Source organism: Meiothermus sp. (genome assembly GCF_037443965.1).
Taxonomy (GTDB): Bacteria; Deinococcota; Deinococci; order Deinococcales; family Thermaceae; genus Meiothermus.
This window is the reverse complement of record NZ_JBBINI010000016.1, coordinates 1-55500: the sequence shown is the minus strand read 5'-3', so window position 1 is coordinate 55500 and position 55500 is coordinate 1. Positions and strand designations below refer to the sequence as shown.

57 protein-coding genes and 2 tRNA genes (1 of these 59 only partly in view) are annotated in these 55500 nt (G+C 61.1%); 26 read left to right on the top strand and 33 right to left on the bottom strand.

Annotation, left to right across the window (positions count from 1 at the left end):
• Nucleotides 1-316: the 5' portion of a phosphoribosyltransferase family protein gene (locus tag WKI89_RS10045; RefSeq protein WP_337869276.1), read on the bottom strand. Its footprint begins 221 nt before the window's first position; the window shows 316 of its 537 coding nt (coding positions 1-316); its start codon is at nucleotides 314-316; its stop codon lies off the left edge, out of view.
• 270 nt (nucleotides 317-586) lie between these two features.
• Nucleotides 587-1129, bottom strand: coding sequence for a phosphoribosyltransferase family protein (locus WKI89_RS10040; RefSeq protein ID WP_337869274.1), 543 nt, complete (start codon nucleotides 1127-1129; stop codon nucleotides 587-589).
• Between the two features lie 79 nt (nucleotides 1130-1208).
• On the opposite strand from WKI89_RS10040, the gene WKI89_RS10035 reads away from it, so the two are divergent.
• Nucleotides 1209-1640 (top strand): bifunctional nuclease family protein, encoded by a 432-nt coding sequence (locus WKI89_RS10035; protein WP_337869272.1) that lies wholly within the window; start codon nucleotides 1209-1211, stop codon nucleotides 1638-1640.
• A gap of 16 nt (nucleotides 1641-1656) precedes the next feature.
• Nucleotides 1657-2421, top strand: coding sequence for a metallophosphoesterase (locus tag WKI89_RS10030; RefSeq protein WP_337869270.1), 765 nt, complete (start codon nucleotides 1657-1659; stop codon nucleotides 2419-2421).
• Nucleotides 2422-2447: 26 nt separating this feature from the next.
• Here WKI89_RS10030 and WKI89_RS10025 read toward each other — a convergent pair whose 3' ends face one another.
• On the bottom strand, nucleotides 2448-2774 hold the full coding sequence (locus WKI89_RS10025) for an HIT domain-containing protein (protein ID WP_337869269.1): 327 nt from the start codon (nucleotides 2772-2774) through the stop codon (nucleotides 2448-2450).
• Nucleotides 2775-2791: 17 nt separating this feature from the next.
• On the opposite strand from WKI89_RS10025, the gene WKI89_RS10020 reads away from it, so the two are divergent.
• The 3 genes from WKI89_RS10020 to WKI89_RS10010 are packed head-to-tail and all read left to right on the top strand — an operon-like array spanning nucleotide 2792 to nucleotide 4238.
• Entirely contained in the window at nucleotides 2792-3469 is a 678-nt protein-coding gene (locus WKI89_RS10020) for a DNA alkylation repair protein (RefSeq protein WP_337869267.1), read from the top strand.
• Between the two features lie 47 nt (nucleotides 3470-3516).
• Nucleotides 3517-3870: a hypothetical protein gene (locus tag WKI89_RS10015; protein ID WP_337869264.1), complete on the top strand. Its 354-nt coding sequence runs from the start codon at nucleotides 3517-3519 to the stop codon at nucleotides 3868-3870.
• Nucleotides 3870-4238, top strand: a complete 369-nt coding sequence (locus tag WKI89_RS10010) for a hypothetical protein (protein WP_337869263.1) — start codon at nucleotides 3870-3872, stop codon at nucleotides 4236-4238. The genes WKI89_RS10015 and WKI89_RS10010 overlap by 1 nt, the downstream gene beginning before the upstream one ends.
• Before the next feature lie 3 nt (nucleotides 4239-4241).
• Here WKI89_RS10010 and WKI89_RS10005 read toward each other — a convergent pair whose 3' ends face one another.
• Together WKI89_RS10005 and WKI89_RS10000 are read right to left on the bottom strand one after the other, a co-directional pair.
• On the bottom strand, nucleotides 4242-5546 hold the full coding sequence (locus tag WKI89_RS10005; RefSeq protein WP_337869315.1) for a MiaB/RimO family radical SAM methylthiotransferase: 1305 nt from the start codon (nucleotides 5544-5546) through the stop codon (nucleotides 4242-4244).
• A 41-nt stretch (nucleotides 5547-5587) separates the two neighbouring features.
• The gene (locus tag WKI89_RS10000; protein ID WP_337869261.1) at nucleotides 5588-6067 is read right to left on the bottom strand and encodes a hypothetical protein; all 480 of its coding nucleotides are present in this window, start codon (nucleotides 6065-6067) and stop codon (nucleotides 5588-5590) included.
• Between the two features lie 95 nt (nucleotides 6068-6162).
• Here WKI89_RS10000 and WKI89_RS09995 point away from each other — a divergent pair, with 95 nt between their 5' ends.
• Together WKI89_RS09995 and WKI89_RS09990 are read left to right on the top strand one after the other, a co-directional pair.
• Entirely contained in the window at nucleotides 6163-7077 is a 915-nt protein-coding gene (locus WKI89_RS09995) for a threonine/serine dehydratase (protein ID WP_337869259.1), read from the top strand.
• A 54-nt stretch (nucleotides 7078-7131) separates the two neighbouring features.
• Nucleotides 7132-8799, top strand: coding sequence for a formate--tetrahydrofolate ligase (locus tag WKI89_RS09990; RefSeq protein ID WP_337869258.1), 1668 nt, complete (start codon nucleotides 7132-7134; stop codon nucleotides 8797-8799).
• A gap of 52 nt (nucleotides 8800-8851) precedes the next feature.
• Here the strand turns inward: WKI89_RS09990 and WKI89_RS09985 are convergent, their stop codons facing one another.
• Together WKI89_RS09985 and WKI89_RS09980 are read right to left on the bottom strand one after the other, a co-directional pair.
• Nucleotides 8852-9997 (bottom strand): M28 family metallopeptidase, encoded by a 1146-nt coding sequence (locus tag WKI89_RS09985; RefSeq protein ID WP_337869257.1) that lies wholly within the window; start codon nucleotides 9995-9997, stop codon nucleotides 8852-8854.
• 143 nt (nucleotides 9998-10140) lie between these two features.
• Nucleotides 10141-10653 carry a DinB family protein gene (locus tag WKI89_RS09980; RefSeq protein ID WP_337869255.1) on the bottom strand — a complete coding sequence of 171 codons (513 nt, stop codon included), beginning with the start codon at nucleotides 10651-10653 and terminating at the stop codon, nucleotides 10141-10143.
• A gap of 37 nt (nucleotides 10654-10690) precedes the next feature.
• Here WKI89_RS09980 and WKI89_RS09975 point away from each other — a divergent pair, with 37 nt between their 5' ends.
• Nucleotides 10691-11788: a DUF418 domain-containing protein gene (locus tag WKI89_RS09975; protein WP_337869254.1), complete on the top strand. Its 1098-nt coding sequence runs from the start codon at nucleotides 10691-10693 to the stop codon at nucleotides 11786-11788.
• A 12-nt stretch (nucleotides 11789-11800) separates the two neighbouring features.
• Here WKI89_RS09975 and WKI89_RS09970 read toward each other — a convergent pair whose 3' ends face one another.
• Nucleotides 11801-12127: a heavy metal-binding domain-containing protein gene (locus WKI89_RS09970; protein WP_337869313.1), complete on the bottom strand. Its 327-nt coding sequence runs from the start codon at nucleotides 12125-12127 to the stop codon at nucleotides 11801-11803.
• 45 nt (nucleotides 12128-12172) lie between these two features.
• On the opposite strand from WKI89_RS09970, the gene WKI89_RS09965 reads away from it, so the two are divergent.
• Together WKI89_RS09965 and WKI89_RS09960 are read left to right on the top strand one after the other, a co-directional pair.
• On the top strand, nucleotides 12173-12898 hold the full coding sequence (locus tag WKI89_RS09965) for a (Fe-S)-binding protein (protein WP_337869252.1): 726 nt from the start codon (nucleotides 12173-12175) through the stop codon (nucleotides 12896-12898).
• Nucleotides 12895-14289, top strand: a complete 1395-nt coding sequence (locus WKI89_RS09960) for a LutB/LldF family L-lactate oxidation iron-sulfur protein (RefSeq protein WP_337869250.1) — start codon at nucleotides 12895-12897, stop codon at nucleotides 14287-14289. Before WKI89_RS09965 ends, WKI89_RS09960 begins: the two co-directional genes overlap by 4 nt.
• Before the next feature lie 214 nt (nucleotides 14290-14503).
• Here WKI89_RS09960 and WKI89_RS09955 read toward each other — a convergent pair whose 3' ends face one another.
• On the bottom strand, nucleotides 14504-16480 hold the full coding sequence (locus tag WKI89_RS09955; RefSeq protein ID WP_337869248.1) for a S8 family serine peptidase: 1977 nt from the start codon (nucleotides 16478-16480) through the stop codon (nucleotides 14504-14506).
• 309 nt (nucleotides 16481-16789) lie between these two features.
• On the opposite strand from WKI89_RS09955, the gene WKI89_RS09950 reads away from it, so the two are divergent.
• Nucleotides 16790-17416 (top strand): phosphoribosylanthranilate isomerase, encoded by a 627-nt coding sequence (locus WKI89_RS09950; protein WP_337869246.1) that lies wholly within the window; start codon nucleotides 16790-16792, stop codon nucleotides 17414-17416.
• Here WKI89_RS09950 and WKI89_RS09945 read toward each other — a convergent pair.
• Nucleotides 17371-17724: a hypothetical protein gene (locus WKI89_RS09945; RefSeq protein WP_337869244.1), complete on the bottom strand. Its 354-nt coding sequence runs from the start codon at nucleotides 17722-17724 to the stop codon at nucleotides 17371-17373. The genes WKI89_RS09950 and WKI89_RS09945 overlap by 46 nt on opposite strands.
• Before the next feature lie 74 nt (nucleotides 17725-17798).
• Between WKI89_RS09945 and WKI89_RS09940 the strand changes: the two genes are divergently transcribed.
• Nucleotides 17799-17875, top strand: a tRNA-Asp gene (locus tag WKI89_RS09940).
• A 39-nt stretch (nucleotides 17876-17914) separates the two neighbouring features.
• A tRNA-Phe gene (locus WKI89_RS09935) sits at nucleotides 17915-17990 on the top strand.
• 242 nt (nucleotides 17991-18232) lie between these two features.
• Here WKI89_RS09935 and lysX read toward each other — a convergent pair.
• The 6 genes from lysX to WKI89_RS09905 form a co-directional block, all read right to left on the bottom strand.
• Entirely contained in the window at nucleotides 18233-19078 is an 846-nt protein-coding gene (gene lysX, locus WKI89_RS09930; RefSeq protein WP_337869242.1) for a lysine biosynthesis protein LysX, read from the bottom strand.
• Nucleotides 19079-19183: 105 nt separating this feature from the next.
• The gene (gene lysW / locus WKI89_RS09925) at nucleotides 19184-19348 is read right to left on the bottom strand and encodes a lysine biosynthesis protein LysW (RefSeq protein ID WP_337869240.1); all 165 of its coding nucleotides are present in this window, start codon (nucleotides 19346-19348) and stop codon (nucleotides 19184-19186) included.
• 69 nt (nucleotides 19349-19417) lie between these two features.
• The gene (locus WKI89_RS09920) at nucleotides 19418-19741 is read right to left on the bottom strand and encodes a paraquat-inducible protein A (RefSeq protein ID WP_337869238.1); all 324 of its coding nucleotides are present in this window, start codon (nucleotides 19739-19741) and stop codon (nucleotides 19418-19420) included.
• A gap of 22 nt (nucleotides 19742-19763) precedes the next feature.
• Nucleotides 19764-20267 (bottom strand): homoaconitate hydratase, encoded by a 504-nt coding sequence (locus WKI89_RS09915; RefSeq protein WP_337869237.1) that lies wholly within the window; start codon nucleotides 20265-20267, stop codon nucleotides 19764-19766.
• Nucleotides 20267-20818 carry a DinB family protein gene (locus tag WKI89_RS09910; RefSeq protein WP_337869236.1) on the bottom strand — a complete coding sequence of 184 codons (552 nt, stop codon included), beginning with the start codon at nucleotides 20816-20818 and terminating at the stop codon, nucleotides 20267-20269. Before WKI89_RS09910 ends, WKI89_RS09915 begins: the two co-directional genes overlap by 1 nt.
• A gap of 4 nt (nucleotides 20819-20822) precedes the next feature.
• Nucleotides 20823-22088: a 3-isopropylmalate dehydratase large subunit gene (locus WKI89_RS09905; protein ID WP_337869234.1), complete on the bottom strand. Its 1266-nt coding sequence runs from the start codon at nucleotides 22086-22088 to the stop codon at nucleotides 20823-20825.
• A 28-nt stretch (nucleotides 22089-22116) separates the two neighbouring features.
• On the opposite strand from WKI89_RS09905, the gene WKI89_RS09900 reads away from it, so the two are divergent.
• Together WKI89_RS09900 and WKI89_RS09895 are read left to right on the top strand one after the other, a co-directional pair.
• Entirely contained in the window at nucleotides 22117-22341 is a 225-nt protein-coding gene (locus WKI89_RS09900) for a type II toxin-antitoxin system HicB family antitoxin (RefSeq protein WP_337869232.1), read from the top strand.
• On the top strand, nucleotides 22331-22537 hold the full coding sequence (locus WKI89_RS09895) for a type II toxin-antitoxin system HicA family toxin (RefSeq protein WP_337869231.1): 207 nt from the start codon (nucleotides 22331-22333) through the stop codon (nucleotides 22535-22537). Before WKI89_RS09900 ends, WKI89_RS09895 begins: the two co-directional genes overlap by 11 nt.
• A gap of 9 nt (nucleotides 22538-22546) precedes the next feature.
• Here WKI89_RS09895 and WKI89_RS09890 read toward each other — a convergent pair whose 3' ends face one another.
• The 13 genes from WKI89_RS09890 to WKI89_RS09830 all read right to left on the bottom strand — a co-directional run bounded on the left by WKI89_RS09890 (nucleotide 22547) and on the right by WKI89_RS09830 (nucleotide 37910).
• Nucleotides 22547-23824, bottom strand: a complete 1278-nt coding sequence (locus WKI89_RS09890; protein WP_337869230.1) for a LeuA family protein — start codon at nucleotides 23822-23824, stop codon at nucleotides 22547-22549.
• Between the two features lie 361 nt (nucleotides 23825-24185).
• On the bottom strand, nucleotides 24186-27032 hold the full coding sequence (locus tag WKI89_RS09885; protein ID WP_337869228.1) for a CHAT domain-containing protein: 2847 nt from the start codon (nucleotides 27030-27032) through the stop codon (nucleotides 24186-24188).
• 69 nt (nucleotides 27033-27101) lie between these two features.
• Nucleotides 27102-29132, bottom strand: coding sequence for a diguanylate cyclase (locus WKI89_RS09880; RefSeq protein WP_337869226.1), 2031 nt, complete (start codon nucleotides 29130-29132; stop codon nucleotides 27102-27104).
• Between the two features lie 47 nt (nucleotides 29133-29179).
• Nucleotides 29180-29548 carry a hypothetical protein gene (locus tag WKI89_RS09875; protein WP_337869224.1) on the bottom strand — a complete coding sequence of 123 codons (369 nt, stop codon included), beginning with the start codon at nucleotides 29546-29548 and terminating at the stop codon, nucleotides 29180-29182.
• 305 nt (nucleotides 29549-29853) lie between these two features.
• Complete coding sequence (locus WKI89_RS09870) at nucleotides 29854-30180, bottom strand: hypothetical protein (protein WP_337869222.1); 327 nt, start codon at nucleotides 30178-30180, stop codon at nucleotides 29854-29856.
• A 54-nt stretch (nucleotides 30181-30234) separates the two neighbouring features.
• Complete coding sequence (locus WKI89_RS09865; protein ID WP_337869221.1) at nucleotides 30235-31722, bottom strand: S8 family serine peptidase; 1488 nt, start codon at nucleotides 31720-31722, stop codon at nucleotides 30235-30237.
• Between the two features lie 57 nt (nucleotides 31723-31779).
• Entirely contained in the window at nucleotides 31780-31989 is a 210-nt protein-coding gene (locus WKI89_RS09860) for a hypothetical protein (protein WP_337869219.1), read from the bottom strand.
• Nucleotides 31990-32206: 217 nt separating this feature from the next.
• The gene (locus WKI89_RS09855; RefSeq protein ID WP_337869216.1) at nucleotides 32207-32572 is read right to left on the bottom strand and encodes a hypothetical protein; all 366 of its coding nucleotides are present in this window, start codon (nucleotides 32570-32572) and stop codon (nucleotides 32207-32209) included.
• A gap of 224 nt (nucleotides 32573-32796) precedes the next feature.
• The gene (locus WKI89_RS09850; RefSeq protein ID WP_337869214.1) at nucleotides 32797-33099 is read right to left on the bottom strand and encodes a non-heme iron oxygenase ferredoxin subunit; all 303 of its coding nucleotides are present in this window, start codon (nucleotides 33097-33099) and stop codon (nucleotides 32797-32799) included.
• A 202-nt stretch (nucleotides 33100-33301) separates the two neighbouring features.
• The gene (gene sufD / locus WKI89_RS09845) at nucleotides 33302-34636 is read right to left on the bottom strand and encodes a Fe-S cluster assembly protein SufD (protein ID WP_337869213.1); all 1335 of its coding nucleotides are present in this window, start codon (nucleotides 34634-34636) and stop codon (nucleotides 33302-33304) included.
• Complete coding sequence (gene sufB, locus WKI89_RS09840; protein WP_337869211.1) at nucleotides 34636-36045, bottom strand: Fe-S cluster assembly protein SufB; 1410 nt, start codon at nucleotides 36043-36045, stop codon at nucleotides 34636-34638. Before sufB ends, sufD begins: the two co-directional genes overlap by 1 nt.
• A gap of 71 nt (nucleotides 36046-36116) precedes the next feature.
• Complete coding sequence (gene sufC / locus WKI89_RS09835; RefSeq protein ID WP_337869209.1) at nucleotides 36117-36872, bottom strand: Fe-S cluster assembly ATPase SufC; 756 nt, start codon at nucleotides 36870-36872, stop codon at nucleotides 36117-36119.
• Between the two features lie 222 nt (nucleotides 36873-37094).
• Nucleotides 37095-37910, bottom strand: a complete 816-nt coding sequence (locus WKI89_RS09830; protein ID WP_337869205.1) for a pyruvate, water dikinase regulatory protein — start codon at nucleotides 37908-37910, stop codon at nucleotides 37095-37097.
• 145 nt (nucleotides 37911-38055) lie between these two features.
• Here WKI89_RS09830 and ppsA point away from each other — a divergent pair, with 145 nt between their 5' ends.
• Nucleotides 38056-40431, top strand: a complete 2376-nt coding sequence (ppsA, locus tag WKI89_RS09825) for a phosphoenolpyruvate synthase (protein ID WP_337869203.1) — start codon at nucleotides 38056-38058, stop codon at nucleotides 40429-40431.
• Nucleotides 40432-40634: 203 nt separating this feature from the next.
• Here ppsA and WKI89_RS09820 read toward each other — a convergent pair whose 3' ends face one another.
• The 3 genes from WKI89_RS09820 to pyrE are packed head-to-tail and all read right to left on the bottom strand — an operon-like array spanning nucleotide 40635 to nucleotide 43326.
• The gene (locus tag WKI89_RS09820; protein WP_337869201.1) at nucleotides 40635-41666 is read right to left on the bottom strand and encodes an NAD(P)H-dependent glycerol-3-phosphate dehydrogenase; all 1032 of its coding nucleotides are present in this window, start codon (nucleotides 41664-41666) and stop codon (nucleotides 40635-40637) included.
• 17 nt (nucleotides 41667-41683) lie between these two features.
• On the bottom strand, nucleotides 41684-42751 hold the full coding sequence (locus WKI89_RS09815; RefSeq protein ID WP_337869200.1) for a stage II sporulation protein M: 1068 nt from the start codon (nucleotides 42749-42751) through the stop codon (nucleotides 41684-41686).
• A gap of 23 nt (nucleotides 42752-42774) precedes the next feature.
• Entirely contained in the window at nucleotides 42775-43326 is a 552-nt protein-coding gene (pyrE, locus tag WKI89_RS09810; protein ID WP_337869198.1) for an orotate phosphoribosyltransferase, read from the bottom strand.
• Between the two features lie 218 nt (nucleotides 43327-43544).
• On the opposite strand from pyrE, the gene WKI89_RS09805 reads away from it, so the two are divergent.
• Genes WKI89_RS09805 through WKI89_RS09795 form a run of 3 tightly spaced genes read left to right on the top strand, consistent with a single transcriptional unit; the run spans nucleotide 43545 to nucleotide 45858 of the window.
• On the top strand, nucleotides 43545-44276 hold the full coding sequence (locus WKI89_RS09805; RefSeq protein ID WP_337869196.1) for a hypothetical protein: 732 nt from the start codon (nucleotides 43545-43547) through the stop codon (nucleotides 44274-44276).
• Nucleotides 44269-45354 carry an enolase C-terminal domain-like protein gene (locus WKI89_RS09800; RefSeq protein WP_337869195.1) on the top strand — a complete coding sequence of 362 codons (1086 nt, stop codon included), beginning with the start codon at nucleotides 44269-44271 and terminating at the stop codon, nucleotides 45352-45354. Before WKI89_RS09805 ends, WKI89_RS09800 begins: the two co-directional genes overlap by 8 nt.
• A 6-nt stretch (nucleotides 45355-45360) precedes the next feature.
• Entirely contained in the window at nucleotides 45361-45858 is a 498-nt protein-coding gene (locus tag WKI89_RS09795; protein WP_337869193.1) for a hypothetical protein, read from the top strand.
• A gap of 528 nt (nucleotides 45859-46386) precedes the next feature.
• On the opposite strand, the gene WKI89_RS09790 is transcribed toward WKI89_RS09795, so the two are convergent.
• On the bottom strand, nucleotides 46387-47259 hold the full coding sequence (locus WKI89_RS09790) for a GNAT family N-acetyltransferase (protein WP_337869192.1): 873 nt from the start codon (nucleotides 47257-47259) through the stop codon (nucleotides 46387-46389).
• A 164-nt stretch (nucleotides 47260-47423) separates the two neighbouring features.
• Between WKI89_RS09790 and WKI89_RS09785 the strand changes: the two genes are divergently transcribed.
• The 7 genes from WKI89_RS09785 to WKI89_RS09755 all read left to right on the top strand — a co-directional run bounded on the left by WKI89_RS09785 (nucleotide 47424) and on the right by WKI89_RS09755 (nucleotide 54821).
• Complete coding sequence (locus tag WKI89_RS09785) at nucleotides 47424-48311, top strand: diacylglycerol kinase family protein (protein WP_337869191.1); 888 nt, start codon at nucleotides 47424-47426, stop codon at nucleotides 48309-48311.
• Between the two features lie 138 nt (nucleotides 48312-48449).
• Complete coding sequence (locus tag WKI89_RS09780) at nucleotides 48450-50444, top strand: GGDEF domain-containing phosphodiesterase (protein WP_337869189.1); 1995 nt, start codon at nucleotides 48450-48452, stop codon at nucleotides 50442-50444.
• Nucleotides 50445-50470: 26 nt separating this feature from the next.
• Nucleotides 50471-50743: a hypothetical protein gene (locus WKI89_RS09775; RefSeq protein ID WP_337869186.1), complete on the top strand. Its 273-nt coding sequence runs from the start codon at nucleotides 50471-50473 to the stop codon at nucleotides 50741-50743.
• Nucleotides 50744-50823: 80 nt separating this feature from the next.
• On the top strand, nucleotides 50824-51852 hold the full coding sequence (rlmN, locus tag WKI89_RS09770) for a 23S rRNA (adenine(2503)-C(2))-methyltransferase RlmN (RefSeq protein WP_337869185.1): 1029 nt from the start codon (nucleotides 50824-50826) through the stop codon (nucleotides 51850-51852).
• 207 nt (nucleotides 51853-52059) lie between these two features.
• A complete protein-coding gene (locus WKI89_RS09765) occupies nucleotides 52060-52554 on the top strand; it encodes an FKBP-type peptidyl-prolyl cis-trans isomerase (protein ID WP_337869184.1) in 495 nt (164 codons plus the stop codon).
• A 95-nt stretch (nucleotides 52555-52649) separates the two neighbouring features.
• The gene (rapZ, locus tag WKI89_RS09760; RefSeq protein WP_337869182.1) at nucleotides 52650-53480 is read left to right on the top strand and encodes an RNase adapter RapZ; all 831 of its coding nucleotides are present in this window, start codon (nucleotides 52650-52652) and stop codon (nucleotides 53478-53480) included.
• Nucleotides 53481-53495: 15 nt separating this feature from the next.
• Entirely contained in the window at nucleotides 53496-54821 is a 1326-nt protein-coding gene (locus tag WKI89_RS09755) for a gluconeogenesis factor YvcK family protein (protein ID WP_337869181.1), read from the top strand.
• Nucleotides 54822-55500: the final 679 nt, after the last annotated feature.

Sequence of the window (55500 nt, the reverse complement as noted above, 5' to 3'; positions counted from 1 at the left end):
CGGTTACGCCCAGGGTTAGCGACTCTACCTCTTGGATGATGGGGTCGGTCATGTACGGGCGGCGCTTACGGCGTACCACCACATAGGGTTTGCCACAAATAGCGCTCATGGCATGGGCCAGCACGATGGGGGAGGTCTCGAGGGTCAGCAGGGCATCGGTCTCGGGGGGCAGGTGCTTGACCAGCCCCTCGGCGGCCGCCTGCACCAGCTCCACATCGCCCATGATCTCGACCAACGGGATGTGCACGCCCGGCAGGGTCTCGACCACCGGCACGTGACGGGTGATTTTGCCTATTGTGATGGGATAGGTTTCCATAGTGGCACTCCCTTGTTGCACCAAACGCTCAGTTTATCCGCGCACCATGAGTATACGTGTGATACGCATTTCGGTAGTATCGTTCACTTCGGCAAGCCTAAACGATACTACCGAAATGCTTTTCTACTCCCTTCGGTCGGCTTGAATCCTTCACCTCTGACTGCGTCCAACGGTGAAGGATTCAAGCGGAAACGGTATGAATAGCCACATACAAAGGTCATGGGGTTCCAAGAACTACGGGGTTGGAAGCCCCGTAGGTTGGCCGTTCCATCAATCCGGCTTGAAGAGCGGCAGATGCCCCAGGGCGATCACATCTTCGCGGGGGGAACCCTCGGTAAACACGGCCAGCACGGCCGCCACCTGCCCGCCCACATCGGTAATGAGGTCGGAAAGCCCCTTGAGGGTGCTGCCGGTCGATACCACATCGTCCACGATGGCTACTTTTTTGCCCTTAATGAAGGGTACATCGGTTCCGTCCAGCACTAGAAGCTGGGGCTTGCCGGTGGTAATAGAGATCACCGTGCGCGAAACCGGGCTGATCATATAGGGCTTTTCGGTTTTGCGCGCTACCACATAGGGCTTTCCAGTGAGGCGCGAGAGCGCATGGGCCAGCGGCACCGCCTTGACCTCTGGCGTAACCAGTGCATCAATATCGGCGGGCATTCGATTGGCTAGTGCTGCCGCTGCTTCTTCGACTACCTCGGTATCGCCCAGCATGTTGAACAAGGCCACCGCCACATCGGGGCCCACCTGAACCACCGGTAGCTCACGACGAACCCCGGCTACTTCCACCGCATAGGTTTTCACGGTCATAGTTTATAGGGTTCTGGAAGATTGGCAAGCACATGACTTATGGCACACATGCCCCCGAGGGCCTGCGTATACTCAAAGTATGGTACCCGCGCGTATCGAAGGTATGGGGGTAGATCCGGGAAATGGCAACCTGATCGTGATGCTCAAGGCCGAAAATAACCTGTTCCTACCGGTGGTAATTGGGGCCTTGGAGACGCAAAACATCATGATTCACCTCTCCGGTGAGAAACCGCCCAGACCCCTGGGGCCCGATTTGTTCTTCAACACCCTGGATTTACTGGGGGTGAAGGTGTTGCGCCTAGAGATTGTCGAACTCAAGGATGGTACTTTTTATGGACGGCTGGTATTGGAACAGCGCGGACTGGAATATGACATAGACTGCCGTCCTTCCGACGGTATGGCCCTGGCGATTCGGGCTCAGGCTCCTATTCTGATTGCAGAACAGGTCTTGAGTGTGGCAGGCATTAACGAGTCGCAAATCAACAAGCAGGGCGAGAATCCACAGGCATAGTAGCGTGGCCATCTTTATGCGTAAAATCCCTTGGCTGCTTATCTTTTTTCTCCTGCTGGGTGCTTTTGCCCAACGGCTGGCGGTGATTGGGGATTGGGGTGCACAAAGCCCCCACCGCTCCCTAATCGCAGGGGCCATGAATGAACAGCACCGGCAAAAGCCCTTCGATGCCCTGCTGACGGTGGGGGACAACTTCTACCCTGTGGGAGAGCCTATCTTGCGCTATGTGGAGGATTTGCCCCAGGTTCGTATCTACCCGGCCTTTGGCAACCACGATGTGCCCGCTTTGGCCAAGCAGCTCGAGCTGTTCAGGGTTGAACAACCCTTCTACAGCGCCAAACTAGAAAACGTCGAAGTGTTTGTGGTTTACTCGGAAAACTTTAGCCAGGCCCAGCGTCGCTGGCTGGAAGCAGCTCTACAGGCCTCCAAGGCCCCCTGGAAAATCGTGGCCCTGCACCGCCCCCTCTACTCCTCTGGTTTGCATGGGGGGGCCCGCAGCCTGCGGCAGTCCATTGAGCCCCTCCTCACCCAGTACCGCGTGCCGCTGGTGCTGGCCGGGCACGAGCACAGCTACGAGCGGCTCGAGGCCAAGGGCATCGTCCACATTGTTACGGGCGGCGGTGGGGCCTGGCTACGCAACTTTCGAGCCGTACAGCCTCAGAGCAAAGTCCGGCTGGTCAGCCCCAACTACCTGACCCTGGAAGCCACCGCAGAGCGCCTGCTGGTAACGGCCTACAACGAGAAGAATGAGGTGATAGACCGCGTAGAGTTGAAGAAATAAAAAGAGTGAACGACCAACCGCTTTTTCTACGCATCCGACCGCAGGTGCACGTGGACGTGAAAGACCTCCTGCCCGCCTTTCTCCCCCACATGGATGCGGATAAAGTAGCCCTCGAGGCCCATCTGCTTGGCGATCCGGTTGGCCGTCAACATCAACTTGCCCAGCTTGAGCGCGCCTTCCGGGGTATCGGGATAGTCGGCCAGGGTGGGGATATATTCCTTGGGACAGACCAAAATGTGCACCTTTGAACGCGGGCGGATATCCTTAAACGCAATAAATTCATCGTCCTCATAAACAATACTGGCAGGTAGCTCGCGGCGGATGATTTTGCCAAAAACCGTGGGGTTCACCATGAGGCATAATCTACCGCATGGGCCCAGGTGAATTCGTAGCTCAGGTGAAGGAACTCTTGCAGAGCCACCAAAATCCTGCACAGGCGGCCCCAATGGCCAGGTACATGAAGAACCTCTTCCCCTTCCTGGGCTTGAAGCGGCCTGAGCGCGACCTTTTGACCAGACAGTTATTGGCCCAGGTAAAAGGAAGCGACGAAGCTTGGCTGCTCGAGGCCACCCTGGGTCTATGGAAGTTGCCCGAGCGGGAGTTTCAGTATGTAGCCACAGACCTACTCTGGATGAGTCGCAAGGCCCTCACACCCGCCACGCTGCCCTTCGCCGAGCAGTTGATGGTGGAAAAATCTTGGTGGGACAGCGTAGACGCTCTGACCGGCCAGGTGGTAGGGCCGCTGGTGTGGCGCTTCCCCGAGCTCAAAAAAGAGATGGACAGGTGCTCTCGGCACCCAAACTTCTGGATGCGGCGCTGCGCAATCATCCACCAACTGGCCTACAAAGACAAGACCGACCCGGAGCGGCTGTTTCGCTACTGCCTTGACAATGCTGCCGACCCCGAGTTTTTCATCCGCAAAGCCATCGGCTGGGCGCTTCGGCAGTACGCGCGCACCAACCCCCAGGCTGTGTATACCTTTGTGGATAACCACCGTGACCGCCTCTCCCCTCTCAGCATCCGTGAGGCCCTCAAGCACCGTCAATGACCGATGACATTACAGAAATTTCCATCGGTCTTGTCTAGGCTAGAACCATGCCAAGACTAAGCCTGAATATCGGGATCGCCATGATCGTGCTGGGCTTGCTGAGCTACCTGCTCTCCGGCGCAGCCAGCATAACTGCACTCATCCCCACCTTTTTGGGAATTGTCATTGCGGCTTTGGGATGGGTTGGACTCACCAACCCAAAAGCCAGCCGCCACGCCATGCACGGGGTCATGCTCCTGGCCTTGCTGGCAGTGCTGGGCAGTTTGCGGGTCTTCGGAATGCTGGGAGGCGGGTTTAGCCTGGCGGTGGTTTCGCAACTTCTGATGCTGGGGCTGGGCCTGGCCCTCCTGATTCCCGGCATCCAGTCTTTTATCAAAGCCCGCCAGAAAGGAGGGGCCTGATGGGCAGCAGCCTCCCGGCTCGAGCCCTGTGGACGGGGGTTTTTCTGATTCTGGTTTCCATCCTGGCCGTCATGAGCTCCACGCTCACCCCCACCGCCTTGATTCCAGGAGTGCTGGGCTTGGTGATTGCTTTGCTGGGCATCTGGGCCGACAAAACCCCCAGCCAACAACCCCTCGCCATGAACATCGCGCTGGGGCTCTCACTGCTGGGCCTGCTGGGTTCGCTGCGCGGCATCCCCGACTTCATCACCCTCCTGGGGGGTGGCATGGTAGAGCGCCCCGTGGCAACCATGGCCCAGTTTGCCACGGTGTTCATCTGCCTGGGCTTCAGCATCCGCTGGCTGGTAGAGCGCCGACGCAAGGCTTAGGTCCTATACCACGGGCAGTAAGAAGCGGGCCGGTTCTTGCTTAACGGCCTCGAGCGTACCCTGCAGGGTGTAGCCCTCGATGGCCTCCACGCGCACCCAGGCGGTCTGGCCGATGCGGGCCTGTCCGGTGAACTCGACCTCGTAGTAGTCCGGGGTGTGGCCGTAGGCCTTGCCCCCCCGAAAGCTTTCGACCAGCACCTCCACCGCACCGCCCAGCTTGGGCCGAACCCGCGCCTCGGCCAGCCGGGCCGCCAGGGCCTGGAGTTCTTTGTTGCGGCGCTTGCGGACTTCGATGGGCACCTGTGGTAGCGAGGCGGCGCGGGTCTTGGGGCGTGGGGTGTAGGTGAAGACGTGCGCGCGGCTGGGCCGCACCTCCTCCAGGAAGGCCAGGGTTTCCTGGTGCTCGGCCTCGGTCTCGGTGGGAAGGCCGGCAATCACATCGGTGGTGAGGGCGAAACCAGGTATCCAGTCGTAGGCTTTCTGCACCAGCGCGCGGTAGTAGTTTTTATCGTAGCGGCGGCCCATCAGGGCCAGCAGCCGGGCCGAACCGGTTTGCAGGCTCAGGTGCAGGTGGGGGCGCACCTGGGGCGCAAAGCGCTGCATTACCTTCAGAAGCTCATCCCCGGTGTCCTCGGGCTCGATGGAGGACAGGCGTACCTTGGCCCCCATCAGAGCAAGTTCCTCTACCAGGCCGGCAATCCCGCGGGGGTGGCCTTTGTAGGAACCCAGCCGCACCCCGGTCAGCACGATTTCCTGCACACCCGCTTCCAGCAGGGCCCCGGCTTCCGCAAGCGCATCGCGGTGCCCGCGGTGGCGTTCGCGCCCGCGCAGACGGGGGATGATGCAGTAGGCACACCCCGCATTGCAGCCGTCCTGCACCTTGAGGAAGGCCCGCACATAGTTGTTCAGCAGGCCCCGCTCGCCAGCCCCCCAGAACTCGTTGGGCGGGGTGGTGATGGGATCGGCGGGCAGGCCAAAGCGCTGCAAAATCACGGCGGGCAGCTCGGCTTTGCGGCTGTTGGGCAGTACCACATCGGCCCCCAGCTCAGCCAGTTGATCGGGGGCCAGCTCGGCATAACAGCCCGTCACCACGATGAACGCCGCGGGGTTGGCCCGGCGGGCCCGGCGCACCTCTTTGCGGGCATCGGCCTCGGCAGACGTCGTAACGGCACAGGTGTTGATTACCACCAGATCGGCCCCGGTCTCGAGGGGCACCACCACCGGCTGCAGGGGCCTTAAGAGCCCCACCAGGGCGTCCGACTCGACCTGATTAACCTTGCACCCCAGGGTTTTGACCGCCAGCCGCACCCCTTCCATCAGGGGCATTGTGGGCCACGGCCCGCCTCCGGTCAAGGGTCGGTGAGCACCAGACCCGAGATATCGTCGTCGGAGGCATAGTCGTCCAGGGCGCACACCGCCTTAAGCTTTACCACCTGGGCGGGCGGATCGTCGGAGCCAAACTCACCGGTGATGGTGCTCCGGGCCACGCGAACCACCTGCTCCTCGAGCAGCGCCAAAAGCTCCGGTGTGACCTTGCGCACGCTAACAGGCAGGTTTTTTAGCACATGGAAGGCCACCGGGTATATATCCTCGAGGCAGTGTAAAACCTCCAGCACCTCCGAGCTGGAGGCCAGACCCCGCCCGATGGTGTTGCGCGTCCGTTCTGGAAAGGTTGCCTCTTCGGCCTCCACAATGCTGGTTACGTATAGGTCGAAGCCCGTGTGGTGCCGGTGAATCCAGATTTTGAGCAATTCACGCAAGGCGGGGGTCTGGCCAACCAGCATAGAGCCGGGCTCGAGTTCGTAGATCGCCTCGGCGAGTATCCGCATGCAACCACTGTAGAACAGACACCCTTTGGCCAAGGCACACCCTGAGCGTTACGCAGGCCCCGGGCGTTACGCGTCTGCCTGTTAGCATGGGGCTTGTGCTAACCCTGCAAGATATCCAACACGCGGCCCAGCGCATCGCGCCCTACATCCACCGCACCCCGGTATTCACCAGCCAGGGGCTGGATAAGCTTCTGGGCCGCCAGTTTTTTTTCAAAGCCGAGCACCTGCAAAAAACCGGTAGTTTCAAAGCCCGGGGCGCCCTGAACGCGGCCCTCCAGTTACAAAACCCCAGGGGCCTGATTGCGGTATCGTCGGGCAACCACGCCCAGGGGGTGGCCTATGCAGCCCAGGTGATTGGGGTTCCGTCCCTGGTGGTGATGCCCGAGGACGCCTCCCCTACCAAAAAAGCGGCCACCCGGGCCTACGGCGCCGAGGTCTACGATCAGGGGGTCACGGTAGAGAACCGCGAGCAGGTGGTGCGTGCACTGGCCGAGGAGATGGGCTATGCGCTTATCCACCCTTTCGACGACTTTCGGGTCATGGCAGGTCAGGGCACCCAGGCCCTGGAACTTTTGCAGCAGGTGCCCGATCTGGACGCCGTCCTGGTCGCGGTGGGCGGGGGCGGGCTGATCTCGGGCATCGCTACCGTGATCAAGACTTTACGACCCGAGTGTGAGGTGATTGGGGTGGAACCCGAAACCGCCAACGATGCCCAGCAGAGCCTCCAGGTGGGGGTGCGCGTGAAGCTGATGCAGGCTCCTAGAACCGTGGCCGATGGGGTGCGCACCATGGTGATTGGCGAGAAGACCTTTCCGGTCATGCAGCACCACGTAGACCGCATCCTAAGCGTGCCGGACGAGGTTACTTTGGAGGCCCAGCGCCTGATGATGCAAAGGCTCAAACAGGTGGTGGAGCCCACCGCCGGGCTGGCTTTGGGGCCGGCCCTGATGAACTACCACCTGCCCCGGCGGGTGGCGGTCATTGTGTGCGGTGGGAACTGGATGCCATAAAAAGCCGGGGGCCCGAGGACGTTTATCACCGAGGTTTGGGCGTAGGGTGGAAGTATGGACACCACCCCGTTGCGCGTGCCCAGTGACCTCGAGCTCGCCCGACAATCCCAACCCAAACCCATCGCGGAAGTGGCTGCCAGCCTGAACATTCCACCCCAGGCGCTTTTTCATTATGGCCCCTACATGGCCAAGGTAACACAAACCCCACCCCCACCCAGGGGCCAGCTGATTCTGGTCACGGCCATGACCCCCACGCCCGCCGGCGAGGGCAAGACCACCGTGGCGATTGGCCTGACCCAGGCCCTCGGCAAGCTGGGCAAAAAGGTGGCTGTGGCCCTGCGCGAGCCCTCGCTGGGGCCGGTGTTTGGTATCAAAGGCGGGGCCACCGGCGGGGGCTATGCGCAGGTGCTGCCGATGGAGGAGATCAACCTGCATTTCACCGGCGACTTTCACGCCGTTACCAGCGCAGTCAACCTGCTCTCGGCCCTGGTTGACAATCATCTGCACCAGGGCAATGCGCTGGGGCTGGATGTGCGCCGCATCGAGATTAAGCGGGCACTGGATATGAACGACCGGGCCTTGCGGCAGGTGGTTGTGGGGCTGGGAGGCCCCGGCCAGGGCGTGCCCCGTGAGGCCGGTTTCGAGATTACCGTTGCCAGCGAGGTGATGGCCATCATGAGCCTGGCCTCCAACCTGGGCGAGCTGCAAGAACGCCTGGGGCATATCCGCATCGGCTACAACCAGGCCGGGCAGCCGGTATTCGCCCGTGACCTGGGGGCCCACGGAGCCATGACGGTGCTGCTCAAACAGGCTTTTTATCCCAACCTGGTACAGACCATGGAGCACCAGCCGGCCTTCGTGCACATGGGGCCTTTTGGCAACATCGCCCACGGCACCAACTCGGTGGTAGCAACCCGCATGGCCCTGGGCTATGCCGACTATGTGGTGACCGAGGCCGGGTTTGGCTCCGACCTGGGCGCGGAAAAATACTTCAACCTGGTCTGCCGCCAGGCCGGTTTTGCCCCTCAGGCCGTGGTGCTGGTGGCGACCATGCGGGCCCTGCGCTTCCACGGCGGGCACGACGACTACACCCGTCCCAACCCCGAGGCCGTGCGGCGGGGGCTGCCCAATCTGGCCAAGCACATCGAGAATATCCGGCTTTTTGGTTACGAGCCGGTGCTGGCTTTCAACCGCTTCCCCACCGATTCCCTCGAGGAACTCGGTCTGCTGCGGGCCTTTGCCGCCGAGCAGGGCCTGCGGGTTTCCTTTACCGAGGTGCACGCCAAAGGGGGCGCGGGAGGGATGGAGCTGGCCCAGGTGGTGTTGGAGGCCCTGCAAAACCCCGGCCATTTACGCTTTCTTTACGCCCTCGAGCAGCCGCTGGAAAGCAAGATTGAAACCATTGCCCAGCAGGTTTACGGGGCCGCCAAGGTCGAATACACCCAGGAAGCCCGCAAAGCCCTCAAGCGGCTGGAAAAAGAGGGCTGGGGCAGTCTGCCGGTCGTCATCGCCAAAACCGCCAACTCCCTCTCCGACAACGCCAGACTGCGGGGCCGCCCCCACAACTTCACCGTGACCGTAACCGACCTCCGGCCCAAGTGCGGGGCCGGCTTTGTGGTGGCCTACATGGGCGAGATCATGACCATGCCGGGGTTGCCCAAAGAACCAGCGGCACTCCAGATTGGGCTGGACGAAGAAGGTCGGGTCACCGGACTGTTCTAGAGAAGCAGCAGGAAACGCTCGAGGTTCTTATCGAATATCCCTCGGCTTCCACCTAGCGCAGCAGCCTTTCCAGAATCCCCCGCACCACCTGGCCGGTCTGGGCCATCAGCACGGGGTCGGCAAAAGTGTCGGTGGGGCGGTGGTAGTTGGGGTCGAGGCCCCGGAAGAAGAAAAGCACCGGCACCCCGGCCTGGGCAAAGGGTACGTGGTCGCTGCCCCCACCCGGCGCACTGCCGCAGGCCACCTGAAGGGCGTTGCAGTCGGCCAGCGCCCGCAATTCACCGCTCCCGCCGATGCCCAGGGTGCCATTCACGTTTACGCCCACCATGTCCAGGTTGAGCATGCCCTTCAGGCCCCGCACAATTTCGGGGTTCTGTTCGACAAACCGGCGCGAGCCCCACAGCCCGTCCTCTTCCCCATCGAAAAACATGAACCAGATCTGCGCTGCAAGGGGGCTGTCGGCCAGTTGGCGGGCCAGCTCGAGCACCGTCACGGTGCCCGAGGCGTTGTCGTTGGCTCCTGGGCTGCCCGGAACCGAGTCGTAGTGGGCCCCCACAATGGCCAGCGGATTCTGGCTGCCGCGCTTAGCAATAACGTTGCGCCCCTGTACCTCCTCGGTCACGATGCGCACATCCAGCACGGCGCGGGTTCCCGCCTGGCTGAAGAGCCCAGCGCCATCGCTCTGCGAGAGGGTCACCCCTGGAATGGGGCTGTTGCCGCCAAAGGTAAAGCGGGTGCCGCTGGGCTCCTCGGTCAGCAAGATAATGCCCACAGCGCCCCGCCCTGCTGCCAACTGGGCTTTCTCGAGGCCCGGAATCCCACCCCGGCGCACCACCGCGATGGCGCCTTGCAGGTTCAGGTTGGCAAAGTCGGCGGCCAGCCCCGCCCCCGGCACCACCGCCAGCGGCCCCTCCACCCGTCGGCCCGGGCTGCCCGCCACGCTGCTCACCGGGAGGGTGGCCGCGCCCACCTGGAGGCTCGAGCCCTGGTCGCGGGTGCGGCTGTAGGTGAAGGGCTGGAATTCCACCGTATAGCCCACCTTGCGCAGCTCGGCGGCCAGGTATTCTCCGGCGGCTGTGGTCGCAGGCAGGCCCGCGACCCGCGGCCCCTGCGTCAGCAGGGCCTGCAGGTCGGCCTGCATGCGCTCGGTGGAGAAAGCACCGGCCCAGGCCAGCAGCAAAAAGGCAACCGTCAGCAAGGCTCGTAGGGGAAGCCTATTAGCGCTTAATTTACCCATGTTCAAAGCTTGCCATCCGGTGCATGAGTTGAATTGGAATCAGACTGAGAATCATGACCCTATAGGTCGGGATGGGACGGCGGGGGTTGCGCAAGCTCCAGAGATTAGGTCTGGTGGGCATCCCACAGCTTGCGGGTGGTGATAATCTGCCCGGCGTGCTGCAGGGCGTGGCCTGCAATGTGGTCGAGGATATAGGCCGCCTTTGTCTCGTACTGGACAAATTTAACAACCCGCTCGAGGTCGCCCATCCGGAGCGTTCGGAGTGCGGCCTTGGTCTTGGCCATATCCTCGGCAAACTGGGCCAGCACCTCCTGGGGGTCGCGTCCGGTGGGGGCCATCTCTTCGGCAGGGCGAATGCGAATGGCCTCGGGTACCTCCTGCCCGGTTCCACGCAGCATCAAGCGGTAGGACGACCCCCCAATATGCCGCACCAGGCCGCCAATGGGGTTGGTGCCGGGCGCGGGAACCCACCAGAAACCCTCCGGGCTTAGGTCAGAAGCCCACTTGGCTACTATTTCCTCCACCTCCTCGAGGTTGCGCAACCAAACCGAAACCACCAGGGGAACACCTTCCACATCACCACGCAAAAAGGGGGGGATTTGCACCGGCGCTTGCATACACCTGATTCTAAAGCAATCCCCGTACAATCGCCCTGTGCAGCCAACCCCCTCGGTTCAACGTGACACCTTCCTCGATGCCGTGCGGGGGCTGGCTTTGGTGGGCATTCTGGCGGTCAATCTGGAGCACTTCGCCGGGGTCGGCGTGTACACCCCCCTACACGGAGCCTCGGAAACCTACACCCTGGGCCGCGAGATTCTGGCCTTTTTCTTCAGCGGCAAGTTCTATACCATCTTCGCCATTTTGTTTGGGCTGGGCCTGGCCTTGCAGTACCGGCGTTTGGTGTCGGCAGGTCTGGATGCCCACGCGCTGCTGCGCCGCCGCCTGGGATGGCTCCTGGGGGTGGGAGCCCTGCACGGCATCTTTCTGTTCGAGGGCGACATCCTGGGCACCTATGCCATCCTGGGCTTTTTTGCCCTGCGCTACCTGGGAAAAGAGCACCGGCTTTTGGACATCGCCAAGTTCTTGCTGGCGGGGTATGTCCTGTATGGCCTCTTCGTGTTCTTTTTGCGCGATATGGCGCCCGTTCCGGGCAGCGCCGAGGTATTTGCCAGCGGAAGCTTCTGGGCAGTCAGTGCGGCCCGGCTCGAGACCTGGCTAGGTAGCACGGTGCTGGGCTCGCTCCTGTTCGGGGCCGAGCTGGTGGGCTTATTTTTACTGGGCATCTACCTGGCCCCGCGCTGGCAGCGCATCGGGCCGGCCACCCTCTGGCGGGTGGTGGCGGTGGGGCTGCTGGTGGGTATCCCGGCCAACGGGTACAATGCCCAGCACCCCGACCTTCAGCCCTTGCGCGGGCTGGGCGGGCTGGCCTTTGCACTGGTTTATATGGCCCTGTTTCGCCTGTTCTGGCCCCGGCTCGGCCTGCTACACCCCCTGCACTACGCAGGCCGGATGCCCCTGAGCAACTACCTGCTGCAATCGCTCGCCATGAGCCTGCTGTTCTACGGCTACGGGCTGGGGCTCTACGGGCAGGTCAACCCCATCTGGTTCCCGCTCATCGCGGTGGGCTTTGTGATGTTGCAGGTGGCCCTGAGCCGGTGGTGGCTCGAGCGTTTCGGGCAGGGGCCACTGGAAGGGTGGTGGCGAAGGTTCACCTACGGCCCGGCCGGCTCGAGCCACCCAGACCGGCCATGAAAACACCGCTACTCAGTACTTGCGGCTGGCTTTTACCGCGGTTCCGGAGGCCGTGACCATCAGCATGTTGCCCTGGCCGACGGTCTCGTAGTCTACGTCTATGCCAATCACCGCATCGGCCCCGCGAACCAGGGCGGCCTGCTCGAGCTCCTCCAGGGCAATCTCGCGGGCCTTGCGCAGCTCGGCCTCGTAGGCCCCGCTGCGGCCTCCCACGATGTCGCGCACCGAGGCCAGGAGGTCGCGGAAGATGTTGGCCCCCACAATGGCCTCGCCAAACACCACGTCCAGGTACTCGGTAATCTGGTAGCCCTCGAGCTGGCTCGAGGTGGTTAGGGTAATCTTGCGTCGCATGGCTCTTCTCCCCCGGCTATAATCTACAGCATCATGCAAGTGGCCCTCTTCGTCACCTGTCTGACCGACCAGTTTTTCGCCGAGGCGGGGGTGGCGGCGGTGCGGCTTTTGCGCCACTTGGGCTGCACGGTCCACTTCCCTCAGGGCCAGACCTGCTGTGGCCAGCCCGCCTACAACGCGGGCTACTGGGCCGAGGCCCGGCAGGTGGCTGACCATACGCTGGAGGTGCTCGAGGGCGCGGAGTACGTGGTGCTGCCTTCGGGCTCCTGTACCACCATGTTGCGAACCTTCTACCCCGAGCTTTACCGCGACCAGCCCAAAAGGTTCGCCCGGGCCCTGGCTTTGAGCCAGAGGACCTTTGAGCTCTCGGAGTTCATCGTCAAGGTGCTGGGGAAAAGCCACCTGGGCTCGGGCCTGAAGGGCAAACGCATCGCCTACCACCACGGCTGCCACGCCCTGCGCGAGCTGGGCCTCAAGCAAGAACCCCTGACGCTTTTGCGCAGCGCCGGGGCCGAGGTTGTGGACTGGGCTGCTGCCGAGGAGTGCTGCGGCTTTGGCGGGCTGTTCTCGGTCAAGCTGCCCGAGGTGGCCCTGGGCATGGCCGACCGCAAGCTCGCCACCCTGCCCAACGGACAGGTGGATATGCTCACCAGCACCGATGGCGGCTGTATGCTGCATCTGATGGGGCGCATGCAGAACCAGAACTTTAACCTTCCCGTGCGCCCGCTGGCCTCGGTCTTGTGGGAGGCGGTGGGATGAAGGTAGCGGCCAACCGGTATCCCCAGGAAGCGGCTCGAGTCCTGCGCGAAGAGCCCCAGGTGCGCGCGTCGGTGACGGGGGCCACCCTCAACTTCGACAGCAAGCGGCGGCAGGCCTATGCCGAGGTAGACGCCGAAGCCTGGCGGCACTGGGCCGAAGGGGTCAAGAACCACCTGCTGATGCACCTGGATGAGTACCTGCTGCAAGCCGAGGCCCGGCTCACGCAAAACGGGGTGCAGGTGCACTGGGCCGAGGACGCCGACGACGCCCGGCGCATCGTGGCCGAGATTGCCCGCAAGGGCGGGGTGCGCAAGGTGGTCAAGGCCAAGACCATGGTCTCGGAGGAACTGGGTATCAACCCCATGCTGGAAGGGATGGGTCTCGAGGTGCTCGAGACCGACCTCGGGGAGTACATCATCCAGCTTCTGAACCAGCCACCCTCGCACATTGTGGGGCCGGCCATTCACCTGAGCCTGGAGCAGATTCGCCAGCTCTTCCACCAGCGCTTCCAGACCCCTCCCGAGGCCAGCCCCGAGCAACTGGCCGCCGTGGCCCGCAGCCTGCTGCGCGATGGCTTTCTAAAAGCCGATATGGGCATCTCGGGGGCCAACTTTGTGGTGGCCGAGACCGGCACCCTGGCCCTGATCGAAAACGAGGGCAACATCCGGCTTTCCACCTCGGCCCCGCGCATCCACGTGGCTTTGGTGGGCCTCGAGAAGCTCCTGCCCCGCTTCTCCGACCTTGCGATTTTTCTGCAGCTCACTGCCCGCGCCGCCACCGGGCAACGGCTGGGGACGTTCGTCTCGCTCATCCAGGGGCCGCGCCAGCCGGGCGAGCCCGACGGCCCCGAAGAGGTGCACGTGGTGTTTGTGGACAATGGGCGCAGCAGCGTGCTGGCCGACCTCGAGGCCTGGGAAACCCTGCGCTGCGTGCGCTGCGCGGCCTGCCTGAATGCCTGCCCGGTCTACCGCCAGACCGGCGGGCACGCCTACGGCTACGTGTACAGCGGCCCCATTGGGGCCATTTTGTCGCCGGGGCTCGTAGGCTTGGAGGAAACCAAACCCCTCCCCTACGCTTCCTCGCTGTGCGGGGCCTGCTTTCAGGCCTGCCCGGTGCGCATCCCCATCCCCAAGCTGCTGCTCACCTGGCGCAACCGCGCGGTAGCGGAGGGTCTGACGCCGAGGCTCGAGGCCGCCGCCATCCAAGGCTTTGCCCTGGCCATGACCCAGCCCTGGATCTACCGCTTAGCCAGCAAGGCCCTGCGCCTGCTGCCCGAAAAGGCCCTGGACAACAGCATCGTGCCGGTGATAAGGGCCTGGACTGAAGGCCGCGCAGGCCTCAAACCCAGCCAAAAAAGCTTTCAGCAGATGTGGGAGGCCGGAGAGGTTTGATACGCATTTCGGTAGTATCGTTCATTTTGACAAGCCTAAACGACACTACCGAAATGCTTTTCTACTCCCTTCGGTCGGCTTGAATCCTTCACCTCTGACTGCGTCCTACGGTGAAGGATTCAAGCGGAAACGGTATGAACCAAAACCTTCTGTGGTTCTTCTATACCAAAACCGAAACCTCCCCCATCGGGGGAGGCGAAGCGTGGTTTTGGCCCTAGCGCCGGTAAAGCTGCCGCAGGCTGGGTAGCAGGGAAACCCCCTCCGGACCGGGCAGCCGCAGGTTCTGCGTACCCTGCACCACCGACAGGGGCACGTTGATGTTGTTGGCGGTGGGGCGTACCAGGATCAGATCGCCATCGGCATTGGTATAGCCTCCAAGGTAATCCCCCGGCGTAATGTCGTCGTCACCATCCAGGTCTTTCCAGGCAATCACCACATAATCGCCGCCCGCCAGGTTGTTGAACTGATAGGGTGCACTCTGGCCTGTCTGGCTGATACTCACAACCGCCGATTTGTCGAGGTCAATGTCGTTGCCTACAATATACAGGGCAAAGACCGCCGTACCCTGCACGGTGGGCGGGGGCGCAGCCGTGCCCACCGTCAGGGCAAGCCCCACCGAGCGGTTGATGCTGCCGCCACTGCCCTGGATGGTAAGGTTGTAGGTTCCTGGGGTCGGGCTACCGCTCACCTGTAGACGCAGGGAGCTGGTGCTGCCGGTGACACTGCTGGGGGTGAACTGCCCGCTCACCCCACTCGGAGCGCCGCTCAGGGTCAGGCTGACGGCATTGGTGAAACCCGCAATGCGTGCGATGCTGACGCTTATATCCACGCTGCTGCCCGTGGTGGGGCTCAGGGTGGCCGAGGTGGGGCTCAGCACCAGGGTGAAGCTCGGTGTCACGCTGCCCACAGCATTGACGGCGGCTTGCGCATTAACCAGGCCCGCACCACAGTCGCCGCTGGTGAGGGTGGGGAAGCTGGGGGCGATCTGACTCGATGGGCGGCCCGTGCAACTGGCCCCGCTCAGCGGCACCGCCGTGCTCTTGAGAATGTCCAGCGCCTCCGAATAGGTCAGGTCGGGACGGCGCGCTTTCATCAGGGCCACCAGGCCCGCCACATGCGGACTGGCCATGGAGGTACCCTGGTAGAAAACATAGTTGAATTGATTGTCCCCTGTTGCCGAATCGTCCTTGAGCGGGCTCAGCACCCCATCTACAAAGCCATCTGTGTTACGGTCAATGGATATATCCCCACCCGGCGCCATGACGTCTATACGGGCGCCATAGTTGGAGTAGTAGGAGCGAAAACCCCGGGTCTCGGTAGCTCCCACGGTAATGACCCCACTGCAACTGGCCGGGGTGAAACCGGAGGCATTTTCGGCGCTGTTGCCAGCCGCCACCACAATGATGGGCCGCTGGGGCTGGTTGGCGGCCTGGTTGATGGTATCCTGCCAGGCCGGTGCACAAGTACCCCGGCCCCCCAGGCTCATATTGACCACCGCCGCCGGATTGGGGTTGGCAGGCACGCCCGAGACCGGGAGCCCCACTGCCCAGCGAAGGGCCGCGATAATGTCGGCATCGCTGCCCCCGCCCACGCCCAGGGCACGGATGTGCAGCAGGCGGGCCCCCCAACTGACCCCCGCCACGCCTAGGTCGTTGTTGGTGGCCGCCGCAACCGTTCCGGCCACGTGGGTGCCGTGATAGCCGGTCAGGGCCTCTTCGGGTACACCGGACGCTACGTTGCCGGTATCCTCGGGGTTGTTGTCCCGCCCACCCCCATCGTTGGCAATTTGCGGGTTGGAGATGAAGTCGTACCCCAGGATGGGTTTGGGGATATCGGGGTGGGCGCTCACGATGCCCGAGTCTATGACCGCTACCACCACGGTAGGATCAACCCCATCTTCGATATCCCAGGCGGCAGGCAGGTTGATGGCCGGATAATGCCACTGATAGTCATAAAAATGATCGTTGGGGGTTTTGAAAGCCTGGCGGATGTAGTTGGGCTGAGCGTAGAGCACATCGGCGCGGCGGGACAGGGCCTGGACGACCTCGAGGGTCTGAGGTTTGCCGGCAACGCCCCGGAAGAGCACCATGCCCTGGGTGTCCAGGTCTTCTACCCGCTGTAGCTCCACCCCGGCTACCTGGAGGCTCCCAACCGTTTGCAGGCTCACCCCCGGCCGAAACTTGACAATCACCTCTCCGGGGCACAAAATCGGTCTCACTGGTTTGGGCAAAGGGCTTTTGCGAGACCTTGATGGCCCCGGTCTGGCTACCCCCCGAAGGAAAGCCCACCAGGCCCGAGATGCTGCCCGAGGCGGGGCCCCCATCCCCACAAGAGGCCAACACAGCAACCACCAGCAGCATCCACACACGAGATATCTTCACCGGCCCACCTCCTGAGCAAAGCTCTACCCACAGTTATATCGCATACTTGCCGTTATTCCCCCGTTACTTTGAGCCAGCTAGATGATTGCAGTAATGGCAAAGTATGCGACACTAAACCAGTGGTACGCGCCAAGATCTGTGGGATTACTCGCCTAGAAGACGCCCTGCTGGCCGAGCAGCTCGGGGCCTGGGCCCTGGGCTTCATTCTGGCCCCTAAAACCCCGCGCTACCTCGAGCCCGCACAAATTCGGCCCATCAGCACCGCCCTGGGGCCTTTTGTCGTTCGGGTCGGGGTCTTTGTGGATACCCCACCCGAAGAGGTGTTAGAGCAGATGGAAGCTGCCCGGCTCCAGGTAGCCCAGCTCCACGGCCACGAACCCCCCGAATGGGCCGAGCGTATCCGCCGCTTCTACCCGGTCATCAAGGCCTTCAAGCTGAAGGGCCCGGCCCGGCCCGACTGGCTCAGCTACCCCGCCGATGCCCTCATGGTAGATGGAGCACGCCCCGGCAGCGGACAGACATACCCGCTGGACTGGATCGCGCCGCTCCGGCAACACCCCCGGCTGATTATCGCCGGAGGCCTAACGCCCGAGAATCTGCCCGCGGCCCTGGAGTTAGTCCCCTACGCCGTGGACGTGAGCAGCGGGGTGGAGAGCACCCCCCGGCTCAAAGACCCCCACAAGCTTAGGGCCTTTTTGGCTCAGGTCGCGGCCTTTAACGGAACCAACCGGAACCAGTACACATAGCGGCGCTCGGACTCTTCCCACCGATACTCCACGCTTTCTACAAGAAACCAGCCGCAGTCGCGCCAGCAGTTGGTTCGCTCACGCCGGTACACCCGCAAGGGGGTGTGGGCAGCCAGGGCCCGAAGCAGAATCCGGTTTCCCCCCGTTGGCTGCTGGTTTCCCGAGAGCCCCTCGCCCGGATACAGGATGGAGCCATCGGGCAGGAAGCGGTTTTTATAGCCGGACTCGCCCCGATCCACCAAGAGGCTGTGTGGGCCTATCCCCCGCAGGGTTTGGTGCTTGGCGAGTACTTCTTTCCAGGTCATCATGCTTGACACCCAATAGGCCAGCCGCTATTATCCTATGTGCCCGTTCGGACGACTCCGACGCTGCGCTACAACCTGCTCCGGTGGTGTAGTTGGTTAACATACCCGCCTGTCACGTGGGAGATCGCGGGTTCAAGTCCCGTCCGGAGCGCCAAATCTGCGCCGTGCCATGAACTGCTTCGGCGCAAACTATGCCAAGGTAGCTCAGTCGGTAGAGCATGCGACTGAAAATCGCAGTGTCGGCGGTTCGATTCCGCCCCTTGGCACCAGAAAAGCGCAGAAGCCCATACGGCTTGGTTGCAGTTGTGAGCAAAGCAAGCGCTGGCGGTTTTGTATGTACCGCCAGCCTTATACGCATTTCGGCAATATCGTTCACTTTTGAGAGCCTAAACGATACTGCCGAAATGCTTTTCTACTCCCTTCGGTCGGCTTGAATCCTTCACCTCTGACTGCGTCCAACGCTGAAGGATTCAAGCGGAAACAGTATTATTGCAGTTTGCATTGGAAACGCTTATTGCAGGCGGATGCTCCAGGCGTGCTGCAAAATTTTGGCCGGAATGTCCACACCCGTGGTCGAGACCGAGTTTTTGAACTCCATGGTGTGGTTGACCTCGTTCACCAGCAAACCCCTAGGTGACTCGAAGAGGTCAATGGCCACCACCCCGCCCCCCACCGCTTTTGCGGCCCGCACCGCAATCTCGGCCAGCTCGGGGGTGACTTCGCACTTGGAGGCCTTGCCGCCCCTGGCCGTGTTGGTGATCCAGTGGGCCGAGCTGCGGTAAATGGCCCCAATGCAGGTCTCGCCCACCACAAAGGCCCGGATGTCGCGCCCCCCCTTGTCCACCAGTTCTTGCACATAGTAGAGCTGGTGCTGGTAGCCGCCCAGCACCTCTTTATGCTCCAACACTGTCTCGGCAGCATCGCGGTCGCGGATGAGCGAGAGCAGGCGGCCCCAGCTCCCCACCACCGGCTTCATCACGACAGGGTAGCCCATCTGCTCAATTAGCTTCAGGGCCTCTTCGGACTCGAGGGCCAGGGCGGTTTGGGGTTGGGGCACCCCGGCGGCCTCGAGGGCGCAACTGGTAGCCCACTTGTCGCCGCAGACCTCGATCACCTCAGGCCGGTTCACCACCGGAATCCCCAGCGAGGTCAGGTAGCGCGAGACCGCCAGACCCTTGCTCTGGCTCACCAGCCGCTCGACGGCAGTGGTCACCCCCTCCAGTTCGGGGGGTCGCTGCCCCAGCCTCATGGGTAGCTGCTTGGCATAGACCTTCTTGAAGGGAATGCCCAAGCCCTCGGCAGCCTTGAAGAGCATCTCCTCGTCGGGGCGGATACGGTCGTATAGGATTGCGAGCATAGTGTTGTGGAGGAGGCTTTAAGGTGGTTCGCAGTTGGGAGGAAAGCGAAAAGCAAAGTCAAAAGCACTAACCTTTCCCTTTTCTCCTTCCTCTTTCCTCCGCCTTTATTCTCCCCAGTCCTCCGCTTCCTCGGGGGCGGCTTGTAGCTTGAGGGGCGAAAGGCTCACCACCTCGAGCTCAGCGCCACAGGTATCGCAGACCACCAGTTCTCCCAACTCCGGGTTGCTCATCTCAATGGGGCTTCCACATTCCACACATTCGGCTGTCATGGTTTCTCCTTTGGGTTTGGTTCGTGTTGCTAAACAGTGAGACGATCACCATCCGCCATCGTCCATCGGTTACCCACGGTAGTCTATATCCTCTTCGTCCTCCTCCATATCCGACCAGTCTGGAGCGAAACGATGCCCGCACTCGGGGCATACCACTTCTTCCTCACCCCTATCCACCTCGAAGGTCAGGCCACATTCGGGGCAGTCTACAAAAAGCCCCTCCTCGCCATCCTCGAGAACCACCACTTCCAGGGGGTCGGTGGAGAGGATTTGCAGGTACGAACCGCAGGACTCACATTCAAAGTAGTCGTCTGGCGTGAATTCTTCCTGGTCTTCGGCTGGGACGTAGTTGGGTTCGCCACACACCGGGCATATCACTTTTAGGTCTTCCATCACAACCCTCAACCTCCCCAGTTTACCCCCCCGCCCCTTCGCCGGGAAACCGCCCGTATTTGCGGTAGTACGCCAGAATACTGCCTTCTTTCAGGGCTTCCAGCAGGAAAGCGGGCGGCGGCGTGAGCCGGAAGGTCTCGGCCCCGCGTCGGAGAACCCCCTGTTCGAATTCCAGTTCTACCTCGTCGCCATCCTGCAAAGCCTCCACCACCTCGGGCGCTTCGAAGGGCATGATGCCCAGGTTCACCAGATTGCGGTAGAAAATCCGTGCGTAGCTCTTGGCGATGATGGCCTTCAGGCCCAGCTTGCGCAGCGCCTCCGGGGCATACTCGCGGCTGCTGCCCAGGCCGGTGTTTTTACCTGCGACCAAGATATCGCCCGGTTTGAAGTTCGGTGCGAAATCGGGACGAAGATGGGCGAAAGCATAGGTATGGAACTTATCCTCTCCCACCATAAAGGGGGCATACTTGCCCGGTAGGATGTCGTCGGTGTTGATGGAATCGCCAAATTTCCAGACTCGAGCCATTATCTCCACTTCCTTTGCTCCCAGTAATCGGGATGGTCTACCGCGAACACATCGGGCGGGATGCGCCCAAGCTGCCGAGCGAACATATAGAGCTGCCCCCGGTGGTGCACCTCGTCCTGGTAGGCATGTTGCAAGAGCAACCAGCCGCGCATCCCCTCGTGCCAGGGGTTATCGGGCACGAAATCGCTCAGGCGGGATTCGGGCACTTCTGCCGCCCAGAGGTGCACCCGCTGGTGAACGCTCTCGAGCCAGCGGTGCAGGGTCTCTACCTTGTAGATAGTCAGGTGCTTGTGCAGATCCCAGTCGGCGTCGGGGCTCTCTTCCAACGTCCCGCTGGGTTCCCACTGCCCCTTGAGCAGCCCTCGCGCCGCATAGAACTGGTGCCCGCCGATGTGGTGAAACATCTCGCCTACCGTACGGGAACCCTGCCACAGGTTGCGCCGCAGGTCGGCCTCATCGAAGCAGGCCAGCAGCTTGAGCGTGACCATCCGTACCCCGTCCCAGTGGTCGAGGAAGCGCTGCAAGGTACAGTACGAAACCGACAAACCCATGTCTTCAAACCTGCGACGTTTGTCCCTCGAGCTCGGGCAGTTCCTCCGGGGTGGTAATAAATCCCGCCACCGCCGTCGCTGCTGCAACCCGTGGCGAAGCCAGGTAAATCTCCGCGTCCGCCGCGCCCATCCGCCCTTTGAAGTTGCGGTTGGAGGTACTCACGCACACCTCGCCGGGGGCCAGCACACCCTGGTGTCGCCCCATGCACGGCCCGCAGCCGGGTGTACCCAGTGTCGCACCCGCCTGCAGCAGGGTGAGCAAAGTTCCGTCGGCAGCGGCCTCTTCCAGCACCTGCGACGAGGCAGGAATAATCAGCATCCGCACACCCAGCGCCACTTTGCGCCCTTTCAAAATGGCGGCCACCTCGTGCAGGTCGTCCAGCCGCCCGTTGGTGCAGGTGCCCACAAAAACCTGATCCACCCGCTTGCCGCGCACTGCCGAAACTTCCTCCACGTTGTCTACGTAGAAAGGCACCGAGACGCGGGGGGTGAGCGCGGCCAGATCAATCTCGACCTCACGCGCGTAAACTGCATCGGGATCGGGGTAAAGCCACCCGGGCACCTCGTACAGATCTAGAATCTCGCCGCTGGGCAGCACCAAGCCGCACTTGGCCCCCGCCTCCACCGTCAGGTTGGCCAGGGTCAGGCGCTGGCTACGGGTCAGGGACTCGGCCCCATCCAGCAGGTGCATCTCGATGCTCATGTAGGTCGCGCCGTCGGCTGTGAGCACCCGAACCATCTCGAGGGCCGCATCCTTGGCGGTGGTGCCCGGCGCAAGCTGCCCCCGAAAGGTTACCTTGACCGTTTCCGGCACCCGCAGCCAGGTGCGCCCCGAGGCCGCTGCCAGGGCGATATCGGTAGCCCCCATGCCGGTACCAAAGCAGCCGATACCGCCGTAGGTGGTGGAGTGGCTGTCCGAGCCCAGCACAATGCCCCCAGGCAAGGCCAGGCGCTCCTCCACCAGCACCTGGTGGCAAATCCCGCGCCCCACGTCGAACACCGGACAGCCGTACCGGTTACCCCAGGCCCGAATTTCCTTCTGGGCCTTGGCCACCTCCACATTGGCGGCGGGGGCCACGTGGTCAATCACAATGGCTACCTTGTGGGGGAAGCGCGGGGTGGCCTGAAGCTCCTCCAGGCGTTTGAAAAAGCTCCCGGCGATGGAGTCCACCACCATCACCTGGTCTACCTCCACCACCACCAGCTCGCCCGCCCGCACCTCGCGGCCTGCCCGTTTGGAAAGGATTTTCTCGGCTAAAGTTAGGCCCATCGCAACCTCCTGCCACTATAATGAAGCCATGCGCCAGTACACGGTGGTGGTTTTTGAGGATCCCGAGGAGCCCGGAAAGTGGCTGGCAGAGTTTCCGTCTGTCCATGGGGCCCACTCGTGGGGTTACTCGCCGGAAGAGGCCATCCAAAACGCAAAAGAGGCCCTCGAGCTGGTCTTGGAAGTGCTACAAGAAGATGGTCAACCGTTCCCAGAAGACATTCAAACCCAAAGGGTTGAGGTGAATGCCGCCTAGACCAGGTGAGCTGGCCCGCGTACTGGTGCGTCTTGGATTTGTCGAGCGCAAAGCCAAGGGTGGACATCGCTTGTATCAGCACCCCGACGGTCGAACCACTGTCGTTCCATTCCATAGCGGAGAGCTGGCGATGGGCACCTTTCGCAAAATTCTCAAGGACATTGGTATCTCTGTGGAAGAATATCAAAAACTCTGACATAAACATTCAATCCAGGTTCTCCAACCGTGCGGTGGGCACCTCCTCGGGTAGGGTGTGGCGCAAGAGGCCGTGCGATGTAGCAATCTCCAGCAAAAGCTCCTCGGGTTTCTTGTGGCGCCCAATTTCGGCGGTGCGGCCCTTGAACTCCTGGGCAATCTGCTTGGCCTGCTCCTTGTTGATCACGAAGTTTTCCACTTCCTTCAGATAGTAGTAAATCAGGTTCCAGCCCGACAACGGCCCCAACAGCAGTTGGTTTTTATCTACTCCAAAGTCGTGCAGGTGGTGGGCCTCGTAGACCTTCTTCTCACCCAGTACAGCCTTCTGGTGTACCCCGGCGGTGTGGGTGCGGTTGGTGAGCGAGACCGGCTCGGTATAGGGCACCAGCGTACCAAGGATGGAGGCCATCAGCACGTTGAGGGGATAGCACTGGCTCAGGTTGTACCTTTGCGCAATTTCGGGATAGCGCTTGGACAGGTTGAACAGCACGCCCGTGACCGAAGGAATCCCCGAGCGCTCGGCCAGACCCCAGATGGAGGCATCTACGTAGCGCACGCCTGCCCGTACCGCAGCCATCACATTGGCCAGGGCTAAACCCCGGTCGTTGTGAAAATGGCATTCTAGCCTGGCCTGGGGATAGCGCTGGCGCAACAGGCTCACAGTAGCGGTCACATCTTCGGGTTCGGCCAAGCCCACGGTGTCGGGCATGCCGAAGGTGTTGACGTAGGGATACACCGCGTCGTAGAGGCGAAGCATATCGTCTGGCACGGTGCGGAAGGCATCCTCGGCGCTGAAGCGAATGTACAGGTCGGGGTGGGCCTGGCGGGTTGAGCCAATCACCTCTTGGGCCAGTTGAACCGATTCTTCCAGGGATTTTTGGGCATTGTGCTGCTGCGCCAGGGGTGAAACCCCCAGGTAAAGGTTGAGTCCATTGCAGCCGACCTCGAGCGCCTTCTGGATGTCGGTGGGGTTACAGCGGCAATGAGCTAAAAACAGCAAAGGTTTATGGGTCAGGGTTTGGGCATGGGCGATTAACTCCTGTACGTCCTGTTCTTCCGCCGCCCCTACTACCGGCGAAAAAAACTCGAAGTGGGTCACGCCCAGCTCGATCAGGCCCTCCAAAAGAAGCTTTTTCTCTTCTAGACTGAAGCGGTATTTCTCGGTGTCGAACAAAAGCGGCGACTGCTGCCCATCGCGGAAGGTGGTGTCCACGATCTCGATCGTGCGGGGTTCGGCATTCGCTCTCTTGGGCGAGATTTCGTGGCTTGCGGAGGTGGTTTCGTCCATAGCGTCCTTGATAAAAAAACAGCCTGCGGGTTGTTCGCAGGCCGGGGATACGCAGCTACGCGGACTGGCTCAGTCGAGCCCCCCGGCGCTGGGTTTTTTTGCACTTAGGATCATCTCGAGACAGCCTAATGGCGGGGTAGGATATTGTCAAGATTGTGCGGTCGGTAAAGCCGCGAAAGCTCCGCACGAACCATCGGCTCTAGCAGTCTGGCATTTTATACGCATTTCGGTAGTATCGTTCACTTCGGCAAGCCTAAACGATACTACCGAAATGCTTTTCTACTCCCTTCGGTCGGCTTGAATCCTTCACCTCTAACTTCGTCTAACGGTGAAGCGGTGAAGGATTCAAGCGGAAACAGTATTAGATTTGCACCGTGCGATGCGAATCGCCCGTCGCGGTAAACGCCGACCAGAAATAGGGATTGGGATATTCCTGCCGTAGCGCCAGTTGGGCCTCGCGCAGGGCCGTTGCAACCGACATCCCCGAGCGCAGATTGGTGTAGAAGGTAGTCATAAATTTGGCGGTGGCATCGTCGCGTACCGGCCACAAGCTAGCGATTAGGCAGGGGGCACCGGCATAGAGAAAACCTCGAGCCAGGCCCATCAGTTCATCGCCACTGGCCTGCTTGGCCAGACCTGTTTCGCAGGCCGAGAGTACCACCAACTCAGCCTCCAGGCGCAGATTGTAGAGGTCGCGGGCCGCCAGCCAGCCATCGGCCATCCTCAGGCCGGAAAACATGGGGTTGTCGGGACGAAAGGCCCCGTGGGTTGCGATGTGCAAGACCTCGGCCTGGGGTGCAGCTTCGAAGAAGTTTTGCAGTGTGGCCGCCTCCCCCACAAACTTACGGGGGGCTTGGGCAATCTGGCTGATCTGCTCCACTTCCAGGGTGGCCTGCGGAATGTTTTCGACGGGCACCCCAAAGGCCACCAGTGATCCCTGGTCGTGGCGAAGGCGTTTGCGGCACAGGGCATACACCGCCGCACTGGGCGATAAGGAAATCTCGGCGCGGTCGAGCAGGTACTGCTCGCCATCGTACAGGGCGGCAAAGGGAACCGCATGGAGCACCCCGTGCGGGACGATAATGAGGGGCTGGCCGGAGAGTTTGAGCGGGATGGGTTCGATGAGAAGCCGGTAGAGGGCTTTGAGCTGCTCGTCTACCGAGCGTTTCAGGGCTTCCTCCCCGTATATTTTCAGCATGACCCCGCCCTGTGCCACCCGGTTGAGAAAGAACTCAAGCTGCTCCACGTGCTGCTGGACTTGTTCAAGGGAGCCCAATCCCCGCACCACCTCGACCTGCTCACCCTCCACCACAAAGGCCAGCAAGCCCTGGCGGGTATGGAAGTACTCGAGCAGGATGGTGCCGGGCTTTAGGGCCTGCCGCAAGTCGTGCAGGCGGAACTCCTGAACCTTCTCAATCATGGCAGCCTCGGGCTGGAGGCGCTCGAGCTCGCGGATAAGCTGGGTGACCCGCCCCTCGAGGGCGACCATTTTTTCCCAACTGCTGCCACGGGTTCCGGCAGCCGACTCGGCCTCCACCACCAGAAAGTGCCGATTGAGCTCTTGCCGGGCCTCGGCCAGCTCGCGCTGCAACCGTTCGACCTCGGGGTCGGCGGCAGCACGCGGGCTTTCACCCCCGCGGGCCAGCAGGTCTACCAGCGCCCGCGACTTGGCCCGTTCGGCGTATTCGAAGGCTTCGTGCAGGTGCTGGGCATCCAGGAGCAGGTTTACCAGATCCCCGTAGACCTCGAGTTTGTCGCCGAGGTAGGCCGACTTGAACTCGTCCACACGCAGGCTGGCCCGCACCCCCTCGAGGCGCTCGATGGCTTTCTTGAAGTGCTGCTCGGCCTCCTGGGTACGCTTTTCCAGCCAGGCTATCTGACCGCGCAACCGCTCGATACGGATGGTCAGGTCGGGAATACCCAGCCCTGCCGCCAGGGAGGCTGCTTCTTCCAAGTAGCGTTTGGCCCCGGGGCGATTGCCCAAATCCAACAAGGCTTCAGCCATTACGCTCAAACCCAGGGCTTTGGCCGAGGGCACCTCACCCAGCACCTCGACGGCCCGCCCTGCTACCAGCACGGCCTGCTCGAGGGCGGCTATCTGCCCCTGACGGCCCGACTCCAAAAACAGCGAGGCCACCGAAACATCCACCAAAGCAGCCTGGATGGCGTTTGCCAGCGACAACCAGCCCTCTTTGGCCCGTTCCAAGGTCTGCCGGGCCTCCTCGAGTTTGCCCTGTTTGGCCTGGGCGCTGCCCAGGGTGGTGAGGGCTTCGGCCTGCTCCATCTGCATACCCCGCGCCGCGAAAACCTCTACCAGTTCCTGCGAGAGCTTGTGGGCTTCGGCCAGCAGGTTGAGATCGAGGTGGATGCGGGCTTCCTCGAGCTGGGCAAAAGCCGCGTTGGGGTTGCCATCGAGTTTGCCATACATAGCCCGCACCCGGCTCAGCAGGTCTAGGGCCTGGTTCAGGCGGCCCTCCTTGCGATAAAGCAGGGCCAGATTCACGCTGTTCCCAATAAAGTCCTCGGTCAGGTTGTGGGTGCGAAAAATATCCAGGGCAATCTGGTAATGCTGCACGGCCTCGCGGTAGCGATCCTGAGCCTCGTAAATCAGGGCCAGGTTGCCGTGGGCCTTGCCCTGTCCGACCTGATCCCCTACCCTCGAGAGCTGCTCCAAGGCATACCGGATGGCGGTCTCAGCCTCAGGCATCCGGCCTGAGCGGTAATGGATAATGCCGATGTTCACGCTGACCAAAGCTGCGTCTCGAAACAAACCCAATCCCATAAAGGCTTCGCGGGTTTCCTCTGCCAAAGCCAGCGCTCCGTTCATATCCCCCACGATGGCCAGGGCCTGGATTTGCCGCATCCCCGCACGGGTTGCATCTTCGGCATGACCCAGACTTTGCAGTCCTTTGCGGGCTTCCTCATAAACCGGAATGGCCTCGGCAAAGTTTCCCCGCACCGTCAGGCCCAGGGCATAGGCCCACAAGGCCAGTGGCCGGGCCTTGGCATTCCGTACATAGGCAGCAGCCTCTACCGCCCGCTCCCCGGCCAGCAAGGCCCTGGCGGTGTCCGCGTCCTTATGGTGGTCTACTTCTGTCTTGAGGATTTCAATTAAGTCAATCGCTGGCGCAACCTGCTGCAAACACGCCTGTCGTTTGGCCGGATCCGGCTCGTCCAGCAGATAATGGGCCAATTCAATAGCATCCATGGCTTCAACGCTTCAATCTTATACGGGAATTGGCAGATAGACACAATGATGGGAACATTTTGCGGGAGCTCAAGCCGCCGAATCTTCGCTCAGAAAGCCCCGAATAGAACGCAAGGCTTCCACCACCACCGGGTCATACCGTTGCCAGGCCTCTTTGGAAATATCTTCCAGGGCCTCTTCCACACTGCGAGGGGCACGGCCTTCAACCCCTTGGAGGGCCATTGTAAAACGTTGGGCCACTTGTAGCACGCGCGCAGCCCTGGGAATGGGCTCACCCACCAAGCCCAGCGGGCGGTTGCCGCCATCCCAGTGGCTCTGCACAAACATTAATACCTGGGCAGCCTCGCGCAATAGGCGGTCGGAGAGCTGTAGGCTTGGGCTTGGCTCGAGCTCCCCCAGGGCCAGTTGTAGCAGATAGCAACTGGCTTTGAGAATCTGTAGCTCCTCAGGCCCCATCTCGAGCACCTGTCCCAGTCGGGTGGCAATGCGGAAGAGCGGGGTCTGTAGGCCAACGAACGGGTCGGTCCGTTCCAGCGCCGGGTCAAATAGCGGGGCCCGGCCTTTGCGCAGGGCTTTGTCCTTGTACATCTGATCGTCGGCGATGCGCCATAGGCTCTGGACATCCGGCACCTCCGTAGGGTAGACGGCGTAACCCAGACTGACCTGCAAATAGGCATTGTCGGAGACGCGAATTTCCTCTAGCAGCGCACGGTAGCGCTCCGCCGTGCGGGACGGGTTGAGGGTGGGGGATCCCTCGATGATGAGCGCAAACTCGTCGCCGCCCAAACGGTAGGCCCGGTCGCCGGCCCGGGCTCTAGAACGCAGTACCCCACCCAGCCGCACCAGCACGTGGTCGGCGTGCACATGCCCGTAGGTGTCGTTGATGGCCTTGAACCCATCCAGGTCCAGCAGCACCAGCACCACCGTGCGGTCGTTCGCTCTGGTGGTCAGCTTTTCCAGATCGCGCTCAAAGGCCCGGCGGTTGCCCAGCCCGGTCAGGGGGTCGGTGTAGGCAGCCCAGGCCAGCTCGCGCCGTAGGGTCCATTCAACCCGCACCACCCCGATGGCGGCCGCCATATCGCTGAGGAGTTCTTGGGTCTGGGCATCGGGCAGCCAGTGCTGCTGGGTGCTAAAGAGCAGCAGGGCGCTGGCTTCGCTGCTCTGCCGCAGGATGGGCAGGATGAACAAGCTGCGCAGTCCGGCTTCGACCAGCTCGGGACGGTGGCTCGGGTATAAATCGTAGCGGGGGATTCCAACTTGCTGGCCGCTCTTGAGCCGTTCGCCTAGCTGGCGGGTGATGGCCGCTTCTACCGGCAACCCCGAACCCCAGCCGGCTTGAGCCAGGGTGCGGATGGCGTGCCCTTCAAAAGCAATCAGGCGGGCCCCTTCTGCTCCAGAGAGGCGGGTAGCTTCCTCGAGGGCATCTTGTAAACCGATCTCGAGGGGCTGGTCGTGTGAGGCCCGCAAGAGGGTATTGATGGCCGATAGCCACAACGACTGGCGTTCGGCGGCTTCGCGCAGGTGCACTTCGCGCAGAATCGGGGCCACCCCGGCCACATACTGCGTCACCAGGCCCACCTCGGCCTCGCCCAGAGACTGGGCCAGGCCATACAGATACAACACCGCCCATACCTGCCGATTGGCCACCAGGGGCACAGTAAGATTGACCATTGGCCCCTCGGCTTGCGGTTCGACCTCGGCAGGAAGCGTACTCAGAATGCGCCGCAGGAGGTAGCCCTGGCTGTCCAGATGGGCCGCTCCCGCCAGCCAGCCCTCCGGCGTACCCAGGTAGGCGCTCTTCAGCGAAGATTCCAAAACAGCTTCCGTCCCCTGGAGCATCCCTTTGGGAACGCCCCTAAAGGCCTGCAAGCTGAAGCGGTTGAGGCCATCCCGCACCCACAAAAAAGCTTGTTTGACCCCTGGCAGTTCCCGCAGCAATTCCTCTAGGGCCAGCTCAAATGCCGGTGTGGCCCCGGCAGCCAGCAGCCGCTCGATTAGTTGGGTGGGCACCATGTGCAGCGAGGTCATCCGCCGGAGCTTGGACTCCGGAGGGACTTTAGCCAAGCGCAGGCGGCGGGGAATGCGATCTTGCCCAGACATGCCAGAATCCTCTGAATACCTTTGCCAATTCCAAGCAGAACCGGGCCTCAATAGACATCCACTGAACGCACCACAAACTGCTGCTCACCCAGACTCATCTCGAGGTGATAAACCCCCGCAGCCGGCACCGGCAGGCGAAACATCCCCGAGGCGCTCAGTTCCACTTCCTGCAACAAACCCCCGTCACAGGCCATCAAGCGGGCTGAACCTCCCACCTGGGCGGCTGTGACCAGCTTACCAATCAGCAGCGGCTCGGCTCCCTCGAGCTTGAGGCTCAGGTCAAGGTAGTGGTTGTCTACCTTGTACAGCTTGCTCCAGGATCCGCTCAGACTGTGGTTGCGCACTGCCGGGAGTGCACTGCGCGAATCCATGACCAGGATGGCTCCGCGGCGGGTGGGTGTTTTATCGGTAATCACGGTATTTTCTCCTCGTATGACTGCGGTAAGTATTCAAATCCCACAATAGGAAAATGCTTGGGCTCGAGCGGTGTAAATGACCGTTACGTCGGGACAAATTGCTTAATCCAACCCCCCAATTCGTTACGCATCGGCTGCGATCCCAATCCATTAAGTGGTCAATTATCTTGTTCTAGTCGTATAGATACACTTAACGCCCGCTTGGCGAGAGTCGAGGTGCTAAGCAAGCAGTAGCAATACATCCGCCGATTACTACAAAAAAACCGCACGGGATTTGACCCGTGCGGTGCAGCACTCATGCTGGGCTATAGAACCTCTAAACCCGGCACCATAAAGGCCTCGTCCCCCAGGTCAAACTCCAACACGTGGTCGCCTTTTTCCCGGATATTCAGGCGAAAGATGCCATAGTCATTGACCGGACTGGCCTCGCTCCCACTCGGCCCGTGCAGTACCACATTCAGCGCCACCGGTTTTTGGGCTTCAGCGATTACTTGCCCCACCAGCGTTGCACCCTGGCCCTCTACTCTTAGCGATAAATCTAGGTACAAATCCCCCGCCTTGTAGAGCCTGCTCCAGGCACCCTGAAAGTTCTGGTGGCGCACTGCTCTGGTTGGGGTAGTCCGGGAATCCATGATCAGGATCGCTTCTTTGCGTGACGTTGGATAATGCAGAATCATGGCTCCCCCCTACTTTCGAACCACCGTGACCAGGTCGGCATAGGCAGCCTCCGATCCCTTGGTTTTGCGCACGAAAATGGTGGCGGTGGTGTTGCTGGCGCCCGTCTTGAACTCGAGCGTGCGTTGAACCCAGTCACCCTTCTTGACCGATACAGTTCGCTCACCTTCACCGAAGTTTCGTACCCCCAGATCGAGGGTTTCGCCATCTACCTTAACCCAGGCGCTGAGGACGTAGGTGGTGTTGGGTGTTAGGCCGCTGAGGGTCTGCTCGAGGCTTCCGCTGCCAAGGATGCGCGCCCCCTTCGCTCCAGTAAAGCACTCTCCCCACAAGTCCACCCAGCCGCTGGTGTTCCAGTGGTCGGTGTTTCCAGATTCGAAGCTCCCATTGCGAACAAAGTCCAGCGTGCCGCTGTTGGAGGCAGGGCTGAAACCCGGCAGGCTGCGCAGGAACCGCTCCACATCCAGCCGGCCTGCACCGTGGCACCAACCGCCCGGTACCGTGCACCAGCTCGAATCTACACGATACCAGTTGTACCTGATGCTCTCATTCTCCAGACTATTCAGGTAGTAGCTTTTGAGGTTGTTGCGAACCCAGGTGTGGGTGGTTTCGCTGTAGGCCAGGGCCAGGGCCCCGGCTACAATTGGAGCCGCAAAAGAGGTGCCGCGAACCTTCGCGCTGCGACTACCGGGATATAGGCTCGAGACATCGTTGCCCGGCGCCCAGGTAAAGACATCCCCTCCGAACGAAGAGAAGTTAGAGAGTCGGTCGTCGCTATCCACACTCCCTACCCCCACCACATTGCTGAGCCACCAGCCCCATCGTCCCGGCATGGTGATGTTGTCTTTCTGGCCGGTGTTCCCTGCCGAGGCCACCACCCAGACCCCTCTGGAGTTGGCATAGTTAATGGCGTCCACCAAGGGCTGATACCAGTCGAAGGTTCCCAGCGACAGGTTGATAATCTGGGCACCCGAATTCACCGCATGGTTGATGGCCAGAATCACATGATCCAGGTTGCCCTGTCCGTTGCTCTGCAACACGCGGATAGGCAGGATCTTGGCTTTTGGCGCCACCTGCAAAACCAGCCCTGCGGCAGCGGTGCCGTGCCCATAGGCAGAACCCCCGGTGGGCTCCACGGGGTTGTTGTCGTTTTCGATAAAGTCGCGCCATTCGCTGGCGGGAACCAGGTTGTTCACCAGACCCGGATGACCGGTGTCCACCCCGGTATCCACCACCGCTACCTTGACCCCCCCGCCAAACTTTCGGGCGATGGCATGGGCCTGGGGCAGTCGAATCTGCATAAAGACCGCGTTGTTTTCTCCAGGGGAGGAGGGTAGGTTGCTCCCACCGGCCCAGCTATTCCAGCCACCCGCCCAGCTATTGAACCCACCGGCCCAGCTATTGAAGCCGCCCGCCCAGGAGTTGAACCCATTGGCCCCCACCTCGGGGGAACCCAAGGTGCCGTTGGCCGTGGACTGCACCGAGACCCCTTTGGACATCAGCGCGGTGTGTTCAGCAGAACTTAGCTTAAGGTGGGCGATGCCCTGGTCGGGATATCAGGAGAGCACCGTACCCCCGTATTTCTGCGCCAGCGCTTCTTGGGTATCGCTGGCCCCGACCCGGACGGTGATGATGTAGCCGGGGTCGGCAGCCCCGCCCGCCGGTGGCCCCCCGCTTAGCCCTCCACAGGCCGATAGCAGCAAGGCTGCAACAAGTAAAAACCCACTGCGCAGCCTACTTATTGATTGGTTTGGTTGATTCTTCACGCTGGTTCACCCCCAAGGGACACTGCCTTACTGATGGCCAGCATGCCCGAAGAAGGGAACCCCGGTACCGAAAATTACCGTTACGTGGCAGTAGAAGCTCAAATCCAAGGCAAAAACAAAGGGATTCTTTTGTTCCAGTCAAGGTTTGTACAGATAACGCCATCGCTGCCAAACAAAAAGCGCCACCCTGCGGTAGCGCTTGAAGGAAGCCTAAGGGCTATACTTCAATTCCGTGAATTAAGAACGTTTCCTGGCCCATCGCAAACTCGAGCTCATAGCGGCCCTTTTGCTGGATATTCAGGTGAAAGATGCCGTATTCGTTGACGGGGCTGGTGTTGTATCTGTTGGGGCCGTGTAGGGTTATGTGGGATCTTGAAAATTGGCGGGCCTCGGCAATCACCTGCCCCACCAGTACAAACTTTGCATCTTCGGACTTGAGGGTCAGGTCCAGGTACAGATCCCCTGCTCTATAAAGCTGGCTCCACCTACCAAAGAGGTTTTGGTGGCGCAAGGCCATACCGGGCGTGAAGCGCGAGTCCATAATCAGGATGGCTTCTTTGCGAGAGGTCTGCATGGGCTTCATGTTGGACTCCGGGCAATACTTGGATTTGCCTCGAGCCACCCCTGCTGTCGGACTACCGGCCAGATTAGCAGGAACCCCCAGGTGTCAAAGGCAGATTTTGCCATTGCGGGACTGGCAAGGCTAGGAGATTAACAGCTTTTTCCCGTGCTATACAAGCCAAATACAGTTAACGCTAATTCAAAAAACCCCCTCGGCCTCGAGGGGGCGCTTGCGCAACCCGTGAGTCAGACCTCCAACCAAACCTGCCCGTCTTCTATTTTGGCCTTGTAGGCCTTGACCGGACGGGGCGCGGGCAGGGTGGCCTTGCCGGTGCGCAGGTTGAACCTGGCCCCGTGGCGGGTGCACTGGATGGTCTCGCCTTCTACCGGACCATCGGAGAGCGGGTTTTTGTCGTGGGTGCAGATGTCCGAGATGGCAAAAATCTCCTCGCCAGTATGGAGCAGCAGCACCGGGGTTTTCTCACCCTCGACCTTAACCACCAGGCGGCCATTCTCGAACTGTTCGGGAGTAGCGACGGGAATCCACATAAACTATAAGGTCAAAAGTAGAAAAGAAAGCAAGGGCACAGGCCTTACTTTACGCCTTTTCCACTTATACGCATTTCGGCAGTATCGTTCACTTCGTCAAGCCTAAACGATACTACCGAAATGCTTTTCTACTCCCTTCGGTCGGCTTGAATCCTTGACCTCTGACTGCGTCCAACGGCGAAGGATTCAAGCGGAAACGGTATTAGACCCTTACCTTCTCCTCGATGATGCTCTCGATGTACTGCCGTAAGGGCTCGATGGGGATACGGGTGAGCACATCGGTCATGTGGCCCTTCACCAGAATCTGCTGGGCCATGTGGCGCGGCAGGCCGCGGCTCATCAGGTAGAAAAGCTCGCCAGGCTCGACCGGCGCAGTAGACGAACCGTGCGAGCACTTAACATCGTTGGCCCCGATCTCGAGCTGCGGCACGCTGTCGCTGCGGGCATCCTCGGACAAGAGCAGGTTGCGGTTGGTCTGGTAGGCATCGGTCTTCTGCGCCCCTACCCCCACTTTGATGAGACCCGCATATACGGTGCGGCTCTGATCCTTGGCCGCGCCTTTGTAGAGCACGTCGGAGTGGGCGTGGTCGGCCACGTGGTGTTGAAGGGTGTAGTGATCCACGTGCTCGTTACCAGAGGTGAAGTAGAGGCCCAGCATCTCGGAGGATGAGCCTGACCCTAACATTTCCGACTGCACATCAGCTCGGCTGAGGGTAGCTCCCATGTTCACCACTAGATCATTGAGCGCGGCGTCGCGCTGGAGGTGGGCCCGCTGGCGGTGAAAATGGTAGAAGCCCTGGCCCAGGAGTTGGATGTGGGCGTGGCGCACCTTGGCGCCGTCGCTCACGATGATCTCGGTGGAGGAGGTATTTACCGAAGGGGCTACCTTAGCCGGCGAGATGTACTCCTCGATGTAGACAGCTTGGCTGTTTACATCGCCCACAATCAAGGTGCGCGAGCCGGAGAGCTGGCCGCCCCCCAAGTACTTAAACACCCCAATCGGCTTACTGAACTCCACGTTCTTGGGGACATATAGGAACACCCCGTGGGTGAAGAGCGCAGCGTTGAGCGCAGGAATCTTGGAGTTCTCGGGGCGGTTCACCTGGGTGCCTACCAGGTCAGACCAGTTGACAGCCTTGAAGAGGTTCTCCTCCACCAGCTTGGGGTACTGGGCAATGGCATCGTGCAGGCTGGTGAAGACCACGCCCTGGGCCTTCAGGTCTTCGGGCAATTCGACGTGCACCAGATCGGCACCCACAAACACCGCGTAGCCCGAAAGCTGGGCCTGGGCCAGGCGGTCTTTGACCGCTTGAGGTATCTCGATTGCACCGCCCTTGGGCAGCTCGAGCTTTAGTTCCTCGAAGGGCACCTCGGTGATGTCGGTGTACTTCCACTCCTCGGTGCGGGTGGTGGGGTAGGGCAGCTTAGCGAAGGTCTCCCAGGCCTCCAGGCGCTTGGCCTGAAGCCACTGGGGCTCGCCGAGTTTCTTGGAGACCTCTAAAACGAGGTCGCGGGAAAGGCTCGAGGTGAGTTCCATCAACCCACCGACCCTTCCATCTCGAGCTCGATCAGCCGGTTCAGCTCCACGGCGTACTCCAAGGGCAGCTCCTTGGCCACCGGCTCGATGAACCCGCGCACAATCAGGGCCGCGGCCTCATCCTCGGGCAGGCCCCGGCTCTGGAGGTAGAAGATTTGCTCGTCGTTGAGGCGGCTCACGGTGGCCTCGTGGCCCACGGTGGCGGTATCGTCCTCGATCTCCATGTAGGGGTAGGTGTCGGTGCGGGACTCTTCGTTAATCAAGAGCGCGTCGCACTCCACGTTCACCTTTACATGCTTGGAACCCTCATAGACCTTGATCAAGCCCCGATAGCTACTGCGCCCCGCGCCCTTGGAGATGCTCTTGGAGACAATGGAGCCGCCGGTGTTGGAGGCCGCGAAAATCAGCTTGCCGCCCGCGTCCTGGTGCTGACCCGTGTTGGCGAAGGCAATGGAGAGGATGTCGCTCCGCGCACCTTCCTCGACCAGGTAGGAAGAGGGGTACTTCATGGTCAGCTTGGAGCCCAGGTTGCCATCGAGCCACATGTGGTAGGCATCCTTCTTGACCACAGCCCGCTGGGTCACCAGGTTATACATATTGTGCGACCAGTTCTGGATGGTGGTGTAGCGGCTCTTGGCACCCTGATTGACCACGATCTCGATCACGCCGGAGTGGAACGAATCGGTGGTGTAGGTGGGCGCGGTGCAGCCCTCGATGTAGTGCATGTCGGCGCCCTCATCTACCACGATGATGGTGCGCTCGAACTGGCCCAGTTCGGCCGTATTCACGCGGAAGTAGGCCTGGAGGGGCTGCTCGACCTTCACGCCCTTGGGCACGTAGACGAAGCTACCGCCCGACCACACCGCGCTGTTCAGGGCCGCATACTTGTTGTCCTCAGGCGGGATGACGGTGGCGAAGTACTCGCGAAAGAGGTCTTCATGGTGCTTGAGGCCGTCCTCAATCGAGACGAAGATCACGCCCAAGCGCTCCAACTCTTCCTTGACTTGGTGATACACCATCTCCGAGTCGTACTGCGCCCCCACCCCGGCCAGCACCTTCTGCTCGGCCTCGCGGATGCCCAGCTTCTCGTAGGTGCGGCGGATTTCCTCGGGCACATCATCCCAGCTACGGGCGTCGCGCTGCTCGGTGGGCTTGGCGTAGAAGTAGATCTCGTCCATGTTGAGGCCCGAGAGGTCGCCACCCCAGACCGGAACCGGCTTGGACTGGTAAATTTCCAGGGCTTTCAGGCGGAACTCGAGCATCCAGGCAGGCTCATCCTTGTGGTAGCTGATGGCCTCGACCACCCGCCGGTTTAGACCCTTCTCGGCTTTCCAGACGGGCTTTACTTCGTCTACAAAGCCATACTTGTATTCGTTACCGATGTTCTCGACTACTGCGTTGTCGGACATGTATGCTCCCTTCGGTCATGCCGATAAATGGCAAAAGCGGTTTTCAGCTACCGGCTATCCGCTCTGGGTTATCAGATGGCGACCACCAGTTCCTTCACCCACTCATACCCTTCGGCCTCCAGCCGCTCGGCCAGTTCGAAGCCGCCGCTGGCAGCGATGCGACCATCAATCATCACGTGCACTGCATCCGGGGTGATGTAGTTGAGCAGGCGCTGGTAGTGGGTGATCAGGAGGGCCCCGAAGTTGGGACCGCGCATAGCGTTCACACCCTTGGCCACCACCTTCAGAGCGTCAATGTCCAGCCCCGAATCGGTTTCGTCCATGATGCCGTAGGTGGGCTCCAAGACCATCATGTGCATGATCTCGTTACGCTTCTTCTCGCCTCCGGAGAAGCCGTCGTTGAGGTAGCGGGTCAGGATGCTCTCGTCCCACTCGAGGGTAGCCAGGGCCTTTTGTAGCTTGCCATAAAACTCCATCATGTTTACTTCGCCACCCTTTTTGGCTTGCAAGGCCAGGCGAAGGAAATTGGCATTGGACACCCCCGGCACTTCAACCGGGTACTGAAAGGCCAAGAACAAGCCCTTGCGGGCGCGTTCATCGGCTTCCATCTCGAGGATGCTCTCCCCATCCATCAGGATGTCGCCCTTAATGATCTCGTAGCTAGGGTCTCCGGCGATGATCTTGCCCAGGGTGCTCTTACCGGCCCCGTTGGGCCCCATGATGGCGTGAACCTGGCCCTTGGGCACAATCAGGTTGACCCCATTGAGGATGGTCTCGCCATCCACGATTTTGGCGTGCAGGTTGCGGATTTCCAGTTGGTTTACCATGTTCGTTTCCCTTGTTGTGATGGTTTGGTCGAAAAAGCTCTTACTGCGAATCACTCGCAATAAGAGTATAGGTGTTGTACCCAAGAATGTATAGTAGTTTAGTCGGGATTCAACCGGTCCAGATTACAAAGCCGCTCGAGGGGATAATCTCCGGCGAAGCTTACCGTGTAGTACTCAAAGCAAACCAACCCCACCGCCAGCGCGGACTGCTTACCTCCAGCATCAGCCGATCCTACGCCGCAATCCAGCACTCTGCACGATGTTGGTGGCGATCTCTTCGATGGAAGAACTGGTGGTATCGAAATACTGGATACCCACACGCTTGAAGAGCAATTCTGCGCGTCGCACCTCGTACTCGCACTGCTCCAAAGAAGCGTACCGGCTGTTCGGTTTGCGCTGGGTGCGGATCTGGTGCAGCCGCTGGGGACTGATGGTCAGGCCAAAAATCTTGTTCTTATAGGCCTTCACCGGCTCGGGCAAGGTATCGCGCTCAAAATCGTCCTCGGCCAGCGGATAGTTGGAGGCCCGCAGGCCATACTGCAGACCCAAAAACAAACAGGTAGGGGTTTTTCCAGCCCGGCTGACCCCTATCAGAATCACGTCGGCCATCTGGTAGTAGCGATCGCCGATACCATCATCGGTGGCCAGCACGAAGTCCACCGCATCAATCCGGGTAAAGTAGCTGTTATCGCTGACGCTGTGCAACCGACCCACCCGGCCCGAGGGGGGCTGGCCGAGCTCGCGCTCGAGCTCCCCCAGATAGGTGCGAAACAGGTCAAAGTGCAGGGCCGGGGCGGTTTTGAGCTGGTCATTTAGCACCGGATTGGCCAGGGTCGAGAACACAATCGGGCGTACCTGCTCACGCTCAAAAATCGAATTGATCTCGTACACCAGACCATAAACCTCTTCCTCGGTGTCTGTGAAAGGCCGCGTTACATAACGAAAACGCACCGATTCGAACTGGGCCAGCAAACTCCGCGCCACCGACTCGGCTGTGAGGCCCGTATGGTCTGAGACGATAAATACCGTTCGCTCCATCGCACACCCCGTGGTATTGCCAGTTAACAGTGTAGTTTATGTGTGTATTGCCTATTACACAGAAATGGGGGCCATAACTACACCAAAATGGGCTACTCCACTTTGCCATCAACTCAACCTACCATCAAATGCAACGAGGTGCGCTATGGCCTATATCCGCTGGTTCGAGACGCTGGGCATGAAAGATCTGGAAGTGGTAGGGGGCAAAAATGCCTCCATCGGCGAGATGATTTCCAATCTTTCGCAGGCAGGGGTGCGGGTTCCGGGGGGTTTTGCCACCACGGCCCAGGCCTTTTTCGAGTTTTTGCAACACAACCACCTAACCGAGCGCATCCAAGAAGCCCTGGAACGCCTCGACATTGATGACGTGGACGAGCTGGCTCGAGTAGGCGCAGAAATCCGCGGCTGGGTAGAGAATGCCGAGCTACCCAAGGCGCTAGAGGTAGCCATCGTAGATGCCTATATCCGCCTCGAGTCCGCCTCCAAGGGCGGGCTTTCTGTTGCGGTGCGCTCGAGCGCCACCGCCGAGGATCTGCCCGAGGCCAGCTTTGCCGGACAGCAGGAGACTTTCCTTAACGTCAAAGGCATAGACAGCGTACTGTTGCACATCAAAAAGGTCTTTGCCTCCCTCTACAACGACCGGGCCATTGCCTACCGCGTCCACCACGGCTTCGCCCATGCGGAGGTGGCCCTCTCGGCCGGGGTACAGCGCATGGTTCGCAGCGACCTGGGGGCTTCGGGGGTGGCCTTCACCCTGGACACCGAGTCGGGTTTCCGCGACGCCATTTTCATCACCTCGACCTACGGCCTGGGCGAGTTACTGGTGCAGGGGGCGGTCAACCCCGACGAGTTTTACGTCTACAAAAAAGGGCTGGTCGAGGGCCGCAATACCATCCTGCAGCGCACCCTGGGCACCAAACTGCAAAAGATGGTTTATGCCGAGATCGGCAAGGGGGTGCAGACCGTCGAGACATCTGCCGAGGAACGCCGCCGCTTTTCGCTTTCCGATGCCGATGTGCTGGAACTTGCCAAACAAGCCCTCCTGATCGAGCAGCACTATGGCAGGCCCATGGACATCGAGTGGGCCAAGGATGGGCTGGACGGACAGATTTACATCCTGCAGGCCCGGCCCGAGACCGTACAGAGTCGCACCGGTAGGGTGCTGGAGCGCTTCGAGATGCTGGAGCGTGCGCCGGTACTGGTAACGGGCCGGGCGGTAGGACAGCGCATCGGCGTGGGCCCGGTGCGGGTGATCAACCACCCCCGCGAGATGAACCGGGTGCAGCCTGGCGACGTGCTGGTGGCCGACATGACCGACCCCGACTGGGAGCCGGTCATGAAAAAAGCGGCGGCCATTGTAACCAACCGGGGCGGGCGTACCTGTCATGCCGCTATCGTGGCCCGCGAAATGAACATTCCCGCAGTGGTGGGCGCCGGCAACGCTACCGAGTTACTGCGCGATGGCGATACGGTCACCATCTCCTGCGCCGAAGGCGATACCGGAAGGGTCTATGCCGGAACCCCCAAATTCGAGGTCAAGCGGATTGAACTCGACAACATGCCCGAGATCCCTACCAAGATCATGATGAACGTGGCCTCACCCGAACGGGCCTTCAGCTTTGCCAACCTGCCCAACGCCGGGGTGGGCCTGGCGAGGCTCGAGTTCATCATCAACAACACCATTGGTATCCATCCCAAGGCCCTTTTGCAGTTCGAGCAGCAGCCCGAAGAACTCAAAGCCGAAATCACCCGGCGCACTGCGGGCTACAAAAGCCCGGTGGACTTCTACCGCGAAAAGCTGGCCGAGGGCATCAGCATGATTGCGGCAGCTTTTGCACCCCATCCGGTGATTGTGCGGATGTCGGACTTCAAGTCCAACGAGTATGCCCATCTGCTGGGGGGTAGCCGCTACGAGCCCAAGGAAGAAAACCCCATGATTGGCTTCCGGGGGGCCTCGCGCTACCGCAGCCCAGAGTTTGCTGAGGCCTTTGCACTGGAGTGCCAGGCCATTCGGGAAGTGCGCGAAGAAAAGGGGCTAAAAAACGTCTGGGTGATGATACCCTTCGTACGCACGGTAGGAGAGGCCAGAGCGGTTATCGAAATTCTGAAAGCCAACGGCCTCGAGCGCGGTCGGGACGGCCTCAAGCTGATCATGATGTGCGAGGTGCCTTCCAACGCCATTCTGGCCGAGCAGTTCCTGGAGTTGTTTGACGGCTTCTCGATTGGTTCTAACGACCTGACCCAGCTCACCCTTGCGCTCGATCGTGACTCGGGGCTGGTGGCCGACCTCTTCAACGAGCAGGATGAGGCGGTCAAGTTCCTGCTCTCCCGCGCCATCCAGACCGCCAAAAACATGAACAAGTACATTGGCATCTGCGGCCAAGGCCCCTCCGACCACCCCGAACTGGCCGACTGGCTGGTACAGCAGGGAATCGAGAGCATCTCACTCAACCCCGACAGCGTGCTCGAGACCTGGCTGTATCTGGCTGAGAAGCAAAAGGACGCCGTGGCTGGGGATTGAGGGGGCCAACTTCTCCGTCCTGGCTTCACAAAGATGCCCAGCAAACTCAAACAGACGGTAGATCCTTGCGAAGTCTTGCTGATACGCATTCCGGCGGTATCGTTCGCTTTTGAAAGCCTAAACGATACTGCTGGGATGTACTCCTGCTCCCTTCGGTCGGGTTGTTCCGCTAGCGTCCGGCGGCAAAACAACCGGATCGGGCATTACTCGGGTTTGCTTTCCCGTCCCATCAGACGGGAAAGCTCCTGCATGGGGTCGGCCCCCTCGTAGATCACGCGGTAGACGGCCTCGGTTATGGGCAAATCGGCCCCGGTGTCCTGATCCCAGGCGTGCAGGGCCTTTACGGTGTAGATACCCTCCACCACCGACTTCTGGGCCTGAAGCTGGGCCAGGCTCTCGCCCCGCACAATACGCTCTCCAGCGGAACGGTTGCGCGAGTAGGGGCTGCTGGACGTAGCGATCAGGTCACCCAGGCCCGAAAGGCCCATGAAGGTGGCCTCCTGGGCCCCCTGGGCCACCCCAAACCGGATGATTTCGCGCAGTCCCCTGGTAATCAGGGCTGCCTTGGCGTTGTCGCCGAGCTTTAGGCCATCTATCATGCCCGCGGCCAGTGCAATCACGTTCTTGAGCGCCCCACCCAACTCCACCCCCACCACATCCGAAGAGGTATAGACCCTAAAGCTGGCCCCTGAGAACACCTGCTGCACCTGCCGGGCCAGTTCCGGGTCTTGGGACGCGACCACTGCCGCCGCAGGCAGAAAACGGGCTATCTCGTCGGCCAGGTTGGGCCCCGACAGCACCGCCACCTGGGGAATCCCCGTAACTTCCTCCACCACCTGGCTCATGCGCAACAGGTGATGGTCGCTGAACTGCAAACCCTTGGTGACCGAGACGTAGGCCGGCGCTTTGGGCAGCCGCTCGAGCGTCTCCCGGATGGCCTTGGAGGGAACGGCCACCACTACAAACTGGGCGTTTTCGAAGGCCTCTTCGGCATCGGCAGTGGGGTGCAGGTGCTCGGGGAAGACCACCCCTGGCAGGTACTCGAGGTTCTGTCGCTCTAAACGCATGGCCAAAGCCTGCTCAGGCCGCCGCGCCCATAACCGCACGGGAATGCCCTTTACAGCAACCAAAAGGGCTAAGGCTGTGCCCCAAGCCCCGGCTCCCACCACTGCGATAGGACCTTGTGCACCCGCTTGGTGCGGTTGGGGTTTGGGTAGTATGGCTGGGTCTGGCATCGGCAGTACCTCCTGCCCTATGGTCGCATCAGGGTCAGGATGGAGAAGGCTTCGTACCACGCACCGATGAGCAAGAAAAATGCCCCCAGATAAACCAGGAGACCCAGTGCCCGCAGGCCAGCGCGGTAGCCTTCCCCGCGCAAGGTTTTTAGCAGCAGCACCATACCGCCAAAGGTGCCCAGGATGTAGGCCTGCAACTCAACCACGATGGTGGGCAGGTGCAGCAGATAGTTAGCCAGCGGGAGTGCTACGGGGCTCAGGGCAAAGCCCAGCACAAAGTAACGCATGGCGTTGAAGAGCAAGGCTGGAATACCCAGGAAAAGTCCTGGCACGGCCGTAGTCAGAACCAGGCCGTTGGTAAAGTTCCAGTAGAAAATCACAAGGGCCAAGCCCAGCACTCCACCTCCCAATGCACTGCCAATGCCAATCTGTTCCAGCGCGCCCCCCACAATCTCCTGCATGAGCCTGACCAGCCGGGGGTTGGCATAAGCCACCAGTCCGCCCAGCAGGAACAACCCATAGAGGCCCACATTCATGCCGATATAAAGGCCCCGGTACTGGCGCACCAAGGCCCACCCCTCGGCCCACCAGCGGGCCAGGCGGTTGTTGCCGCGCAGGGCTACCAGCCAGCCCAACGAGAGGGCCACAAAAAGCACCCAAGACAGGGGGTGCTTGATCCAGGCCGGGAGCAGGCCTCCTTCGGGCACAAAACCGATGCGGGTCACCTCATCCCCCCGGATGGTCACGCGCACATCCCCCCCACGTCCTGCTACGGTGGCGGGGAAATTTACGATGGTTCCACTTGGGGTCTGGTCTTCTCGAGGCTCGTTCAGGTTAACCGAAAGCCCCCTGGGTGCAGGGGGGAAGGCAAAGCTGCGCTCGAGTAGCTGTAACGCCTCCTCGGCAGGCTTGCCCATCGCCTGCGAGGGGTCTACGGTGTATTTACCGGCTTGCCAGTCCTGCACGGCCTGTCGGGCAATCTCCACATTGCCCTGCGCGAGCGCGAGGGAGAAGAGTAGAAGCATGAAACAGGCCAAGATGGCCCGGCTTATTGTTTGCACCTGGATGCTCACAGCCCTCAACATACCCCTAGCCTACCGCTTCGGGCCTAGACCTCCTGTAAGGGCACACCCCGTTGGCACAGCGGGCAAGAATCCGGTGCATAGGTGGGAAAATCGAGTCGGGCGAGGGCGCGGAAGGGCACCCCGAACTCAGAGCGGCCTGCACTGCGGTCTACCATCGCACCAACTGCCACGCATCGGGCACCTTTGGCCTCGGCAGCCTGGATCGCTTTCTGTACCGAGTTACCGGTCGTAACCACATCCTCTACTGCCAGGAAGCGCTCACCGGGGTGGATGGTGAGCCCCTCGCGTACCCACATACCGCCCTTGCCATCCTTCTCGGCAAAGAGGGCCCGCACCCCCAGGGCCTTGGCCGTCACGAAAGCCAGCACCACCCCGCCCATCGCCGGGCCAATTACGAAGTGGAGGTCGAGGTCCTCGAACAGCTCTCCCAGGGCCTGCCCCACGGCCTCGGCGTAGATGGGGTGCTGCAGCAAGGTGGTGGATTGCAAGAACTTGGGCGAGTGCCGACCCGAACGCAGCAAAAAATGCCCTTCCAACAGGGCACCTGTTTCTTTATAGAGGTTGAGGATATCCACACCTCTATGCTACCCGGAACTCCAATCGCCTAGCACCTGTCCTCTAGACGCAGGAGGAGTCCTAAAGCGCATGAACAAAGGCAGTCTCCCTGGCACACTTCGCCTCGGAATGGCAGGTTTTTTTGTGACGGGGCAACTTTTGTGCGGTTTTGCATACCTGCACGTTCGTAGTTGAGGCACTTTTGCCAGATTCTCTTCCATCCGGCAAAATAGGCGGCATGGCCTATCCCCTCTACCTTCCAGGTGAGCCCGCACCATCCAATACACTGCGGCTGCCGGAAGTTCCCCTGCTGATCCTGGTGGGCCTGACCGGTGTGGGCAAAACCAGCCTGATCGAACAACTGGGTTTTGCCACCCTGCCCGACCGGCGGGAACTGGTGGACCGCTACGTTTTCCCCCTGTACGGGCAAAGGGCAGGCCAGCCTCTGGACCGCAGCGAACGCTTTGCCCTCACGCGGCGCTTCCGCCAAGAACACCCGGGAGGGGTCGCGGAAATCTTGACCCAAAGCCGCACCCTTCCGGCCTGGCCCTTGCTGTTCGATGGCCTGCGCGGGGAGGACGAGGTACGCTTTGCCCTGGAGCAACTACCCAAAAGCTTTTTCATCGTGCTGGAAGCCCGCGACCTGACCCGCCTCTCCCGCCTGCTGACAAGGGGCGACGTTTTTGATCGGGTGCACATAGACAATAGCGACCTTGCCAGCCTGCGCGAGCTGGCCCAGGGGGTCTTGAGCGAGGGGGAGCTCGAGGAGGCCCTGCGCTGGAACGTTTCGGCCCAAGACCTCACCGCCAAGCTCAAAATTGTGGCAGAGGAGCGGAAAAACTACGATCCTAACAGAACCCGGCGGGCTCTGTGGGGATCCCCTCGAGCCTTGTTTTTAGACACCGAAACCCTAAGCGCAGCGCACGAAGCTGCCGCCATTCGGGCTTTTGTGGAGCGAATCCATGCCTAGCATCCGCCGCATTACCCCCCATCCGTTTCGCTTGCCGCTCAGAGGTGCGCTGCGCTGGGGCAAGGCCTCGGAGCTGGCGGCCCTGGAGCATGTGCTCCTGGAAGTGGAGCTATCCGATGGCTCGGTGGGGCGGGCCGAGATTCCCCCCCGCCCCACCATCTACGGCGAAACCCTGGGCACCATAAAGGCCGCGCTGGAATTCCTTGCGCCCCGGTTGCTCGGGCTGGAAGCCGAGGACACCGAGGCCGTGCAAAAGGTGCTGCACAGCTTCCCCAACAACCCCACCACCAAAGGCGGGCTGGACATCGCGCTGTGGGAAGCCTGGGCGCAAAGTGAGGGGCAGGCCCTGTGGCAGGTCTTGGAGCCGCATCAGGAACGGGTTAAGGTGAGCTACATCCTGGGTATTGCCGACGAGGCGGAGATGCTGGCCGATGCCCGCGCGGTCTACGAAGCTGGGGTGCGGGTTTTGAAGGTGAAAGTAGGGCGCGACCTTTCGGGCGATCTCGCACGGATTGCCGCGCTCAAGGAACACTTCCCAGATGTCGAACTCTATGCCGATGCCAACGAAACCCTGCATCCGGAGGAGGCCGAGACCTTCCTGCGCATGTGGGCCGAAGCGGGGTTGCTGTACGTGGAGGAACCCCTGCCCATCGCAGAGGTGCTATCCCGCAAAAGACTGCGCCAGGCAGGCATTCTGCCCATCATCGCCGACGACTCGGCTTTTACCCTAAAGGACCTGTGGCGCGAATTGCAGCTCGACACCTTCGACATTTTGAACCTCAAGCCCGCCCGCACCGGCTACACCCAGAGCCTGGAGATGCTGGCCCTGAACCGCGCGGAAGGTAAGCGGGCCATGGTGGGCTCCCAGGCTTTGTCCAGCTTTGGCGCCTACCAGTCCGCGCTGCTGGCCTTCCAGGAGGGCGTGAGCGAACCCAGCGAGCTGGCCTTTCACCTCAAGGCGGAAGGGGGGTTTTGCAACTTTCCGGCCCTGCGGGAAGGCTGGCTATACTGGGAAGACCTGGCACAGTGCCGCTTCGACCTCGATGCCTTTGAGCCATATCAACTGAGCCAGCGGTAGAACCCTATGACCCCCATCCTGCTTCCCGAGCGCATCCTGCGGGTGTTGCGGGTGATCTGCCCCATTCTGAACGATGCGCAGGTGGAATGGGCGGTGAGCGGAAGCCTGGCCCTGGCGCTTCATGGGCTGCCGGTTGTACCCAAGGATGTAGACCTCCAGACCGACCGGGTGGGCGCCGAGCAAATAGCCCAGTTGCTGTCGGAGTATCTGGTCTACCCACCCGGCATACATCTGGGGGTGCGGCTGGTGCGCTCGTACCTGGCCCAGTATAAGATTCACGACATCGTGGTGGAGGTGATGGGCAACCTGGAGTTCCAGACCTTGAACGGGCGTTGGAACCCTGCACCCAATTTTCGTGAGAAGAGGCAAGTCATGGACTATCTGGGCTTGAGCATTCCGGTGGTTTCGTTGGAGTATTTGCTCGAGTTCTACACCCAGCTAGAGCGCCCCGGCCGGGTTGCACTCATCGAAGCCAGGCTAAAAGCTGGGCAGGGCGAGGAATAGAGCGGACTCGAGGCAAATTTCCATGTTCTTTCCCTGCACCGCCCCCAGGTGCGACGGGGCGTATACGTAACGTCAGTTTGAAGTTATCCAACAAGCTGAAAAAGCTGAGCCGAAGGTTGAAAACCCATCAATCAGCCTCACGGCATCGTAAAGTCCACCCCTACCGCGTAGAGGTGGGTAGGGCGGGGTTTGTTCCGCTCCAGTCCACGCGACCATACCGTTTCCGCTTGAATCCTTCACCGTTGGACGCAGTCTGAGGTGAAGGATTCAAGCCGACCGAAGGGAGTAGAAAAGCATTTCGGTAGTATCGTTTAGGCTTGCCGAAGTGAACGATACTGCCGAAATGCGTATCACAGATTGCATGAACGACCACGGACCCCACCCCTCCTAGCTGGCCGAAGGACAGCCAGTACCTCCCCTACCCCGTAGGGGAGGCTTAAGCGTGAGTCTGCCGTGCCGCACAGGTTTATTTTTCTATCTCCGGACTGACGCTATGCGTAGGTACTGCTCCTGGGCTTTTGGCTTCGTTTAGAAGAGCTCGAGCGCGTAGGTAACAACGGCGCTGGTCTGTCTGAACCCCAGGCGTTTGTACAGGGCTTGGGCTTCTTTTTCGTGGTCGTGGGCACGCACCTGCAGGGTCTGGATCTGTGGGTTGCTGAAAGCCCACTCGGCGGCCGCTCCCAGCAGGGCACGCCCCAGGCCCTTGCCCCTGGCCTCGGGCACCACGCCGATGTAGGCAATCTCGGCCTGGGTATCGTCCAGCTCCAGTTCGACCATACCCACTGGCTTCCCGTTTTGTGCGGTATGGTAAGCCATGAAGAGTTCGACCTCGGAGCCCAGAAAGTGCTGGCGCAGTTCTTCGTCCGTCCAATGCAGGCGCAGGCTCCAGCCATCGTCGGCCCGGCTGTAGAGTTCGCGGTACACCTGGGGGTCGCAGGGTTCGGCCCGCCGGATCTCGAAACCAGGGGGTATGGGGTAGGACAAATCGGTGCGGCCAATGGTGTAAAAGTAAGTGGTGTGTTCGGCCGAAAAACCCACCTGCTCGAGCAGCCGGCGGGCATAGTGGTTGCCGGCCTCCGGAAAGGCATAAAGGGTAGGAAAACCCTCCAGGCGGGCTTTTTTAACTAGGTGCTCCAGGAGCGCCTTGCCGTCGCCATGGCGGATGATGGGGCCCTCGAGCGCGGCGCCATCCCAGAAGGGCACCAAGGCCCCATACCCCTGTACCCGGCCTGCCTCGAGCCAGACCCAGGCTTTTTCGTCCTCCCCGGCCAGCACCTCCCACCACAACCCCTCGGGGGTACGCGCCTCGGGGGCCAGCGAGCGGCGCCCAGGGTCTTGATCCATCCAGGTGAGCAGCTCGGCAAGTTGGGAAAGGTGGGTTTGTGCCACGGGCCGGTTCATGGTGCCATCCTCCTGAAGCAGCCTTCCTCCAAAAAAGCGCACTTCCCAGCACTACGAGATGTGGATGGGGTGGATTACCCCGCATCTTGCAAGGTAAGCAGAGAACCACCCCTGGGTGACCGTATTGTACAACGTCGGTTTCTGCTAGAATCTTCCCACACACAATGAGCAGCTATACCACCTTTGTGATCAACCCGGCGGCGGGGCGGGGGCGGGTCGGCCAGATGTTGGAGCGCCTTGAGGCCGCCATCCGCCAGCACAGCCCGTCTGCGGAGGTAGAGATTGCCGTCACCCAAGCCCCAAGGCACGGCACCGAGATCGCCCGCAAGGCCCCGGCGGGCAGCCGGGTGGTAGCGGTGGGGGGCGACGGAACGGTTCACGAGGTCGTGCGGGGGATTGCCGGTTCGGATAAGGCCATTGGGGTCATCCCGATTGGCAGCGGCAACGACTTCGCCCGCATGGTGGGCTTGCGCGGCCTCTCGCTGGAGGCCGCTCTGCGTACGGCGCTACAGGGGCGCATCCACACCGTAGACCTGGGCATGGTCAACAACCAACCCTATGGGGCCAGCCTGGGCATTGGCTTCGATGCAGCCGTCGCCCGCAAAGCCATGAGCGCGCCCACCTTTTTACGGGGTATGCCCCGTTACCTGTACTCGATGTTCGCGGTGCTGAAGGATTTGGAGTTGCCCAGCCTCGAGCTGATCCAAAACGGCCAGGTCATCTACCGGGGTCGAACCCTGCTGGTCGCGCTGATGAACGCCTCGACGTATGGTGGGGGCATCCCCATCGTACCCGATGCCGTTCCCAACGACGGCCTTATTTCGGCGGCAGTGGCCGGCGAGTTCAGCCGCCTGGGGGTGGTGGGGATTCTACCGCGCCTGCTAATGGGCCAACACGTCCATCACCGCAAGCTGCGCTTCTTCCAGGGCACCGAGTTCACCGCCCGCTTCGACCGGGCCGTTCCGGCCCATTCCGATGGCGAACTCATCGAACCTTCAGCCGAGTATCGGGTGCACATGGTTCCGGGGGGCTTAAAGGTGATCCAGCCGTAATTCTGCCGGGTTTCCGTGAAATTAACGCCGTTATTAACGGATCACCCGGTGACGAATAACCAACCCCCACCTAGCAACCCTTGATAGATTGTAGTTACTTGGGGCTTGATGCCAGGATAGGAAAGGATTGGGCATTCAGTGAACGAAGTTAGTTGGAAGCTATTTGCGCCGCTCTCGATTGAAGGGGCCACCCTCCTGATCGAACACCAGGATCTGCCTTCGGGCATGGCGGTACGGCTGGGGGGGGCCGGGGGTGTGGTGCTTAAACCCCAGGAAGCCCAGGAGCTGCTGCTCAATTTGCTCACCGGCGAATCCTGGGTGAGCAGCCGCCTGGTCTGGGCCGCTCCGCGCTTGCATATCGGGCAAAAGGGCTACAACCTCAGCGAGCGGGCCAAGCTGGCCCTGATCGAAGCTCTGCAGTCGCTTCTGGTGGAATCCCAAGGGGTGGCGGTCAACCCCATGCCCAAGGAGACCTGGCAGCGCTCGCTCTTGGAACTCACCCAGTCCCGCTTTGCCAGCGTGGAGGAAGCCCTGCCCAAGCTGGGCGAAATCCTGATTTCCCTGGGATTCAAAGGCATCTGCCTCTGGATGCGTGACAGCAACGAGCGCACCCTGAAGCTGGTGGGTCAGTACCCCGAGGCTTCCCCCCCCGAAGATCTGCAACCCGAGCGCCACGCCGTGTACTTCCAGGTACTCGAGCGCAACCTGATCATCGCGGCCGATGATGCCCGCCAGGACGCCCGCATGACCGAGTTGCGCGACATCCTGGTCAGTCGGGGTCTGGGGGCCGTCCTGCAGGTGGTTTTCCACGGCGAAAGCGGTTTGCGGGGGGTGATGTGGCTGGAAAGCATCCAGCCGCGCAAATGGAGTTCGGCCGATGAGACCCTGGCCCTGGCAATGGCCCAGGTCATCGAGCGGATTCTGCGTCCGCTGAAGGAAGACATCAAAATCCAGACCCCTGAGCGCAAGTCGCTGGCGGTCAAGCGGAGCGAATTCGAGCTCAACCTGGCCCAGGCCCTCTCGCTGGCCCAGCGCCACGGGCGTTCGCTGGCCCTGATGCGCATCCGGATCGATGGTATGAACAAGGCCCAGACCGAACAGGCCGCCCGCGAAGTGGCCTATACCCTGCGCCAGAGCGACTCGCTGGCCTACCTGGGCGACCAGGGTTTTGCCCTGCTGCTTTCCGAGGTGCGCTGGACAGCAGGGGCCAGCCGGGTGGCCCACCGTTTGCTGGGCCGCCTGCGGGCTGCCCTTTCGGGCCTCAAGGTGGGGATTGGCATCGCCATGTTCCCCCAGGACGCCACCACGGTGGAGGGGCTGTGGAACCAGGCTGAACAAGCCTGCAATATGGCCCTCGAGACCGGCGGTGGCATCCGCCTGCTGACCCCTGGCGCCACCGAGCTGCAGGAAGCCCTCTCGCAAGATGGCCTAACCCTGCACTTCCAGCCGGTGTTTAACCTCAGCGACCTCGAGCTGGTGGCAGTTGAAGCCCTGGCCCGCTGGCCCAAACCCAAGGGTTTGCACCAGGCCGGGGAGTTTTTGCCCCTGGCCGAGCAGGTCGGCCTGATGAGCGCCCAGGATCGCTGGGCCTTGGACAAGGTGCTCGACCAGGCCGCCCTCTGGAAGCCCTCCGGGGTCAACGCCCGCTTCAGCGTGAACGTCTCCTCCGAAACCCTGGTAGACCCCAACTTCCCCACGCTCTTGCAGGAGATGTTCTCGGCCAAGCGCCTCCCCACCGATATCATCATCATCGAGCTGCGCGAGGAAGCCATCCTGAGCGACCTCGAGACCGCCAGCCGCAGCCTCGAGATCCTCAAGCACCTGGGCGTCTCCATTGCCCTCGACAACTTCGGCACCAACCCCCTCCCGCTTACCCAGCTCAAGCGCTTGCCGCTCGACTGGATTAAGCTCAACCCGGCCCTCTCGGCCTCCGAAAACGCTACGCTGGCCAAGGCGGCCATTGACATGGTGCATGCCGTCGGCACTAAAGCGGTGGCCAAGGGCCTGGAGGAGCAGTCCCAGCTTACCCGCATGAAGGAACTGGGTGCCGACTACGGCCAAGGCCACATCCTGGGCTGGCCGGTCCCGGCCGAAGACCTGGGTGCTCTGCTGGTCTGGGGCATTGGGTCGTAAACCCCAACTCTGCTACCATTGAACCCATGACTGAGGGCGCAGTTGTGGTGCTGCGGCTGTTGTTATGGGTGCTGCCCGGCATCCTCACCTTTCTAGCCGTGCGCGGTTTTTTTGCCGGGCGTAGGCGCGTAGCCCTGGGTTTATTGCTGGGCGGGATCCTGGCCGCGCTGCTGGTCAAGCCGTTTCCGGTGGGTTTTGCATTTTTGGTGATTGGGGGGCTGGCAGGGCTGGGTGGAGGGCGCAACCCGAAATATGCTCGAGACCTGCTCGAGCGCATTCAAGAGCAACAAAAGCGTTGAGTTCTTGAGTATAGCGCTGCATCGCCCAAAGGTGACCGAGCGCCCGACCCGAACCCACGGGAAGGCTATACTGAAGCGCTATGGCACTGCCGCAAGACCAGGCCCCGCTGCTCGCACTGGCCATCGAACAGCTTCCAGGTGAGGGGTATCGCCGGGAGCAACTGGCCGCCTGGCTCTACGCCAAGGGGGCGCGGCAGTGGGAGGAGATGACCGATCTGCCCAAGGCCCTGCGGGCCGCGTGGGCCGAGCAGTACCGCATCTCGGAGTTCGCCGAGGTCAACGCCTTCCCAAGCCAGGACGGCTCGGTCAAGTATCTGTTTACCCTGCTGGACGGCCAGAAGACCGAGGCCGTATACATGCCCTACCTAAACCGCAAAACCATCTGCATCTCCAGCATGGTGGGCTGCCCGGCGGGCTGCACCTTTTGCGCGACCGGCCGGATGGGCTTTGGGCGCAACCTGACCGCCGCCGAGATTCTGGATCAGATTCTGTTTACCGCCCACCACCAGCAGCACGCGCCCCGCGAGATTCGCAATGTGGTGCTGATGGGTATGGGCGAGCCGCTGTTGAACGTGGATAACGTGTTTGCGGCCCTCGAGCGCATGCTGCACCCCGAGGGGCTGGCCATGAGCCCACGTCGCGTTACCCTTTCGACGGTGGGGATTCCCAGGGGCATCTACAAACTGGCCGCGTCGGGGCTCGAGGTTCGCCTGGCCCTCTCGCTCCACGCCCCCGACGACGAAACCCGCCAGCAGATCATCCCCACTGCCCACCGCTACAGCATCGCCGAAATCATGGAAGCTGTGCGGCACTACTACGCCCAGACGGGCCGCCGCATCACCCTGGAGTACACCCTGCTCAAAGGCGTCAACGACCAGGACTGGCAGGCCCGGGCCCTGGCCCAGCACTTCAAGGGCATCAGCGTCCACATGAACCTGATTCCCTGGAACCCCTGGGAGGGGGCCCCACACCAGGGCACTCCCAGGGCGCAAATCTTGAAGTTCGCCGCCATTCTGGAGCAGCAGGGCATCCCCACCTCGGTGCGCTGGAGCCGGGGGCGCGACGTAGGGGCCGCCTGCGGGCAACTTGCGCTGAAGCAGCCAGCCTGAGCCAACAGCCGCTTTTGGGCTCTCATACGCATTCCGGCAGTATCGTTCACTTTTGAAAGTCTAAACGATACTGCCGAAATGCTTTTCTACTCCCTTCGGTCGGCTTGAATCCTTCACCTTTGACTACGCATGGCGGTGAAGGATTCAAGCGGAAACGGTATCAAACCCTAACGGCTTTCATACAAAACCCATACAATGGGCGGCAGTATGAATCGAAGCATCATTCTCATCGCAGTTGCAGTGTTGGCCTTGTTAGGCGTGGGAGCCTATTTGCTATTAGGGCAACGCTCTGGCAGCCAGCGGGCCAGTGTGGGCAGCGGAACCCTCTGCACCAACCAGCCTGCCGCTGCTGCTGGCCTGACCAACGAGGGCATTACCACCCTCCGCATCGAGGATCTCAAGGAAGGCAGCGGCCCCCAGGCCATCACCTCCAACACCGTGCGCATGCAATATGTTGGGCGCTTGGTAGATGGCAAACAGTTCGACACTTCCTGCCAACCGGGCCGCACCCCCTTCGAGTTCACCCTGGGGGCAGGTCAGGTGATTCCCGGCTGGGATTCGGGCATCGTGGGCATGCGGGTCGGCGGCCAGCGCCGCCTGATTATTCCGGCCAGCCTGGCCTATGGCGAGCGCAGCCCCAGCCCCGATATCCCCCCCAACTCGGCCCTGGTTTTCGACGTGGAGCTGCTGGAGATTCGGTAAGCCCGAACGCCCACGCTCAAGCTGTTGACCCTTGGCTTACAAAAGCCGCGGATATACTTGAAGGCGTACGCCTGTGGGTAGGTTGGGGTGAATTCATGCGGTTTGTGGTGCTTAGTGGACAGAGCGGGGCCGGCCTGACCTCGGCCCGGATGGCCCTGGAAGACCTGGGCTATTTTTCGGTAGACAACATTCCCCCGCAGCTTTGGGGCGACCTGCTGCAAACCGTGGAGGCCCGGGGCATTCACAAGGTGGTGGTGGTGCTGGACATCCGCGCCCGCAACCTGCTCGACGAGGTGGATAGCGTACTGAACCGGCTCAAGCCCTTCATCATCTATCTGGAGGCCAAATCCGATATCCTGCTCAAGCGCTACAACCTTTCGCGCCGCCTGCACCCGCTGGGTATGGGCAATCTGCTGCGCGAGATTGACGAGGAACGGCTGGCGCTGGCCCCTTTGCGCGACCGGGCCGACCTGGTGATTGACACCTCCGAGCGCACCCCCCGCCAACTCAAGGGGGCCCTCGAGGCCGCCCTGGGCGAAGAAGAAGGCTTCTTGCTACGAATCTTCTCCTTTGGCTTCAAATGGGGCCCACCCCAGGATGCCGATCTGGTGCTGGATGTACGGGCGCTGCCCAACCCCCACTACGACCCGGTGCTCAAATCACGCCCTGGCACCGACCCGGACGTAGCGGCCTATGTGTTTTCGGAAAAGAAAAATGAGCCCTTTTACCGCACCCTGCTGGCCACTATTGGGCTTTCGGCAGAAGGCGCACGCCAGACCGGGCGGGCAGCGTACACTGTAGCTATAGGCTGCACCGGTGGACAGCACCGCAGCGTGGCGGTTGCCGAGCGCTTAACGCAAGAACTTTCAGGGCGTTTTCGTGTGGAATTGGAACACCGCGACCTAGAAAAAACCATGGTTGCCTGAGCGAGGCCGCTGGACATGATCTGGAACAAGGCCAAACGACCCAACCTGCGTTCGCTAACCCAGGGCTTTCGGGCCAACCCTGCCGATGACCGTTTCCTCAGCACCCTGCGCTGGCTGTTGCCGGGAATGCGGGTCAAGCGTTATGCCCTGCTGGCCTCGCTGGGGATGCTGGCAATGTTCACTGGGGTGGTACACATGTCGTGGCACACCACCCTGCTGCCCTGGTTTTTGCAAACCACCCGCTGGGCAGGTTACTTTTCCATCCCGCTATGGGTTTCGGGGGGGCTGTGGCTTGTGGGTGGGCTCACGCTTTTCCTGCTGGGCTTGCGCTGGATGAACCGCAGCATGCTCTCGGCCATCACCGACCCCAACTCAGTCTCCAAACAGGTTTATATTCGCCGCAGGCTCGAGGCCGGCCCCCGCATTGTGGCCCTGGGTGGGGGAACAGGGCTCTCGAGGGTGTTGCGCGGCCTCAAGATGGAAACCGCCAATGCCACTGCTGTGGTAGCTGTGACCGATGATGGCGGCTCCACGGGACGCTTGCGGGTTTCGTTCGGGGTTCCAGCCGTAGGTGATCTTGTGGACTGCTTGGCCGCTCTCTCCGATGCGGAAGGGCTACCAGATTTGATGGAGTACCGCTTCCAGCGCGGCGACGAACTCAAGGGTCACACCTTCGGCAACCTGATGCTGGTCTCGCTCTCCGAACTCAACAACGATTTTGCCAAGGCCATGCGCCAGGCCAACCAAGTGCTGCGCCTGCGCGGGGCTGTATGGCCTTCGACTTTCGAGGCCGCTAGGCTGTGGGCCGACCGTGACGATGGTACACGGGTACAGGGTGAAACCGCTCTGCGTGAGCAATCGGGCCGCATCCGCAAAATGGGGTTGGCCCCTGGCGGCGTGGCAGCCATGCCTGAAGCAGTACATGCCCTGCAAAAAGCCGAGATGATTGTGCTGGGGCCGGGCAGCCTCTACTCCAGCGTGATCCCCAGCTTCCTCCCCAAGGGTATCCAGGTCGCCATTCAGCAATCCCGGGCCAAGCTAGTCTACATCGTCAACATCATGAGCGAGCGGGGCGAGACCGAAGGCATGGATGCCTACGATCATTTTCATGCCATCGAACAACACCTGGGCCGCAAACCCAATGTGGTGTTGGTCAACAACGCCCGCATCCCCGAGAATTTGCTCAAACGCTACCGGGCCGAAGGCCAGATGCCGGTACGCTTCAACCCCAAGCCTTTCGAGGGGCAGGGTGTTCAGATCGTCGCTGACGACTTCCTCGAGCCCGGTTTTGCACAGCACGACCCCATCCGCCTGGTCAAAGCCCTCATGGCTCTGCGCTAAGTGTCTCCATAGTTGAAATGCGGGATGCGATTCCCAAAGATCGGTGGGGAATTGCGCCAGGTACGCATAGTCCAATTCCGCAGGTTTGGCCCATCTACCCTGGCGCAACTTATACCGGTTCCGCTTGAAACCTTCACCTTTAGGTGTAATCAAAGGTGAGGGGTTCAAGCCGACCGAAGGGAGTAGGCGTGCATTCCGGCAGTATCGTTTAGGCTTTCAAAAGTGAACGATACTGCCGGAACGCGCACTAGAGGGGATTGTTGTACCATTTTGCCGATGACTGACCTAAAGCTTCGGACGCGTCCCACTGCCGTATAGAGTTTTTATCCATGATCTCCGCTACTGAAAAGGAAAGAGCCCCAATAAGGCTGACCGATGGCTATAGGTCTTGGGAGCAGCAAAAACTCCATTGTGCTTGGCTGGCTATCCACCTCAAATAACGCTCATCCAGCAACCTATCCGAAACGGTATGCCCAGCCCCTTGATGTTGAGGTAAAGTCGGGGTAGGGTGTGGGCTTGTGGGCTGCAAGACGCCCAGTAAATGTCTACATTCCTTCGTGTGCTACCTGCAGTCTACCCTTCCACCCCCGCCATCCTGAGCAGAAGACGGCTGCGGATGAGGTTGTGCACCAGCAGAATCAGGTTCACCCGCGCCAGGAAACCTGCAAACGACCGGGCC

Coding starts and splice junctions, on each gene's coding strand:
- WKI89_RS09790 (WP_337869192.1), bottom strand. CDS start 47,259: ATGAACCGGCCCGTGGCACAAACCCACCTTTCCCAACTTGCCGAGCTG.
- WKI89_RS09905 (WP_337869234.1), bottom strand. CDS start 22,088: ATGGGCCTAACTTTAGCCGAGAAAATCCTTTCCAAACGGGCAGGCCGC.
- WKI89_RS09910 (WP_337869236.1), bottom strand. CDS start 20,818: ATGGGTTTGTCGGTTTCGTACTGTACCTTGCAGCGCTTCCTCGACCAC.
- WKI89_RS10010 (WP_337869263.1), top strand. CDS start 3,870: ATGGGCAGCAGCCTCCCGGCTCGAGCCCTGTGGACGGGGGTTTTTCTG.
- WKI89_RS10035 (WP_337869272.1), top strand. CDS start 1,209: ATGGTACCCGCGCGTATCGAAGGTATGGGGGTAGATCCGGGAAATGGC.
- WKI89_RS10030 (WP_337869270.1), top strand. CDS start 1,657: ATGCGTAAAATCCCTTGGCTGCTTATCTTTTTTCTCCTGCTGGGTGCT.
- WKI89_RS09820 (WP_337869201.1), bottom strand. CDS start 41,666: ATGCCAGACCCAGCCATACTACCCAAACCCCAACCGCACCAAGCGGGT.
- WKI89_RS09765 (WP_337869184.1), top strand. CDS start 52,060: ATGAATCGAAGCATCATTCTCATCGCAGTTGCAGTGTTGGCCTTGTTA.
- WKI89_RS09915 (WP_337869237.1), bottom strand. CDS start 20,267: ATGGCTCGAGTCTGGAAATTTGGCGATTCCATCAACACCGACGACATC.
- WKI89_RS09900 (WP_337869232.1), top strand. CDS start 22,117: ATGCGCCAGTACACGGTGGTGGTTTTTGAGGATCCCGAGGAGCCCGGA.
- WKI89_RS10040 (WP_337869274.1), bottom strand. CDS start 1,129: ATGACCGTGAAAACCTATGCGGTGGAAGTAGCCGGGGTTCGTCGTGAG.
- WKI89_RS09865 (WP_337869221.1), bottom strand. CDS start 31,722: ATGTCCAAAGGGGTCTCGGTGCAGTCCACGGCCAACGGCACCTTGGGT.
- WKI89_RS09890 (WP_337869230.1), bottom strand. CDS start 23,824: ATGGACGAAACCACCTCCGCAAGCCACGAAATCTCGCCCAAGAGAGCG.
- WKI89_RS10025 (WP_337869269.1), bottom strand. CDS start 2,774: ATGGTGAACCCCACGGTTTTTGGCAAAATCATCCGCCGCGAGCTACCT.
- WKI89_RS09990 (WP_337869258.1), top strand. CDS start 7,132: ATGGACACCACCCCGTTGCGCGTGCCCAGTGACCTCGAGCTCGCCCGA.
- lysX (WP_337869242.1), bottom strand. CDS start 19,078: ATGCTCGCAATCCTATACGACCGTATCCGCCCCGACGAGGAGATGCTC.
- WKI89_RS09785 (WP_337869191.1), top strand. CDS start 47,424: ATGAGCAGCTATACCACCTTTGTGATCAACCCGGCGGCGGGGCGGGGG.
- WKI89_RS09920 (WP_337869238.1), bottom strand. CDS start 19,741: ATGGAAGACCTAAAAGTGATATGCCCGGTGTGTGGCGAACCCAACTAC.
- WKI89_RS09945 (WP_337869244.1), bottom strand. CDS start 17,724: ATGATGACCTGGAAAGAAGTACTCGCCAAGCACCAAACCCTGCGGGGG.
- WKI89_RS09800 (WP_337869195.1), top strand. CDS start 44,269: ATGCCTAGCATCCGCCGCATTACCCCCCATCCGTTTCGCTTGCCGCTC.
- WKI89_RS09755 (WP_337869181.1), top strand. CDS start 53,496: ATGATCTGGAACAAGGCCAAACGACCCAACCTGCGTTCGCTAACCCAG.
- WKI89_RS09980 (WP_337869255.1), bottom strand. CDS start 10,653: ATGCAAGCGCCGGTGCAAATCCCCCCCTTTTTGCGTGGTGATGTGGAA.
- WKI89_RS09885 (WP_337869228.1), bottom strand. CDS start 27,032: ATGGATGCTATTGAATTGGCCCATTATCTGCTGGACGAGCCGGATCCG.
- sufD (WP_337869213.1), bottom strand. CDS start 34,636: ATGGAACTCACCTCGAGCCTTTCCCGCGACCTCGTTTTAGAGGTCTCC.
- WKI89_RS10000 (WP_337869261.1), bottom strand. CDS start 6,067: ATGCGGATACTCGCCGAGGCGATCTACGAACTCGAGCCCGGCTCTATG.
- WKI89_RS10015 (WP_337869264.1), top strand. CDS start 3,517: ATGCCAAGACTAAGCCTGAATATCGGGATCGCCATGATCGTGCTGGGC.
- WKI89_RS09855 (WP_337869216.1), bottom strand. CDS start 32,572: ATGAAGCCCATGCAGACCTCTCGCAAAGAAGCCATCCTGATTATGGAC.
- WKI89_RS09850 (WP_337869214.1), bottom strand. CDS start 33,099: ATGTGGATTCCCGTCGCTACTCCCGAACAGTTCGAGAATGGCCGCCTG.
- WKI89_RS09965 (WP_337869252.1), top strand. CDS start 12,173: ATGCAAGTGGCCCTCTTCGTCACCTGTCTGACCGACCAGTTTTTCGCC.
- WKI89_RS09795 (WP_337869193.1), top strand. CDS start 45,361: ATGACCCCCATCCTGCTTCCCGAGCGCATCCTGCGGGTGTTGCGGGTG.
- WKI89_RS09775 (WP_337869186.1), top strand. CDS start 50,471: ATGACTGAGGGCGCAGTTGTGGTGCTGCGGCTGTTGTTATGGGTGCTG.
- WKI89_RS10020 (WP_337869267.1), top strand. CDS start 2,792: ATGGGCCCAGGTGAATTCGTAGCTCAGGTGAAGGAACTCTTGCAGAGC.
- WKI89_RS09880 (WP_337869226.1), bottom strand. CDS start 29,132: ATGTCTGGGCAAGATCGCATTCCCCGCCGCCTGCGCTTGGCTAAAGTC.
- WKI89_RS09815 (WP_337869200.1), bottom strand. CDS start 42,751: ATGTTGAGGGCTGTGAGCATCCAGGTGCAAACAATAAGCCGGGCCATC.
- WKI89_RS09805 (WP_337869196.1), top strand. CDS start 43,545: ATGGCCTATCCCCTCTACCTTCCAGGTGAGCCCGCACCATCCAATACA.
- rapZ (WP_337869182.1), top strand. CDS start 52,650: ATGCGGTTTGTGGTGCTTAGTGGACAGAGCGGGGCCGGCCTGACCTCG.
- ppsA (WP_337869203.1), top strand. CDS start 38,056: ATGGCCTATATCCGCTGGTTCGAGACGCTGGGCATGAAAGATCTGGAA.
- sufB (WP_337869211.1), bottom strand. CDS start 36,045: ATGTCCGACAACGCAGTAGTCGAGAACATCGGTAACGAATACAAGTAT.
- WKI89_RS09960 (WP_337869250.1), top strand. CDS start 12,895: ATGAAGGTAGCGGCCAACCGGTATCCCCAGGAAGCGGCTCGAGTCCTG.
- WKI89_RS09830 (WP_337869205.1), bottom strand. CDS start 37,910: ATGGAGCGAACGGTATTTATCGTCTCAGACCATACGGGCCTCACAGCC.
- WKI89_RS09895 (WP_337869231.1), top strand. CDS start 22,331: ATGCCGCCTAGACCAGGTGAGCTGGCCCGCGTACTGGTGCGTCTTGGA.
- WKI89_RS09870 (WP_337869222.1), bottom strand. CDS start 30,180: ATGGATTCCCGGACTACCCCAACCAGAGCAGTGCGCCACCAGAACTTT.
- lysW (WP_337869240.1), bottom strand. CDS start 19,348: ATGACAGCCGAATGTGTGGAATGTGGAAGCCCCATTGAGATGAGCAAC.
- rlmN (WP_337869185.1), top strand. CDS start 50,824: ATGGCACTGCCGCAAGACCAGGCCCCGCTGCTCGCACTGGCCATCGAA.
- sufC (WP_337869209.1), bottom strand. CDS start 36,872: ATGGTAAACCAACTGGAAATCCGCAACCTGCACGCCAAAATCGTGGAT.